The organism is Streptomyces sp. NPDC000410, from assembly GCF_040300305.1.
Classification (GTDB): domain Bacteria; phylum Actinomycetota; class Actinomycetes; order Streptomycetales; family Streptomycetaceae; genus Streptomyces.
In genome coordinates this window covers 666109-723363 of sequence record NZ_JBEPDM010000001.1, presented here as the reverse complement: position 1 = coordinate 723363, position 57255 = coordinate 666109, and the positions used below count along the sequence as shown (strand labels likewise).

The window sequence follows — 57255 nt, the reverse complement described above, 5'->3', positions numbered from 1 at the left end:
CGCCCGCCGAGTACATCCCGGCGCTCGCCGCCGTCGAGCCGAATCGTTTCGGCATGGCCATCGCCGACCTCGACGGCACGGTGTACGGGGTCGGCGACTGGGAGCGTCCCTTCTCCACCCAGTCCGTCACCAAGGTCTTCGCACTGGCGCTCGCCCTCTCGCTGGACGGCGGCGAACTGTGGACGCACGTGGGCCGCGAGCCGTCCGGCAACCCGTTCAACTCGCTCGTGCAGCTGGAGTACGAGAACGGCATCCCGCGCAATCCGTTCATCAACGCCGGCGCGCTCGTCGTCACCGACCGGCTGCAGACCCTGACCGGGGACGCGAGCAGCGAACTCCTGGAGTTCCTGCGCGCCGAGAGCGGCAACGCGGAGATCGCCTTCGACGCGGAGGTCGCCGCGTCGGAGTCCGCGCACGGGGACCGCAACGCCGCCCTGGCCCACTTCATGGCGTCGTACGGAAACATCGCCAACCCCGTCCCCACCCTCCTCGACCACTACTTCTGGCAGTGCTCGATCGAGATGAACTGCGCCGATCTGGCCCTGGCGGCACGGTTCCTCGCCCGGCACGGGCTGCGCGCCGACGGGAGCCGGCTGCTGACCCGCAGCGAGGCCAAGCAGATCAACGCGGTGATGCTCACCTGCGGGACGTACGACGCGGCGGGCGAGTTCGCCTACCGGGTGGGGCTGCCCGGCAAGAGCGGCGTGGGCGGCGGGATCGTCGCCGTCGTCCCGGGCCGCTGCACGCTGTGCGTGTGGAGCCCGGGGCTGGACACGCACGGCAACTCGGTGGCGGGCGTGGCGGCGTTGGACCGTTTCACCACGCTCACCGGGCTGTCCGTCTTCTGACCGCCGTCCCCCGTCCGATCGGGATCAGGGCCTCACAGCGTCAGCCGGAAGCAGTGGCCGGTACGGCCCGTCGGCGTCGTGAACGTCTCCGCCCGCTCCATCCCCAGCCGCCGGGTCACCGCGATCGACCGCTCGTTGCGCGCGTCCACCATCGCGACGACGCTCGGTACGCCCAGCGCGCGCAGGCGATCCAGCGTCGTACGGGCCGCGGCGGTGGCGTAACCCCGCCCCCACGCCCGGCGCGCCAGCCGCCAGCCGATCTCGATCTCGCCGGACGGGCCCCACGCGTACGGCCACGGCTGGGCGCCGGTGAAGCCTATGGGCGCGCCCTCCCCGTTCAGCATCGTCCAGAGACAGAAGCCGCGTTCGGCGTCGTGCCGGCGCTGCCGGGCGGTCAGCTCCTCGTACACGGACAGCTCCGCCGCCGCGCCGCCGTGGAACTCCATGACCTCCGGGTCCGCGAAGATCCGGTGCCAGGCAAGGGCGTCCTCGTCGGTGGGCACACGCAACTGCACGACCGGCGCGGCGGGAAGCGTTTCGCTCATGGGGCAGCCCTTCGGTTTGTGGATCAGTACGCACCCATAGACTGCACAGGTCCAGTGCTTTTAAGCACGCGAAATCGAGTCTTCGGGAGACCCCGCCGTGACCGAGACCCTGTCCGAGCACACCGCGGATGTGATCGTCGTCGGCGCGGGCCCGGCCGGTTCCACGACCGCGTACTACCTGGCCAAGGCCGGGCTCGACGTCCTCCTCCTGGAGAAGACCGCGTTCCCGCGCGAGAAGGTCTGCGGCGACGGTCTCACCCCGCGCGCCACCAAGCAGCTCGTCTCGATGGGGATCGACATCTCCGAAGAGGCCGGCTGGCTGCGCAACAAGGGCCTGCGGATCATCGGCGGCGGCGTCCGGCTCCAGCTGGACTGGCCGGAGCTGGCCTCGTACCCGGACTACGGACTCGTACGCAAGCGTGACGACTTCGACGAGCAGCTGGCCCGCCAGGCCCAGAAGGCGGGCGCGCGGCTGTACGAGCGCTGCAACGTCCAGGGGCCCGTCATCGACGACCGCACCGGCCGGATCACCGGCGTCACCGCCAAGCTCGGCGAGGAGAAGACCCCGGTCACCTTCCACGCCCCGCTCGTCGTCGCCGCCGACGGCAACTCCACCCGGCTGTCCCTCGCCATGGGGCTGCACCGCCGCGAGGACCGGCCGATGGGCGTCGCGGTGCGGACGTACTTCACCAGCCCCCGGCACGACGACGACTACCTGGAGTCCTGGCTGGAGCTGTGGGACCGGCGCGGCCCGCAGGACCGGCTGCTGCCCGGCTACGGCTGGATCTTCGGCATGGGCGACGGCACGTCCAACGTCGGGCTCGGCATCCTCAACTCCTCATCCGCCTTCCGCGAGCTGGACTGGCGCGAGGTCCTCAAGGCCTGGTGCGCCTCGATGCCGGAGGACTGGGGCTACACCCCGGAGAACATGACGACGCCGATCCGCGGCGCCGCCCTGCCGATGGCCTTCAACCGGCAGCCGCACTACACCAAGGGCCTGCTGCTCGTCGGTGACGCGGGCGGCCTGGTCAACCCGTTCAACGGCGAGGGCATCGCGTACGCCATGGAATCGGGCCAGCTCGCCGCCGACGTCATCGTCCAGGCCCACGCCCGCGCCACCCCGGCGCAGCGCGAGCTCGCCCTGCGCAACTACCCGCGCGTGCTGAAGGACACCTACGGCGGCTACTACACGCTGGGCCGCGCCTTCGTGAAGCTCATCGGCAACCCGAAGGTCATGAAGATCGCGACGCAGCGCGGTCTGACCCACCCGGTGCTGATGAAGTTCACGCTGAAGATGCTCGCGAACCTGACGGACCCGACCGGCGGCGACGCGATGGACCGCATCATCAACGGCCTCTCGAAGGTGGCCCCGAAGGCCTGAACGACCGCCGGTAGTCGGTGGGCGACACGCCCACCGTCCTGGTGAAGTGGCGGCGCAGATTGGCCGCCGTACCGAGGCCGCTGCGCTCACCGATCTGCTCGACGGGCAGATCGGTGGACTCCAGCAGCGCCTGGGCCCGCGCCACGCGCTGTTGCAGCAGCCATTGCAGCGGGGTGGTGCCGGTGGCCTCCTGGAGCCGCCGGTGGAACGTGCGCGGGCTCATCCGCGCCCGGCGCGCGAGCACGTCCACGGTGAGCGGGTCCGCGAGGTGCTCGACCGCCCACTGGAGCACGGGGGAGAGGCTGTCGTCGTCGCTGGGCGGCACCGGTGCCTCGATGAACTGGGCCTGACCGCCCGCGCGATGGGCCTGCACCACCAGCCGGCGGGCGAGGCGCCCCGCGACGTCCGCGCCCAGATCGCGGCGGACCAGATGGAGACAGAGATCCAGGGCGGCGGTCGCGCCCGCGCTGGTCAGCACGTCGCCCTCGTCGGTGTAGAGCACCGAGTCGTCGACGATCACCTCCGGATGGCGGGCGGCGAGCTGGGCGGTGTGCTGCCAGTGCGCGGTGGCCCGGCGGCCGTCGAGCAGCCCGGCGGCGGCGAGCGCGAACGCACCGGTGCACAGGGAGACCATACGGGCGCCGGATCCGGCCGCCTCCCGCAAGGCCTCGACGAGCTCGGAGGGGACGTCCTCGCCCTCCTCGACCACGGCGTCGGGGACGGACGGCACGATGACGGTGTCCGCGCCGACGAGGGCGTCGAGTCCGTACTCCGTACGCAAGGAGAAGGGCGATCCCGGGCTCGGGCCCGCCGAGGGGCTCCCGCACAGGCGCAGTTCGTACCAGGGGTCCACGAGATCCGGCTGGGGCACCCCGAACACGGTGCAGGCGATGGACAGTTCGTGCAGCTCCCACATCGTGAGCCCGGCCCGCTGATCCGGTACGACGGCGATGGCGACGACTCCCGCACTCATGCCGCCGAGCCTACGGCAGGAATTTTGCGCCCGCCGTCACTTCTGCCGCTGTCGGCGGACCCGCTCCCCTGCGAGTGTGGATCTTGCGCAAGGAACCACAGGAAAACGGGAGTTACCGTCATGAGTACTCAGAATGTCACTGTTATCGGTCTCGGGCAGATGGGTGCCGCGCTCGCCGGGGCCTTCCTCGACGCCGGTCACCCCACCACCGTCTGGAACCGCACCCCCGGGAAGGCCGCGCCCCTGGTCGCCCGTGGCGCGGTCCGCGCGGACTCGGTCGCCGAGGCGGTCGCGGCGAGCGACCTCGTCGTGATCTGCGTCCTCGACTACACCGCCGTACGCGCACTCCTCGCCCCCGTCGCCGAGACGCTGCGCGGACGGGCCCTGGTCAACTTCACCAGCGGCTCGCCCGAGCAGGCCCGCGAGGAGGCGAAGTGGGCGGCGGGGCACGGGATCACGTACCTGGACGGAGCCGTCATGACGACCCCGCCGGGTGTCGGCGACAGCGCGAGCATGTTCCTCTACAGCGGTGCGCCCGAGGTCCTCGCCGCGCACCGGGAGACCCTCGCCGTGCTCGGCGATCCGGTCGACCTGGGCAGCGACGCCGGGCTCGCCTCGCTCTACGACACCGGCCTGCTCGGCCTCATGTGGTCCGTCTTCGGCGGCTGGCTGCACGCCACCGCCCTCGTCGGCGCGGACGGCGTCGCCGCCAAGGACTTCACGGCGGTCGTCGACCGCTGGCTGCGGACCGTCTCCTGGTTCATGACGGGGTACGCGGACCAGATCGACGCGGGCGAGTACCCGGGCGACGACGCCACGATCGACGTACAGGTGGTGGCCATCGGCCATCTGCTGCACGCGGGCGCGGACCGGGGCATCGACGCACGACTGCCCGAACTCCACCTGGACCTGATGCGCTCGGCGGTCGCGGCAGGCCACGGCCAGGACAGCTACGCCCGCCTGATCGAGGCCTTCCGCAAGGCCTAGGGCCTGTCTTTCGGATCTTGCCGGGCTCGCGTGCCCTGGCACGCACTCCCCCAGAGCTGCGCCTGGGGGTGCCCCCAGCTGCGTTGTCGTCGGTCACCGACGCTCCGCGTCGATTTCCTCCTCCGCCTTGCGATCGCACGCACCAGACCCCGCTCGCTGATCCGGCCTGATCCAAAAGACAGGCCCTAGGCGCACGCACCGGACAGCGCGCCGGGGTGGCCGGTGGTGACGCGTCCGGAACCGGCCTCGCCCCGGCGTCCCGCCGCCGGTGGCGGTGCGGCAGCATGAGGGGCGGCGCGACCGCATCACAGGGGAGGCGTTCGCGGTGTCTCTGTTCTCCTGCATCTGGGGCTGACAATCTGTGAGATCGGTGTCTTTGACCGCGGTCACCGCCGGGACCGTGGCGATGGTGGTCTCCTACGCGGGGCCGCTCGCCCTCGTCCTGGCCGCGGCCGACGCCGCCGGACTCACCGCGGCGCAGAGCTCGTCCTGGGTGTGGGCCATCTCCATGGGGGCGGGCCTGACCTGCATCGGGCTGAGCTGGTGGAGCCGCGCGCCGGTGATCACCGCGTTCTCGACACCGGGAGCGGCCATCCTGGTCACGGCCCTGGCGCAGCACGGCTACGCCGAAGCCGTCGGCGCGTTCCTCGCGGCGGGTGTCGCGGCCACGGCGCTGACCGCGACGGGGCTCTTCGCACGGGTGCTGGCCCGGATTCCCGAGGGCGTGGTCTCGGCGATGCTCGCCGGGACGCTCTTCTCGTTCGGCACCGCGATCTTCACGTCCCTGCCCTCGGCGCCGCTGCTCGCGGGCGCGATGCTGGTCGGCTATCTGCTCGCGCGGCGCTTCGTGCCGACGTACGCGGTGGTCTGCGCGCTCGTCGTCGGGCTGGCCGTCGCCGGGGCCCAGGGCGGGCTGGACGTGCGCGTATCGGGCCCGGGGCTCGCCGTACCGCACTTCACGGCACCGCAGTTCTCGGTGGGCGCGCTCGTCGGGATCGGCGTACCGCTGCTGGTGGCCACGCTGGCCGGGCAGTACGCACCGGGCATGGCGGTGCTGCGCGCGGACGGGTACCGGCCGGACGAGCGCGTGGTGTGCGGGGCGACGGGCGCGATGTCGGTGCTGCTCGCGCCGTTCGGCTCGCACGCGATCAACCCGGCGGCCATCACCGCGGCGATCTGCACCGGCCCGGACGCGCACCGCGACCCGGCCAGGCGCTGGATCGCCGGGGTCACCTGCGGCATCGGCTATCTGGTGGTCGGCTGCTTCGGATCGACGCTGGTGGCCCTGTTCACCGGGCTGCCGAAGGCGCTGGTCGCCACCCTCGCCGGGGTGGCGCTGCTCGGGGCGCTGTCGGGCAGTCTGACCCGTACGGTCGCGGAGGAGCGCGACCGGGAGGCCGCGGTGATCACCTTCCTGGCGACGGCGTCCGGGGTGACCATCGCCGGAATCGGCTCACCGTTCTGGGGACTGCTCGCCGGAGTCGTGGCCCATGTGCTCCTCGGGGCCGGGGCCCGCAAGGGTTTCCGGGGCCTCCGGGGCCTTCGGCGCGAGTCGGCCGGCGCGCTCCGCGAGGACCGCGACCTGGAACCGGCTGGTGGCGCCGAGCGCGGCTAGTCAGATCGCCGACCATGCGGCGCCGTGCGGGCGGAGACGCCGGGCCGGCGCCCGACGGCCTCGTCGGTCAGCCCCTCCGCGAGTAGCCGCGGCACCGCGCTGCCGCCTGTCCGGCAGCCCTTCCCCGCCGTCGTGCTGCGGCGCGCCCGCCCCCAAGCCGATCACGTAGAGATCCTGAGCGAGCCTGTGCTCATGGTCGATGGCGGCGGCGCTGCCCAAATCTCCCCCCTCACCCCGGCGTTGGAGTATATGCCGAAGGGCCGTCGCCCCCGGTCGGGGAGCGACGGCCCTTCGGCATGCCCTGCTTTGTGCCGGTGTCAGAGGACGCGGACGGCGCCGCTGGCCGGGTAGCCCGACAGGTCCTGGATGACGACGCCCTTGCTGGGGTTGGCGGCGTCGAGGTACTGGCCGTCGCCGATGTAGACGCCGGTGTGGTACGCCGAGCCGGCGCCGCCCCAGTAGAGGATGTCGCCGACCTGGAGGTTGTCCAGGGAGACCGGGGTGCCGGCGAGCGACTGGTCCTGCGAGACGCGCGGGAGGTCCACGCCGACCTGGCGGTAGGCGGCCTGGACGAGGCTGGAGCAGTCCCAGGCGTTCGGGCCGGTGGCGCCCATGACGTAGGCGTCGCCGAGCTGCGCCTTGAGGAAGGCGATGACGGTCCCGACGGAGCCGGACGCGTTGGAGGAGCTGCTCTGGCCGGAGCCGGAGGCGGAGAGCGTGGTGCGCTCGTCGGAGCGGGAGGCGCGGTCCTGCGCGGCGGCGTCGGCGCGGGCGGCCGCCTCGGCCTTCTCCTTGGCCTCGGCCTTGCGCTCGGCCTCCTGCTGGGCCTTCTTCGCGTCCTTGGCGGCCTTCTGGGCGGCGACGTTCTCCTGGACCCGCAGGTCGAGGTCCAGGGCTGCCTGCTGGTTGGTCTCGGCGGAGAGGGCGACCGCGCTGGCGAGGTCGGTGGTCCCGAGCGAAAGCGCGGGCATCTCGATGGTCTCCGTCACCGGCTCGGCATTCGCCGGCCCGGCACTGGCGGCCACCGCGATGGTGCTGAGAACGCCACCGGCAACTCCGGCCCGGAGCGCGAGCTTCGAGGCGCTCTGGCGGGGCTTCCGGTGGCTTCGTATGTGAGCGGTGTGGGACATGAGTACAACCGCTATCAGTCGCTCACGGTTCCCTTCAAGAAACGTGTGTTGCGCCACAGTTATGGCCGGAATCCCCTAATCCGCTTCTCCGGGCCCTTTATTGACGCCGTAACGGGCAAAACGGGCAGGGGGTATTGGGGCTGTGATCACTGCCTTTCGCTGAAAGGTCCGGATTGCCCGCCACTTACCACCCCTTCACACCGATGGCCAAGCCCGCTTTTGTTGAAGCGGAGACCGAGTGGCACAGGTCACAGAAAGGTCACTGCCGGGGGCCGGGTGCGGGGAGGGGTGCTCGTGAACGGGTGCACGCGTCCGCCGCGGTCCCGGCACACGCGTCCGCCGCGGTCCGGGTGCGCGGTCCCGGAGCGGTTCCGGCGGGCGGGCCCGCGACTCCCGGCGGGCGGGTCCGTGGTTCCCGGTGTGCGCGTCCGTCACGGTCCGGGCGCCGTGTCCACTTCGGTCCCGCCGGCCCCTCGGCCGGGTGACGGTCTCCTTTATCACCCCGCCCGGTCCATCACGAATTTGCTCGTACCTGCCATCGCTTGATATGTGCGCGCCGCCTTGACCAGCGGTAACGGGGAAGAGCGTCGCTGCTTGTAATCGCTCGTGCGCTTCGCGTATGAAGATCACCGCTCATCCGACTTCATGATCCTTCGCCTGGTGGTGGAGATCACAAAGTCGGTCCCGCACCCCGTGTCGCAGATCACAGACCGGCAGGCATAGGATGCACGGCAGTCGGGCTTGTGAACTGCCTCACATGTACGTGATCTTCGCGAGGCGGCGAGACGGTTGCCCGGTGCGGTCCAACGGTCAAGGACGACTGGAAGGAGCGAGGAGCGTGAATGCGTACGCGCCCGTCCTCGTGCTCGGCGCCCTAGCGGCAGCTTTTGCGATCTTCTCCGTGGTCATGGCCACGCTTATCGGCCCAAAGCGCTACAACCGGGCAAAGCTTGAGGCGTACGAGTGCGGAATCGAGCCCACGCCGACGCCTGCCGGTGGCGGCCGCTTCCCCATCAAGTACTACCTGACGGCGATGCTCTTCATCATTTTCGATATCGAGATCGTCTTCCTCTACCCCTGGGCCGTCACCTTCGACGCCCTGGGGATTTTCGGGCTCGTGGAGATGCTGCTCTTCGTGCTCACCGTGTTCGTGGCCTACGCGTATGTATGGCGGCGCGGCGGCCTGGAATGGGACTGAGGGGCTGAGGAGCACCCAATGGGACTCGAAGAGAAACTGCCGAGCGGTTTTCTGCTGACCACCGTCGAACAGGCCGCGGGCTGGGTGCGCAAGGCGTCCGTGTTCCCCGCCACCTTCGGCCTCGCCTGCTGTGCCATCGAAATGATGACGACGGGCGCCGGCCGGTACGACCTGGCCCGCTTCGGTATGGAGGTCTTCCGCGGTTCGCCGCGGCAGGCCGATCTGATGATCGTGGCCGGGCGGGTGAGCCAGAAGATGGCGCCCGTCCTGCGCCAGGTCTACGACCAGATGCCCAACCCCAAGTGGGTGATTTCCATGGGGGTTTGCGCATCCTCGGGCGGAATGTTCAACAATTACGCGATTGTGCAGGGCGTTGATCATATTGTCCCCGTTGACATCTATTTGCCGGGTTGCCCCCCGCGTCCGGAGATGCTGATGGACGCGATCCTCAAGCTCCACCAGAAGATCCAGACCTCGAAGCTCGGCGTGAACGCGGAGGAAGCGGCCCGCGAGGCGGAGGAAGCGGCCCTGAAGGCGCTGCCGACGATCGAGATGAAGGGGCTGCTCCGGTGACCGACGCACGCGACGACCAGCCGAACCCCGAGAAGGACCTCAGCGCGCAGAACCTGCCGGGGCAGCGCGGTGAGCACGGCGAGGAGATCCGCGTCCAGCGCGGCATGTTCGGCGCCAGGAACGGCGGCGACACCTCCGGCTACGGCGGACTCGTCCGCTCCGTACGCCTGCCGGGCCCGGCCACCCGCCCCTACGGCCCCGCCGGCGAAGACGGCTCAGGCTATGGAGTCTTCGACGAGGTCGCAGACGAGCTCGAAGGCGCCCTGGAGGAACAGGGCCTCGTCCCCGGGAACGCCATCGAGAAGACCGTCGTCGACCGCGGCGAGGTCACCTTCCACATCGCCCGCGAGCACCTCGTCCGGGTCGCCAGGACCCTGCGCGACGACCCCGCGCTCCGCTTCGAACTCTGCACCGGCGTGAGCGGCGTCCACTATCCCGAGGACAAGGGCCGCGAGCTGCACGCCGTCTACCACCTGCGCTCGCTCACCCACGGCCGGCTGATCCGGCTGGAGGTCAGCGCCCCGGACGCCGACCCGCACGTCCCGTCCCTCGTCGAGGTCTACCCGACCAACGACTGGCACGAGCGTGAGGCCTACGACTTCTTCGGCCTGGTCTTCGACGGCCACCCGGCCCTCACCCGGATCATGATGCCGGACGACTGGCAGGGCTTCCCGCAGCGCAAGGACTACCCCCTCGGCGGCATCGCCGTCGAGTACAAGGGCGCCCAGATCCCGGCTCCGGACCAGCGGAGGTCGTACTCATGAGCACATCAGAGGCATCGGCACGCGAGACCACCGAGGGCCCCGTCTACACGGTCACCGGAGGCGACTGGGACGAGGTCGTCCAGTCCGCGGCCAAGGCCGACGACGAGCGCATCGTCGTCAACATGGGTCCGCAGCACCCGTCCACCCACGGAGTGCTCCGGCTGATCCTGGAGATCGACGGCGAGACCGTGACCGAGGCCCGCTGCGGCATCGGCTATCTGCACACCGGTATCGAGAAGAACCTCGAATACCGGACCTGGACGCAGGGCACCACGTTCGTCACGCGCATGGATTATCTGACGCCGTTCTTCAACGAGACGGCGTACTGCCTCGCGGTCGAGAAGCTGCTCGGCATCGAGGACCAGATCCCGGACCGGGCGACGATCATCCGCGTCCTGCTGATGGAACTCAACCGGCTCTCCTCCCATCTGGTGTGCATCGCCACCGGAGGAATGGAACTCGGCGCCACCACGATCATGATTTACGGATTCCGTGATCGTGAACTCATTCTCGATATCTACGAACTCATCACCGGCCTGCGGATGAACCACGCGTACATCCGTCCCGGCGGCCTCGCCCAGGACCTGCCCCCGGGCGCCGTGGACCAGATCCGCGAGTTCGTGAAGACGATGACGAAGAACCTTCCCGAGTACGACAAGCTCGCCACCGGGAACCCGATCTTCAAGGCCCGGATGCAGGACATCGGCTATCTGGACCTGGCGGGCTGCATGGCGCTCGGCGCGACCGGCCCGATCCTGCGCTCCACCGGGCTGCCGCACGACCTGCGCAAGACCGACCCGTACTGCGGCTACGAGACGTACGACTTCGAGGTCCCCACCACGGACACCTGCGACGCCTACGGCCGCTTCCTCATCCGCCTCGACGAGATGCGCCAGTCGCTGCGGATCGTGGAGCAGTGCCTGGACCGGCTGGAGCCCGGCCCGGTCATGGTCGCGGACAAGAAGATCGCCTGGCCCGCGCAGCTCGCGCTCGGCCCGGACGGCCTCGGCAACTCCCTCGACCACATCAAGAAGATCATGGGCACCTCCATGGAGGCCCTGATCCACCACTTCAAGCTGGTGACGGAGGGCTTCCGGGTCCCGGCCGGACAGGCGTACGTGGCCGTCGAGTCGCCCAAGGGCGAGCTCGGTGTCCATGTCGTCTCCGACGGCGGCACCCGCCCCTACCGGGTCCACTTCCGCGACCCGTCGTTCACCAATCTGCAGGCCATGGCGGCGATGTGCGAGGGCGGCCAGGTCGCCGACGTCATCGTCGCCGTCGCGTCCATCGACCCTGTGATGGGAGGCGTCGACCGGTGACAGACGTCAGCTTGGGGATGCCCCAGCTCCCCGCCCCCGACTTTCCGGCCGATGTACGCGCCCGGCTCGAAGCCGACGCCAAGGAGGTCATCGGCCGCTACCCGGACAGCCGGTCCGCGCTGCTGCCGCTGCTCCACCTCGTGCAGTCGGAGGAGGGCTTCGTCTCCCGGACCGGCATGCGGTTCTGCGCGGAGACGCTGGACCTGACGACGGCCGAGGTCACGGCCGTCGCCACCTTCTACTCCATGTACCGGCGCAGGCCGTCCGGCGACTACCAGGTCGGCGTGTGCACCAACACGCTGTGCGCCGTGATGGGCGGCGACGCGATCTTCGAGGAGCTCAAGGAGCACCTCGGCGTCGGCAACAACGAGACGACCGACGACGGCAAGGTCACCCTCGAGCACATCGAGTGCAACGCGGCCTGCGACTTCGCGCCCGTCGTGATGGTCAACTGGGAGTTCTTCGACAACCAGACCCCCGAGTCCGCCCGGCGGCTCGTCGACGACCTGCGGGCCGGCCGGACCGTCGAACCCACCCGCGGCGCCCCGCTGTGCACGTTCAAGGAAACCGCCCGCATCCTGGCCGGCTTCCCCGACGAGCGCCCCGGCGCCGTAGAGGCGACCGGCGGCGCGGGACCGGCCTCCCTCATCGGCCTGCGGCTGGCCAAGGGCGAGGCACCCCACGCGCGCGTGGTCCACCCGCGCGGCGCGGCCAAGAAGGACGAGCCCCCGAAGGACGAACCCCCCGCCGAGCACCTCAGCTCGCACGACGCCCCGCAGGACACGTCCGCGTCCGATCCCGCCCACCCCGCGGGCCCGGTCGCCGAGGAGGGGGAGTGATGACCGTGTCGACCCAGTACGGGCCCGAGGCCGGCGGCGAGACCAGCCCCGAGAAGCTGCTCGCGCCCGTCCTGTCCGCCTTCTGGGACCAGGCCGAGTCATGGACCCTGGCCACCTACCGGCGCCACGAGGGCTACGAGGGCCTGCGCAAGGCCCTCGCCATGGCCCCCGACGACCTCATCGCGTACGTCAAGGACTCCGGTCTGCGCGGACGCGGCGGTGCGGGCTTCCCCACCGGGATGAAGTGGCAGTTCATTCCGCAGGGCGACGGCAAGCCGCACTATCTTGTTGTCAACGCCGACGAGTCCGAGCCCGGGACCTGCAAGGACATCCCGCTCCTCTTCGCCAACCCGCATTCCCTCATCGAGGGGATCGTGATCGCCTGCTACGCGATCCGTTCGTCGCATGCCTTCATCTATCTGCGCGGCGAGGTCGTCCCCGTACTGCGCAGGCTGCACGAGGCCGTGCGCGAGGCCTACGACGCCGGCTACCTCGGCCAGAACATCCTGGGCAGCGGACTCGACCTCGAACTCACCGTGCACGCGGGCGCGGGCGCGTACATCTGTGGTGAGGAGACCGCGCTGCTGGACTCCCTCGAAGGCAGGCGCGGCCAGCCCCGGCTGCGTCCCCCCTTCCCCGCGGTCGCCGGTCTGTACGCGTGCCCCACTGTGGTGAACAACGTCGAGTCCATCGCGTCCGTTCCCGCGATCCTCAACAAGGGCAAGGACTGGTTCAGGTCGATGGGCAGCGAGAAGTCCCCGGGCTTCACGCTCTACTCGCTCAGCGGCCATGTCGCGGGCCCCGGCCAGTACGAGGCCCCGCTCGGCATCACCCTGCGCCAACTGCTCGACATGAGCGGCGGTATGCGCCCCGGCCACCGGCTGAAGTTCTGGACCCCGGGCGGCTCCTCCACCCCGATGTTCACCGACGAGCACCTCGACGTCCCGCTGGACTACGAGGGCGTCGGCGCCGCCGGGTCGATGCTCGGCACCAAGGCGCTCCAGTGCTTCGACGAGACGACCTGCGTCGTACGGGCCGTCACCCGCTGGACCGAGTTCTACGCCCACGAGTCCTGCGGCAAGTGCACCCCCTGCCGCGAAGGGACCTACTGGCTCGTCCAGTTGCTGCGCGACATCGAGGCCGGCAAGGGCTCCATGGAGGACCTCGACAAGCTGAACGACATCGCCGACAACATCAACGGCAAGTCCTTCTGCGCGCTCGGCGACGGCGCCGCCTCACCGATCTTCTCCTCGCTGAAGTACTTCCGCGACGAGTACGAGCAGCACATCCGGGGCCGGGGCTGCCCCTTCGACCCCGCCGCGTCCACCGCGTGGGCGGACCGGCACGCCGAGAACACGGAGGTGTCGGCATGACTCCGGTGCACGCACCCGCGGGTGCAGCGCTGCGATCCGACGAGTCCCACCCGGAGGTGGACGCATGACCGTCACCACGTCGAGCTCCGCCGCAGGCGGTGGCTCCGCCGTGCCGCCCGAGGATCTCGTCACGCTGACCATCGACGGGATCGAGACCAGCGTGCCCAAGGGCACCCTCGTCATCCGGGCCGCCGAGCAGCTCGGGATCGAGATCCCGCGGTTCTGCGACCACCCGCTCCTCGACCCGGCCGGTGCCTGTCGGCAGTGCATCGTGGAGGTCGAGGGACAGCGCAAGCCGATGGCGTCCTGCACGATCACCTGCACCGACGGCATGGTCGTCAAGTCGCAGCTCACCTCGCCCGTCGCCGAGAAGGCGCAGCAGGGCGTGATGGAGCTGCTGCTCATCAACCATCCGCTGGACTGCCCGGTGTGCGACAAGGGCGGCGAGTGCCCCCTGCAGAACCAGGCCCTCTCGCACGGCCAGGCCGACTCCCGCTTCGAGGGCCACAAGCGGACCTACGAGAAGCCGGTCAACATCTCCACCCAGGTGCTGCTCGACCGCGAGCGGTGCGTCCTGTGCGCGCGCTGCACCCGCTTCTCGAACCAGATCGCGGGCGACCCGATGATCGAGCTGATCGAGCGTGGCGCGCTCCAGCAGGTCGGCACCGGTGAGGGCGACCCGTTCGAGTCGTACTTCTCCGGCAACACCATCCAGATCTGCCCGGTGGGCGCGCTGACCTCGGCGGCGTACCGGTTCCGCGCCCGCCCCTTCGACCTCGTGTCGTCGCCCTCGGTGTGCGAGCACTGCGCGGGTGGCTGTGCCACCCGCACCGACCACCGGCGCGGCAAGGTCATGCGGCGGCTCGCCTCCGACGACCCCGAGGTCAACGAGGAGTGGCTGTGCGACAAGGGGCGGTTCGCGTTCCGCTACGCCCAGCAGCGAGACCGGCTCACCACCCCGCTCGTACGCGACCGGGAGACCGGTGAGCTGGAGCCGGCGAGCTGGCCGGAGGCCCTGGAGGCGGCCGCCACCGGGCTCGCGGCGGCGCGCGGCCGGGCGGCCGTGCTGACCGGCGGACGGCTCACGGTCGAGGACGCGTACGCGTACGCCAAGTTCGCGCGGGTCGCCCTCGACACGAACGACATCGACTTCCGGGCGCGGGTGCACTCCTCCGAGGAGGCCGACTTCCTGGCCTCGTCGGTCGCCGGGCGCGGACGGGACCTCGACCGTACGGGTGTCACGTACACCTCGCTGGAGAAGGCCCCGGTGGTCCTGCTCGCCGGGATCGAGTCAGAGGAGGAGGCCCCCGGCGTCTTCCTGCGGCTGCGCAAGGCCTGGCGGGGCCACGGCCAGCGGACGTACGCGCTGGCGACGCACGCCACCCGGGGCCTGACCAAGGCGGGCGGCACGCTGCTGCCCGCCGCGCCCGGCACCGAGACCGAATGGCTCGACGCCCTCGCGTCCGGCAGCGGACTCGACGGCGACGGCGCCGCGGCCGCCGAGGCGCTGCGCACCGAAGGCGCCGTGATCGTCGTCGGTGAGCGGCTGGCCGCGGTGCCGGGCGCGCTGACGGCGGCGGCCTCGGCCGCCACCGCGACCGGCGCGGCGCTGGTGTGGATCCCGCGCAGGGCGGGCGAGCGGGGAGCGGTGGAGGCGGGCGCGCTCCCGTCGCTGCTGCCCGGCGGCCGCCCGGCCACCGACCCGCGGGCCCGAGAGGAGACCGCGGCGGCCTGGGGCGTACGCGAGCTCCCGCACCGCTACGGCCGCGACACCGGCCAGATCGTCGAGGCCGCGGCCACCGGCGAACTGGGCGCCCTGCTCGTCGCGGGCGTCGAGGTCGCCGATCTGCCCGACCCCGCGCGTGCCCGTGAGGCGCTCGACGCGGTCGGCTTCCTCGTCTCGCTGGAGCTGCGGCCGACCGAGATCACCTCCCGCGCGGACGTGGTCTTCCCGGTCGCGGCGGTCGCCGAGAAGCCGGGCGCCTTCCTCAACTGGGAGGGCAGGGTCCGGCCGTTCGAGGCCGCGCTGAAGCCGGAGCAGATGACCCGGACGCCGGCGCCCACCGACGCACGGGTGCTGCATATGCTCGCCGACGCCCTCGCCCGCGCCGCAGGCGCTGATAAGCACATTCACCTCGGGCTGCCGGACCTGCGGTCCGTGCGCGGCGAGATGGACCGGCTCGGGGCCTGGGACGGCCCCCGGGCGTCCGCGCCCGTCGAGACCGGGCGACCGCTGCCCCGCCCGGGTGAGGGCGAGGCGGTCCTCGCGGGCCACCGGCTCCTGCTCGACCAGGGGCTGCTCCAGGAAGGCGACGAGGCGCTGGCCGGCACGCGGCACGCCGCGGTGGCCCGGCTGTCCGCCACCACCGCGGCCGAGACCGGGGTCAAGGACGGCGACGTCCTCGCCGTCACCGGACCGGCCGGATCCGTCCGGCTCCCGCTCCAGGTGACGGAGATGCCCGACCGGGTGGTCTGGCTGCCGCTCAACTCGACCGGCGGCGGCGTGCCGAGCGACACGGGCGCCGTGCCGGGCGGTCTCGTCCGCATCGGTCCCGCTTCCGCGGCCGACGACGTACCGGAGGTGCAGGCGTGAACACGGCACTCCTCGCAGCGGAGGACCTCTCGATGTTCGGGCGGGACCCCTGGTGGCTCGTCCTCGTCAAGGCGGTCTTCTGCTTCGCCTTCCTGATGGTGACCGTGCTGTTCTCCATCGTGTGGGAGCGCAAGGTCGTCGCCTGGATGCAGCTGCGCATCGGACCCAACCGGCACGGCCCCTGGGGCCTCCTGCAGTCCCTCGCGGACGGCGTCAAGCTGATGCTCAAGGAGGATGTGATCGTCAAGCGCGCGGACAAGGTCGTCTACGTCCTCGCGCCGATCGTCGCCGCGATCCCCGCCTTCATGGCGATCGCCGTGATCCCCTTCGGCCCGGCCGACAACCAGGTCTCGATCTTCGGCCAGCCGACGACGATGCAGCTGACCGACATGCCGATCGCGATGCTCTACATCCTCGCGGTCGCCTCGGTCGGCATCTACGGCATCGTGCTCGCGGGCTGGTCGTCCGGCTCGACGTATCCGCTGCTCGGCGGGCTGCGCTCGTGCGCGCAGATGATCTCGTACGAGATCGCCATGGGCGCCGCGTTCGCCTCGGTCTTCCTCTACTCCGGGTCGATGTCGACCTCGGCGATCGTGGAGGCGCAGGAGGACCGCTGGTTCATCATGCTGCTGCCGGTGTCGTTCCTCATCTACGTCGTGACGATGGTCGGCGAGACCAACCGTGCGCCGTTCGACATGCCGGAGTCCGAGGGCGACCTGGTCGGCGGCTTCAACACCGAGTACTCGTCCATCAAGTTCGCGCTGTTCATGCTGGCCGAGTACGTCAACATGGTCACCGTCTCGGCGGTCTCGGTCACCCTCTTCCTTGGCGGCTGGCGGGCTCCGTACCCGATCAGCACCCTGTGGGAGGGCGCGAACCACGGCTGGTGGCCGATGCTCTGGTTCGTCATCAAGGTGCAGCTGCTGCTGTTCTTCTTCATCTGGCTGCGCGGCACGCTCCCGCGCGTGCGCTACGACCAGCTGATGAAGCTCGGCTGGAAGGTCCTGATCCCGGTCTCGGTGGTCTGGCTGATGCTCGTCGCCACCGTCCGGGCCCTGCGCAACGACGGCCAGGACTTCTCCGAGGTCGTGCTGTACGTCGCCGGGGCCGTCCTCGCCGTACTGCTGCTCTCGTTCGTCGTGGACCTCTTCCGCGGCGGCAAGGGAGAGGCCGAAGGGGCCGCGAAGGCGGCCGGGCCCGTCCCGTTCGACCCGATGGCGGGCGGATTCCCGGTGCCGCCGCTGCCCGGACAGGAGCTCCCGGCCGTGCCGCGCAGGCGGCCACGCCGTGACGGAGAGCTGATTGTCAGTGGCGGACCCAATACTGACAGTGACGGTCCTCGTGACGGAAAGGAGGCTGACGGTGTCTGAGCGACCCAAGGAATCCGAGAGCGCGAAGAGCTCGGAGAGCTCGTTCCAGAACCCGGTCGCCGGCTTCGGCGTGACCTTCAAGGCCATGTTCAAGAAGCGGCTGACCGAGCAGTACCCGGAGCAGCAGAAGACGACGGCGCCGCGCTTCCACGGCCGGCATCAGCTCAACCGGCATCCGGACGGGCTGGAGAAGTGCGTCGGCTGCGAGCTGTGCGCCTGGGCCTGTCCGGCCGACGCGATCTACGTCGAGGGCGCGGACAACACGGACGAGGAGCGCTACTCGCCGGGCGAGCGGTACGGCCGCGTCTACCAGATCAACTACGCCCGCTGCATCCTGTGCGGGCTGTGCATCGAGGCGTGCCCGACCCGGGCGCTGACGATGACGAACGAGTTCGAGCTCGCCGACAGCTCCCGCGAGAACCTGATCTACACGAAGGAGCAGCTCCTCGCGGGCCTCGACGAGACCATGGTCGACACCCCGCACGCGATCTACCCCGGGATGACCGAGCAGGACTACTACCGGGGGCTGGTCACCGAGGCCGCGCCCGGGACGCAGCGCCAGGTCGCGGTCTCCAAGGGCGAGAAGGCGGCAGATCGGGAGGTCGACGCATGAGCGCGCTGGCCGCCGCCGCCTCCACGGGAGAAGCCGTCCAGTTCTGGGTGCTGGGCACCGTCGCCGTGATCGGCGCGCTGTGCACCATCCTCATGAAGAAGGCCGTGCACAGCGCGCTGTGCCTGGCCGGGACCATGATCATCCTGGCGGTCTTCTACCTCGCCAACGGGGCGTACTTCCTGGGCGTCGTGCAGATCATCGTCTACACCGGCGCGATCATGATGCTGTTCCTCTTCGTCGTCATGCTCGTCGGTGTCACGGCGGCGGATTCGCTCAAGGAGACGATCAAGGGGCAGCGCTGGTGGGCCGCCCTGTGCGGCCTGGGCTTCGGTGTCCTGCTCATCGCCGGCATCGGCAACGCCTCGCTGAGCTCCGGCTCCTTCATCGGCCTCGCCGAGGCCAACGCCCAGGGCAACGTCGAAGGGCTCGCCGCCCTCATCTTCACCAAGTACGTCTTCGCCTTCGAGATCACCGGCGCGCTGCTGATCTCGGCGGCCGTCGGCGCGATGGTGCTCACCCACCGGGAGCGCACCGAGCGGGCCAGGACCCAGCGCGAGCTGGCCGAGCAGCGCGTACGCGAGGGCAAGCACCTCCCGCCGCTGCCCGCCCCCGGTGTGTACGCCCGGCACAACGCGGTGGACATCCCCGGTCTCCTCCCGGACGGCACCGCCTCCGAGCTCAGCGTCAGCAAGACGCTGCGCGCCCGCGGTCAGGTCCGCGACGTGTCCGGCGAGGCGCTCAACGACCTCAAGGCGCTGGAGCGGCGTTCGCGGGAGCGCCTCGGACGGGACCGTGACGAGCAAGACCGGGACGGACAGCGCGACGGACAGGAGGCCAAGCGGTGAATCCGGTCAACTACCTCTATCTCGCCGCCCTGTTGTTCACCATCGGCGCGGCGGGCGTGCTGATCAGGCGGAACGCGATCGTGGTCTTCATGTGCGTCGAGCTGATGCTCAACGCCTGCAACCTCGCGTTCGTCGCCTTCTCCCGGATGCACGGCAATCTCGACGGCCAGATCATCGCCTTCTTCACGATGGTCGTCGCCGCCGCGGAGGTCGTGGTCGGGCTCGCGATCATCGTGTCGCTGTTCCGTTCACGCCACTCGGCCTCGGTCGACGACGCCAGCCTGATGAAGCTGTGAGGGGCTGAAACGTGGAGAACCTGATTGCGCTGCTGGTCGCGGCGCCCCTGCTCGGAGCGGCCCTGCTGCTGTGCGGCGGACACCGGCTCGACCGCGTCGGTCACTGGATCGGCACGGTCCTCGCCGCCGCCTCCTTCGGCGTCGGCGTCGTGCTCTTCGCCGACATGCTCGGCAGGCCCGGCGACGACCGGACCCTGACCCAGCATCTGTACAGCTGGATCCCGGTCGAGGGCTTCCAGGCGGACGTCGCCTTCCAGCTCGACCAGCTGTCGATGACCTTCGTCCTGCTGATCACCGGCGTCGGCTCGCTCATCCATCTGTACTCGGTCGGGTACATGGCGCACGACGAGCGCCGCCGCCGCTTCTTCGGATATCTGAACCTGTTCCTCGCGGCGATGCTCCTGCTGGTCATCGCCGACAACTACCTGCTGCTGTACGTCGGGTGGGAGGGCGTCGGTCTCGCCTCGTACCTGCTCATCGGCTTCTGGCAGCACAAGCCCAGCGCGGCGACCGCCGCGAAGAAGGCCTTCCTGGTCAACCGGGTCGGCGACATGGGCCTGTCGATCGCGATCATGCTGATGTTCACCACCTTCGGGACCTTCACCTTCGGGCCGGTGCTCCAGTCCACGGGCGCTGTGACATCAGGCGCTGCCGCGCCGGTGTCCGAGGGCATGCTGACGGCCATCGGGCTGATGCTGCTGCTCGCGGCGTGCGGCAAGTCCGCACAGGTGCCGCTGCAGTCCTGGCTCGGGGACGCCATGGAGGGCCCGACCCCGGTCTCGGCCCTGATCCACGCGGCCACGATGGTGACCGCGGGCGTCTACCTCATCACCCGCTCCGGAGCGATCTTCAACGGGGCGCCCGACGCGCAGCTCGTGGTCGTGGTGGTCGGTGCGGTGACGCTCCTCTTCGGTGCGATCGTCGGTTGCGCGAAGGACGACATCAAGAAGGCCCTGGCCGGTTCGACGATGTCGCAGATCGGCTACATGATCCTGGCGGCGGGCCTCGGCCCCATCGGCTACGCCTTCGCGATCATGCACCTGGTGACGCACGGCTTCTTCAAGGCCGGGCTCTTCCTCGGCGCCGGTTCGGTCATGCACGGCATGAACGACGAGGTGGACATGAGGAAGTACGGGGGCCTGCGGAAGTACATGCCGGTCACCTTCGTCACGTTCGGCCTCGGCTATCTCGCGATCATCGGCTTCCCCGGCCTGTCCGGCTTCTTCTCCAAGGACAAGATCATCGAGGCGGCCTTCGCCAAGGGCGGCACCGAGGGCTGGATCCTCGGCGGCGTCACGCTGCTGGGCGCCGCCATCACCGCGTACTACATGACCCGCGTGATGATCATGACCTTCTTCGGTGAGAAGCGCTGGCAGCCCGCGCCCGACCCGGCCACGACGGCGGGCATCGAGCCCGGTGTCGAGGCGAAGCCCGGTGACATGCCGCATCCGCACGAGTCGCCGAAGTCCATGACCATCCCGATGATCGTGCTGGCGTTCGGCTCGGTCTTCGCCGGCGGGCTGTTCTCGATCGGCGACGCGTTCGTGAACTGGCTGAAGCCGGTCACGCAGTTCGAGCACGGACACCCGCCACTCAGCGCCGGGGCGATCACCTCGGCGACCGTCGCCGTGATGGTCATCGGCGTCGGGCTCGCCTACCTCCAGTACGGTCGCCGCCCGGTCCCGGTCGTCGCCCCGCGCGGTTCGCTGCTCACCCGGGCCGCCCGCCGCGATCTCCTCCAGGACGACTTCAACCACGTCGTCCTGGTCCGCGGCGGCGAGCACCTCACCCGCTCCCTGGTCTACATGGACCACACGCTGGTCGACGGTGTCGTCAACGGCACGGCGGCGTCGTTCGGCGGACTCTCCGGCCGGCTGCGCAAGCTGCAGAACGGCTACGCCCGCTCGTACGCGGTCTCGATGTTCGGAGGTACGGCAGTGCTGATCGCCGCGACCCTGCTGATGAGGGCGGTGTAACCACGATGTCCTTCCCGCTCCTTACCGCGACGGCGGCGCTCCCGGCGATCGGCGCGATCGCCACGGCGGCCATGCCGGCAGGCAGGCGAGCCGCCGCGAAATGGCTGGCGCTGCTGGTCTCGCTCGGCACGCTCGCGCTGGCCGCGATCGTCGCCGTACGCTTCGAGCCCGGCGGCGACCGCTACCAGCTCACCGAATCCCACGCCTGGATCAAGGACTTCGGGGTGCGGTACGAGCTGGGTGTGGACGGGATCGGGGTGGCGCTGATCGCGCTCACCGCCGTACTGATCCCGTTCGTCATCCTGGCCGGCTGGCACGACGCCGACCCGTTCGAAGTGTCCGACAGCGACTCCGTCGCGGGGCAGTCGAAGCGCTGGCGGCCGACACAGGGCTTCTTCGCCCTGATCCTGTCCGTCGAGGCGATGGTCATCCTCTCCTTCGAGGCCACCGACGTCTTCCTCTTCTACATCCTCTTCGAAGCCATGCTCATCCCGATGTACTTCCTCATCGGCGGCTTCGGGGACCGCGCCCACACGGGCACCGAGGAGAACGCGGCGGCCCAGCGTTCGTACGCCGCCGTGAAGTTCCTGCTCTACAACCTGGTCGGCGGACTGATCATGCTGGCCGCGGTCATCGGCCTGTACGTGGTCGCGGGGAACTTCTCCCTCACCGAGATCGCCGAGGCACGCGCGGCCGGCACGCTCGACATGGCGACGAACACCGAGCGGCTGCTCTTCCTCGGCTTCTTCTTCGCCTTCGCCGTCAAGGCGCCGCTGTGGCCCCTGCACACCTGGCTGCCCAACGCGATGGGCGAGGCGACCGCCCCGGTCGCTGTGCTCATCACCGCGGTGGTCGACAAGGTCGGCACGTTCGCGATGCTCCGCTTCTGCCTCGGGCTGTTCCCGGAGGCGTCGAAGTGGGCGACCCCGGCGATCCTGGTGCTGGCGCTGATCAGCATCGTCTACGGGGCACTGCTCGCGGTCGGCCAGCGGGACATCAAGCGCCTGGTGGCGTACGCGTCGATCTCGCACTTCGGCTTCATCATCATGGGCATCTTCGCGATGACGAGCCAGGGCCAGTCCGGCGCGACGCTCTACATGGTCAACCACGGGATTTCGACGGCCGCGCTGATGCTGGTGGCCGGGTTCCTGATCTCGCGGCGCGGCTCGCGGCTCATCGCGGACTACGGCGGTGTGCAGAAGGTCGCCCCGGTCCTCGCCGGCACGTTCCTGATCGGCGCGCTGGCGACGCTCTCGCTGCCTGGCCTGGCGCCGTTCGTCAGTGAGTTCCTGGTCCTGGTCGGCACGTTCGCGCGCTATCCGGTGATCGGGATCATCGCGACCTTCGGCATCGTGCTCGCCGCGCTCTACACCCTCGTCCTCTACCAGCGCACCATGACCGGCCCGGTGAAGGAGGAGGTTCGGACCCTTCCGGATCTGCGCCTGCGCGAGCTGGTCGTGGTCACCCCGCTCATCGCCCTGCTGATCTTCCTCGGCGTCTATCCGAAGCCGCTGACGGAGATCGTCAACCCGGCCGTGGAGCACACCATGTCCGACGTCCAGCAGACGGACCCCAAGCCTGAGGTGGAGGCGGCCAAGTGAGCACGTCAGCTGTCCACAGCCTGTGGACAACGGCGGCGGTTGAGCCGTTGGCCAAGATCCCGGCCCCGCAGATCGAGTACGCCCAGCTCGCCCCCACGCTCATCGTGGTCGGCGCGGCGGTCCTCGGAGTGCTGGTCGAGGCATTCGTCCCGCGCAAGGGCCGCTACTACACCCAGGTGTTCCTGACGGTCACCGCACTGGCCTGCGCGTTCGCCGCGGTGGTCGGTCTCGCCGCCGGCGGGTACGGCACCACCAAGGCCCAGATCGCGGCCATGGGCGCGATCGCGGTCGACGGGCCCGCGCTGTTCCTGCAGGGCACCATCCTGCTGGCCTCGGTGGTCGCGGTCTTCACCTTCGCCGAGCGCCGCCTCGACCCGGAGGCGCACGGCAAGCGCGTCGACTCGTTCGCCGCGCAGGCCGCGTCCGTTCCGGGCAGCGACAGCGAAAAGGCCGCCGTCAAGGCAGGGTTCACCACCACCGAGGTGTTCCCGCTGGCCCTCTTCGCCATCTCCGGCATGCTGGTCTTCCCCGCGGCCAACGATCTGCTGACACTGTTCATCGCGCTCGAAGTCTTCTCGCTGCCGCTGTACCTCCTGTGCGCCCTGGCCCGCCGCAAGCGGCTCATGTCGCAGGAGGCCGCAGTGAAGTACTTCCTGCTCGGCGCGTTCTCGTCGGCGTTCCTGCTCTTCGGCATCGCCCTGCTCTACGGGTACGCGGGCTCGGTCTCGTACGCGAAGATCGCCGAGGTCGTGGACGGCAGCATCCAGACCATCGACCCGGCGCTCGCCGCGACGATGGGCAACGACGCGCTGCTGCTCATCGGCGGCGCGATGATCCTGATGGGGCTGCTGTTCAAGGTCGGCGCCGTGCCGTTCCACATGTGGACGCCCGACGTCTACCAGGGTGCGCCGACCCCGGTCACCGGCTTCATGGCGGCCGCCACGAAGGTCGCGGCGTTCGGCGCGCTGCTGCGGCTGCTGTACGTGGTGCTGCCGGGGCTGCGCTGGGACTGGCGGCCGGTCATGTGGGCCGTCGCGATCGTCACCATGCTGGGCGGCGCGATCATCGCGATCACCCAGACCGACATCAAGCGGCTCCTCGCCTACTCGTCGATCGCGCACGCCGGGTTCATCCTCGCCGGTGTCATCGCGACCACGCCGGACGGTGTCTCGTCCGTGCTCTTCTACCTGGTCGCGTACTCCTTCGTCACGATCGGCGCGTTCGCCGTCGTCACGCTGGTGCGGGACGCGGGCGGCGAGGCCACGCACCTGTCCAAGTGGGCGGGGCTCGGGCGGCGTTCGCCGCTCGTGGCCGCGGTGTTCGCCGTGTTCCTGCTGGCCTTCGCCGGTATCCCGCTGACCTCGGGCTTCTCCGGCAAGTTCGCCGTGTTCAAGGCGGCGGCCGAGGGCGGCGCGGGGGTCCTGGTCGTGGTGGGTGTCATCTCGTCCGCGATCGCCGCGTTCTTCTACATCCGGGTCATCGTGCTGATGTTCTTCAGTGAGCCCAAGCCGGAGGGGCCGACGGTCGCCGTGCCGTCGCCGCTCACGGTGACGGCGATCGCGGTGGGTGTCGCGGTCACGCTGGTGCTGGGCGTCGCGCCGCAGTACTTCCTGGATCTGGCGGGGCAGGCGAGCGTGTTCGTGCGCTGAGCCGGTCCGGTACGGCAGAAGGGCCCGGCACCCCGTCCCACGGGGTGCCGGGCCCTTCGGCTTCGCCCCGTGAGCGTGGGCCGGTCCGCGGGAGAAGGACTACGCTCGATCACGGGAGGGCTGGAGGGTCAAGGGAGAAGCGTCATGATCGACCAGTACCAGAACCACTATCAGTACCCCGAGTACACCACTCCGTCGCAGGCCGAGGGCGAGGACCCCGAGCCGACGGAGGAGCGGCATCCCGACACTCTCAGGACGACTCCGTCCCAGGCGGAGGGCGAGCGTACGACGGACGACGAGGCTTGAGGCAGGGGCCGGGGGCCGCAGGCCCCTGGCCCCCGGGGCCTGCGGCCTGGCCTCGGAACACCAGGCCCGGACCGAGGCCGGGCCCCGGGGCCTGCGGCAGAGACCGGGGCCGAGGTCGGCGCCTCCGGCCTGGGGCCGGTGCCCGGATCGAGGCCTGAGGCCTGAGGCCTGAGGCCTGAGGCCTGAGGCAGAGACCGGGACCGAGGCCAGGGCTTGAGGCCCCCTGAGGCCGAGCCCTGAGGCCGGGTCCCGAGGCCCGGGGCTGTGGCATGGGATCGGGGCCCTGCGAACCCCCTGTCAGGCGGGCTGGGCGGCCCGGGACGCGTATGCGCGGACGTCGGCGTCCGGGTCGTTCGTGGCTGTCGCGCGGGCGGCGCGGGCGGCGCGGGCGGCGCGGGCGTCGGGGTGGTCGTGGTGGAGCAGGGCGAGGACGGCGGCCTTGCGGACGTCGGCGTTGGGGTCGCCGAGTGCCTTGGTGAGAGCGGGTACGGCGATATCGGGCGAGGCGCCCCGCAGGGCGGTGGCCGCGCCCGCCCGGACCTGCCAGGCCGTCTCGCCCAGCGCCTCCACGGCCGCTGTCACCAGGCCGGGTGGGCGGCCCGTGGTGCCCAGCGCGGTGAAGGCGGCGGCGCGGACGAGCGCGTCGTCGTCGCCGACGAGGCGGGCGAGGGTGTCCGTCACGGCGGCCGGGGGCGCCGACACCGCCGCGAGTCCCTTGGCCGTCGCGGCGCGGACCTCCCGGGCCGGGTCGGCGGCCGCGGTGGCCAGGGCGTCGACCGAGAGAGGTAGAGGAGGGGGGCGAGGGGGCATGGCTGTCTCCATTGAATCCTCCCCTCCCTGAAGGTAGGGGATTCCTGGCTCAGGCCGCCTCCTGGAGCAGCGCTCCAGGAGGTCTTCCGCCATCAGCACCAGCCGGGGTGAGACCAGCCCGGACGAGCATCACGCGTGCGGAGTTCTTGTCCCGTGGGCTCACGGTTCCGCACGCGGTGCAGGTGTAGGTGCGCTCACCCAGCGGCAGTGCGTGCTTGGCTCTCGCATCGCAGTGCGCGCAGTCCATCGTGGTGTGCGCGGGGTGTACGAGGCGGACGTCCCGCCCGTGCTTGCGACCCATCTCGATCAGAGCGGCCTTGGTGGCACCGATGGCGGCGTCAGCGGCCTTGCGGGCCATCGTGGTCCCGGCGAGGAACTTCGGACGAAAGTCCTCCACCGCGATGACGTCGTAGTCGCGGACAACCGTCTTGGCCCACTTGCGACCGGTGTCCTCACGCTGCCTCGCGACCTTCTTGTACGCCTTCGCCCGCAGTCTCTTCGCCTCGCGGTAGCCCTTCGATCCGGGCCGTCCCTTCTTCGGCTTGCGGCGGGCCATCATCCGGTCGTACCGGGTCAGCTTCTCCTTCGCCTTCTTGCCGTGCTCGGCGTGCGGCAGGTCGTGCGCGTCGGCGTTGACCGCTTCGAGGGTGATCTCGGCGGTGCCGAGCGGCTGCCCGGTGAGGGACTCCAGGAGCCGGAGGACATCGGTGTGTTCGAGGTCGCAGCCGATGAGGCCGGCGCCGATGCTCATGGGGATGGAGGTGAGATCGAGGGAGAGCGGCAGGCCGCCCAGGTGGCGCAGCCGCTCGATGTAGAGCACGTCGCTGCGCTCGGGTACGCCGAGCCGTGCGGCGACGGGGGCCGGCGCGGGGACCGGGCCGACGGCGCGTACGTCGTTGCTGATGGTGCCGTGTTCGTGCAGGGTCTCGACGAGGCCCTGGGGCGGTCGAGGCCGTGCCGGTACTTGCCGGCGACGACGACGGTGCCGACGCCGGGGACCCGGTCGATGAGGTGTTCCGCCCGCAGCAGGTCGAGGGCCTGGCGGACGGTGTTGCGGGTGGCGCCGAAGTCCGCGGCGATGGCGTCCTCGTGCGGGAGGGTCCCGTCGGGGAAGGCCTGGCCGAGGATCTGGTGGCGCAGGAGATCGGCGAGCTGCCGCGCCCGGTCGGCGCGCGGTCTGCGGCGGGGGATGGCGGGGATGCCTGCGGCGCGCGCGGCGTGTTCGCGTGTGCGTTCGGCGGGCATCGGGGGGCTCCGTGGGTGGCGGGGGTCTTCGGTGGGTCGACCATAGCCACGCCTCGGACGGATTGGTGTTTCAGCGGTATTGCGCCACCGACAAACCGCAGGACACGGCTGTGACCTGCGGTTTTCGGGGGCGTACGGCAAGATCTGCCACCCGGGCCCGACGCCCGGGTCAGACGCCCTGGGCAGAGCTCGGGGCGACCCTTCCGGTGACCTCGCCGAGGCCGACGCGCACGCCGTCCGGGCCCGGGGCCCAGGCCGTGATGGTGACCTCGTCGCCGTCCTCCAGGAAGGTCCGCTTGCCGTCCGGGAGCTCCAGCGGGTCACGGCCGTTCCAGGTGAGCTCCAGGAGGCAGCCGCGCTGGTGGACCTCGGGGCCGCTGACCGTGCCGGAGCCGTACAGGTCGCCGGTGCGCAGGGAGGCGCCGTTGACGGTCATGTGCGCGAGCTGCTGCGCGGCCGTCCAGTACATCGTGGCGAACGGCGGCTCGGACACGATCTGGCCGTTGATCGATACGGAGATGCGCAGGTCGAGGCCGCCGGGCTCCTCCTCGCCGGAGTCGTCCAGATAGGGGAGTACGGGAACGTCACGTGCGGGCGCGGCGACGCGGGCGGCGTCCAGGGCCTCCAGCGGGGTCACCCAGGCGGCGACCGAGGTGGCGAAGGACTTGCCGAGGAACGGGCCGAGCGGGACGTACTCCCAGGCCTGGAGGTCGCGCGCCGACCAGTCGTTGAGGAGCTGGAGCCCGAAGACGTGGTCGCGGAAGCCGGCCAGCGGCACGGGGGTCCCCTGCGGGGAGGGCGTACCGACGACGAAGGCGACCTCGGCCTCGATGTCGAGCTTGGTGCTGGGACCGAACACGGGCGCCGGGTCGGTGGGTGCCTTGCGCTGCCCCAGGGGGCGGACCACGTCGGTGCCGGAGACGACGACCGTGCCGGAGCGGCCGTGGTAACCGATCGGCAGGTGCTTCCAGTTGGGGGTGAGCGCGTCGCCGTCCGGGCGGAAGATGTGGCCGACGTTGGTGGCGTGGTGCTCGCTGGCGTAGAAGTCGACGTAGTCGGCGACCTCGTACGGCAGGTGCAGGGTGACCGCGTCGAGCGGGTACAGCAGCGGCTCGATGTCCTGACGGTGCGCCGGCACCGTGACCCACGCGGTGAGCGCCCGCCGGACGTCCCGCCAGGCGGTGCGTCCCGCGGCGAGCAGCGGGGTGAGGCTCGGCTGCGCGAGCAGTGCGGCGTAGGGGGAGCCGAGGGTGTGGGCCGCCGCTCCGGCATCGAGCACATGACCGCCGATGCGAACGCCGAGCCGCCGTCGGCCGGGCTCGTCCGCGGTGGTGAAGACGCCGTACGGGAGGTTGTGCGGGCCGAAGGGATCGCCTTCGGCCAGATCGAGCGGGCTGTGCTCGGGCATCTCTGCTTGCCTCGCTTTCCACGGTGTGTGGTGCACACGTTACGTGGACGGCGCGCGGGGGTGGCGGGGGCGCCTGGGTGAGGGCGGGGACTCCGCCCCCGGAGCCCCGGTGTCGGGAAGGGGCGAGTAGGGGAGAAGCCCCGCGCAGCGGCACACCCGCCCGCACCCCCTCACCCCGCCGCGCGCCGGATCCGGTGTTCCCACGTGCGGTGGAAGACGACCTCCGCCCCGTGCCGGCACACCAGCTCGTCCGACGTCACGAACCCCGCCTCGTCGCAGGTGATTTCGGAGCGCGTCTCGATCCGTACGTCCCACGCCTGATCGGGCCGGTGGAGCCGGATCGTCCAGTCCGAGCGGGTGCGCGCGGACAGCGGATCGCGTTCCTGGATCGTGTACGTCTCCGTGGCGTCCTCGGTGCGTTCGAGACCGTCGGGGTGCACGCGCGTCCCGCCGGCCCCGGGGCCGGTCTCCAGGCGCCATTCGCCGCGGGCGACGTCGCGGACGACGAGGCGCGCGGGGCGGGGCGGGTCGAGGGTGGTGGGAATGACGACGCCGAGGGGTGTGGACTGCTCCGGTGGGGGGAAGGCGAGCGCGTCGGCCGTCGGGGTGCGGACGGGGAGTTCGAGGGAGGAGCCCGCCGGGTCCAGGGTGAAGCCCGCCGCGTCGGCCCGCGGCCAGATCCAGGGCCAGTACGCGGAGGAGACGGAGAGCCGGATGCGGTGACCGGGCGGGAAGGCGTGGCCGATGGCGCTCAGTTCGAACGTGACGTCCTCGGTCGCACCGAGCGGCCACGGGTCGGCCCGGTGGGGGCCGTGCCGGGCAGCGAGGCTCAGGGCGCCGCGGGTGACGAGCGTCGAGGAGCCGTCCGGGGCGATGTCGCAGAGGCGGGCGACGGCCTGTCCGAAGGGGGCGTCCACGCGCAGCCTGAGCGTCACTCGGGGGCGGCCCAGGATCTCCACCCGGTCGGGGACCGCGAATTCGAAGCTCGCCGAGCGGGCGTCCTCGTCGCGCTGGTCGGGCGGCAGATCGGCGTCGTCGCCGACGGGCACGAAGCGGCCGGCGTCGATTCCGGTGTGCTGGGGTGAGTCGACGATCAGCGGTGCGCCGCGAAGGGCGTACTCCGCTGGGGTGACATGTGGTGACGGCCAGGCCGGGTCGCCGACCCACCGGCCGGGCAGCTCGTCGTACGTCGTCGCCGGCGGATGCGACTCGCTGATCCAGGAGCGGAGCAGCGGCTCGGACATCACTCCTGCGGGGCCCGCACCGGAGGCGCTGTCGGAATCGGTCTTCAGCCAGTGGTCCCACCACCGAAGCGTCTCCTGGAGAAACCCGATCGCCGGTCCCGGCGGCAGCCCCCGGTCCGGGTACTGGTGCGACCACGGCCCGATGATCCCCCGTACCCGATGGGGTGGCAGGTGCTCGACGAGGCGCAGCACGGTGTCGCGGTACGGGTCGTGCCACCCCCCGACGGCCAGGACGGCGGCGCGGATCGCCGCGTAGTCCTCGCGGACGCCGGCGCGCTTCCAGTAGTCGTCGCGCGTCCGGTGGGCCAGCCAGGTGTGGATGGGCGGTTCGACGGCCTCCAGTCGGCGCAGCCACAGCGCGTGCCAGTCGTCACCGGCGTAGAGCGGGTCGGGGGGCCTCGCGACGTGGGCGAGCACGGCCGCCGCGCGCGCGTGCGTGCGGTAGGGGCGTCGTTGTCGTAGAGGTCGTCGGTGGAGCAGACCGTGACGACCGCCTTCAGGGGCTCCGGCGCGAGGGCGGCGACCCGGAGCGCGCTGCTGCCGCCCCGGCCGACGCCGAACATGCCGACGCGCCCGTCGCACCAGGGCTGCTCCGCCAGCCATGCGACCACCGCGGCGCCGTCCGCCGGCTCGGTGTCGGCGCACTCGTCGCCCGGCAGCCCCTCGCTGTTTCCGTGGCCGCGTACGTCGACCCGTACGGAGGCGTAGCCGTGGCCCGCGTACCAGGGATGACGCTGCCAGTCGCGCGGTGCGGTCCAGTCGGTGAGCCCATGGGGGAGGTATTCGAGGAGGGCGGGTACGGGCTCGCCGGTGACCGGGCGCCAGACACGTGCGTACAAACGGGTGCCGTCCGGCAGCGGGATACGGATGTCCTCGTGGCGGGTTTCGCAGGGGAAGGAGGTGCGGATGCGCATGAGGTCACCTCCATGGCGACGAGCGTTGCGCGTCGTTCGTGTCGCGCCCGGCCGGGGTTCGGGACAAAAGTCCTCATCGCAGTCGTATGAGCTGATCACGAACATACCGGGGGTGGCGGGAAGGCGCCGCCGGTGATCGAAAGGCGACCGGATACGCTGACTTGAGTGAAGACAGCGACACATCGACAATCCGTGTGATCGTCAGCAGACAGGAGTACCCCTCGTGACCGTCGTCGGGCCTTTCGGGCTGAGCGTGCGGGACCAGGCTCTTGAGGCCGATGTCCAGACCGGATTGGCGGCTGTCGAGGCGGGACTGCTCGATGCCACCAAAAGTGATGTCCCCTTCATCACGGAGGCCGCCCAGCACCTCGTACGCGCGGGCGGAAAGCGCTTCCGGCCGCTGCTGGTGATGCTGGCCGCACAGTTCGGCGACCCCTACGCCCCGGGCATCGTGCCCTCGGCCGTCGTCGTCGAGCTCACGCACCTCGCGACGCTGTACCACGACGACGTGATGGACGAGGCGGACGTACGGCGCGGGGTGCCCAGCGCCAATGCCCGCTGGGGCAACTCGGTCGCCGTCCTGACCGGTGATTTCCTGTTCGCGCGCGCCTCGCACACGCTGGCGGATCTGGGTCCTGAGGCCGTACGGATCCAGGCCGAGGCGTTCGAGCGGCTGGTCACGGGACAGATCCTGGAGACCGCGGGGCCGAGCGACGGCCGCGACCCGGTCGAGCACTACCTCGACGTCCTGGCGGGCAAGACCGGCTCGCTGGTCGCCGTCTCCTGCCGCTTCGGCGCGATGATGTCCGGCGCGGACGAGGGCGTCACCGACATCCTCACCCAGTACGGTGAGCGGCTCGGCGTCGCCTTCCAGCTCGCTGACGACGTACTCGACATCGCCTCCGACTCGCACGAGTCCGGCAAGACCCCGGGCACCGACCTGCGCGAGGGCATCGCCACGCTGCCGGTGCTCCGGCTGCGGGAGCAGGCGGCCGCGCACGGCCGGCCGGAGGACCTGGAGCTGGTCGAGCTGCTCGACGGCGACCTGACGGACGACGCCCGGCACGCCGAGGTGCTGACCCGGCTGCGCGCCCACCCCGCCCTGGAGCGGGCCCGGCGCGACACCGTGCGGTACGCGGAGGAGGCGCGGGCGATGCTGGCGCCGCTGCCCGAGGGCTTCGCGAAGGCCGCGCTGGAGGAGCTGTGCGACGCGGTGGTCCACCGCGCCGGCTGACGGCCCGGAGCTGCTGACCCGGCCCCGAGGGCCTGTCCGGTGGCTCAGGCTGGGCTCCAGCCCGAGCCACCGCACAGGCCCTCGGGATCAGGGGACCCCTACTGGTCGGGGGAGCATTCCGGCTCCCCGGGTCATACCGGAGGGGTACCTGGAGTTGCTCCCGGGGGCTGACGCTTCCGGCGGCCGGATTTGGTCAGATGGTGTGGACGGAGGACGCCCCGATGACGGAGGTAGGGCACACCATGGCACCGAACGAGAACGCACCGATCACCGAAGAGCCCCGGGAGGCCTCCCCGGCCCGCCGCAAGGCGTCGCGGTACGTCGTCCCGGTCGCGGTGGCGGGTGTTGCCGCGGCCACCATCGGTCTGGTTCCGGCGCTCGCCGCTTCCGGCGACCCCGATCTGCCGAAGATCACGGCGCAGGAGCTCATCGAGAAGATCGCCGCGTCGGACGCGGAGCAGCTCGACGGCACGGTGAAGATCACCACGGACCTGGGGATCCCGGACCTGGGCGGCCTGGCCGACAGCCTCGTCCCGAAGGACGACAAGTCCGGCGCCTCCGCGTCGCCCGAGGCCAAGCTGATGGAGCTGGCGTCCGGTACGCACACGGTGCGCGTCGCGGCCGACGGTCCGGACAAGCAGAAGCTGTCGTTCGAGTCCGGCGGCGACGAGTACAGCGTTGTCCACAACGGGAACGACGTCTGGATGTACGACAGTGCCTCGAACGAGGTCGTGCACAGCAAGGAGGCGGGCGCGGGAGAGAAGGCCCCTCAGGAGGAGCTGCCCACCACGCCCAAGCAGCTTGCCGACGAGGCGCTGAAAGCCGTGGACGACACGACCTCGGTGACCGTCGACGGCACGGCCCGTATCGCCGGGCGGGACGCGTACCAGCTGCTCATCAAGCCCAAGCAGAGCGGCTCGACGATCGGCTCCATCAAGGTGGCGGTCGACGCGGAGAACGGCGTACCGCTGAAGTTCACGCTGCTGCCGAGCGACGGCGGCAAGGCGGCGATCGACGCGGGCTTCACCAAGGTGGACTTCGCGAAGCCGGCCGCGTCGACCTTCGACTTCAAGGTGCCGAAGGGCGCGAAGGTCACCGAGGCGGACGAGCTGAACAGCCACGAGAAGGGCGCACCGAAGGCTCCGAAGTCCCCCGAGGAGCTGGAGGGCCTGGAGGGCATGGAGGACTTCAACGGGCTGAACGTCATCGGTGAGGGCTGGACCGCCATCGCCGAGCTCAAGGGCCCGGAGGGGGAGGGCGCCACCGCCCCCGAGCCCGGCGAGGGTGACGTGCCGCCGGAGGCCCAGAAGTTCCTGGACTCCCTCGGCGATCAGGTGAAGGGCGACTTCGGCACCGGCACGGTCTTCAAGACGCGCCTGGTCAACGCCCTGATGACGGACGACGGCAAGGTCTACGTCGGCGCGGTCACCCAGGACGCGCTGGTCAAGGCGGCGAACGCGGCGAACTGAGCCACCACGCGACTGCATGCGTGTGCAGGAGATGCACACGCATGCAGTCTGTGGGGGGTGGGGCAGCGGGCCGGAACCCTGGGGACGGTGCTCTGAAAGCTCTCAGACCAGCTTTCAGAGTCCTCAGAGTCCTCAGAAGGTGAGCTTCCAGCTGTCGATGTAGCCCGTGTCCTGGGCGGCCACGTCCTGGACCCGGAGCTTCCAGTCGCCGTTCGCGGCCTCGGCCGACGCGTTCACGGTGTACGTCGCGATGACGTTGTCCGCCGAGTCGCTCCCGCTGGAGTTCTTCAGGCGGTACGCCGTGCCGTCCGGGGCCACCAGGTCGACGACCAGGTCGCCGCGCCAGGTGTGCTTGATGTCCACACCGGCCTTGAGGGTGGCCGGGGCGTTGCCCGTACGGCCGGAGACGGTGACCGTGGAGGTGACGGCGGCGCCGTTGTCCGGGATCGCGACGTCGGCGGTGCTCTCGTAGACATCACCCGGCGGGACGGTCGTCCCGGTCGAGAGCGTCCAGATCGCGTGGGCGATCGCGTCGCTGTTCCGGTCGAGGGCCGTGTCGTTGATGTTCGAGGTGGTGTCGCAGGAGGAGTGGTAGCAGCGGTCGAAGGCCTGCCCGGCCGTGCCGCCCCACTTCTGGGCCTGCGCGGACGACTTCGTACGGCTGGCTCCGGTGAACAGACCACCCACCGGGATCCCGACGTTCTTGAAGGAGGCGTGGTCGGAGCGGCCGTCCCCCTCGGTCTCGATCTCGGTCTGGACGCCCAGGCCGGCGAAGTAGTTCTTGAACGTCTGCTCGATCGCCGGGTCGTCGTCGTAGACGAAGTAGCCGGGGTTCGGCGACCCGATCATGTCGAAGTTGAGATAGCCGGAAATCTTCGAACGGTCGGCGGCCGGAAGGTTGTTGACGTAGTACTTCGAGCCGACGAGGCCCAGTTCCTCCGCGCCCCACCAGCCGAAGCGCAGGTGCTTGTCCGGCTTCAGCTGGGCGCGGGAGACGGCGAGCGCGGCCTCCAGGACCGCCGCCGAGCCCGAGCCGTTGTCGTTGATGCCGGGTCCGGAGCTGACCGAGTCGAGGTGGGCTCCGGCCATCAGCACCTGGTTGGCGTCGCCGCCCGGCCAGTCGGCTATCAGGTTGTAGCCGGTGGCACCGGCGGAGGTGAACTGCTGGACGGTGGTGGTGAATCCGGCCGCGTCCAGCTTGGCCTTCACATGGTCGATCGACGCCTTGTAGCCGGCCCGGCCGTGGGCGCGGTTGCCGCCGTTGGCCGTCGCGATCGACTGCAGGTCGGCGAGGTGCGCCTTGACGTTGGCCAGCGGGATGTCGGGCGGCGCGGCGGCGAGCGCGGCCGGGGAAGTGGCCGCGCTCGGTGCGGCGGTGGCGAGCAGTCCGGCGCATATCAGCGCGGTGACCGCGGCGGTGCGTCTGCGTATCGCGGAGGTGCGTGTCGCGGAGTGAAGCATGTGGGGGCTCCGGATTCCGTTTGGGGACAGGACGGAACGTGCGGGACACCCCGCGGCGGCGGTGACGCGGGGTGCTGGAGCTGTACGCGGTGAATGTTCAGCGAGATGTTGACTGACCGTCAAGGGCGGAAACCGGTCAGTCAAGTTCGCTCATCGGACACCTAGGGGTGTCGACGGGTGGTCAGGGGCTGCCGGACCGCTACTGGACGCAGAATTCGTTGCCCTCCGGGTCCTGCATGAGGACCCAGTCCCCGGACGGGTGCGTCACCCGTCGCAGCACCGTCGCGCCCAGCCCTTCCAGTCGGACGACCTCTTCGTCCCGCCGCCCCGGGCCCGGGTGCAGGTCGAGATGGAGCCGGTTCTTGACGGTCTTGGGCTCCGGGACCCGCTGGAACAGCAGCCGCCTGCCCAGGCCAATGCCGGTCTCCTCCTCGTAGGGGTCGTCCGGATGCCGGATAGCGGCCAGATCTCGCCATGCGCGGCGGCCGTGCCGTTCGACGGTCGCCTCGGGCGGTGTGGCCCCGACGGCGAGCAGCCGCTCGATCAGCGCGGTGTTGTCCTCGGGGAGGTAGCCGAGGGCTTCGGCCCAGAAGTCGACCTGGGCGAGCGGATCGGCCGCGTCGATCACGAGCTTCCAGTGCAGGGGCATGTCCGGTGTCGTGTCAGGTGCCATGGAACCCGGTCATAGCGGTTGTGCGCGCGGCGCGGCAACGGGCTCGCCGAACGCGACGAGCCCGCAAACGGTCAGCGCCGGCCCGCCCGGTCGGCCGGCGCCGGTCAGTGCCGGTCGGTGCCCGCCCGGTCAGCCCGCCGCCGGCTCGCGGGCCGGGGTGGCAGGGGTCGCCGGGGTGGCAGGGGCGGCCGGGCTCGCCGGGTTCGCCGGGCTCGTGGGGAGGGACCCCGCGGCGGCTGCGGACTCGGCCGCGGCGGCCGCCAGCCGCGCCGCCTTCATCCGCGTACGCCGCGCATTGCGCAGCGCGTCCCACGTGAGCACCGTCAGCGCCAGCCACACGAGCGAGAAGCCCGCCCACCGCTCCGCCGGCATCGCCTCGTGGAAGTAGACGACGCCCAGCGTGAACTGGAACATCGGCGCCAGGTACTGCAGCAGCCCCAGCGTCGACAGCGGCACCCGGATCGCCGCCGCGCCGAAGCAGATCAGCGGCGCCGCGGTGACCACACCCGTGGCCGCGAGCAGGGCCGCGTGGCCCACCCCCTCCGTGCCGAAGGTGGCCGAGCCCTGGGATCCGAGCCACAGCAGATAGGCGAGCGCGGGCAGGAACTGCACCGCCGTCTCGGCCGCCAGCGACTCCAGTCCGCCGATGTTGATCTTCTTCTTGATCAGTCCGTAGACCGCGAACGAGAACGCCAGGACCAGCGAGATCCATGGTGGCTGCCCGTACCCGACGGTGAGGACGACCACGGCCGCGAAGCCGATGCCGACCGCCGCCCACTGCGCGGGCCGCAGCCGCTCCTTGAGCAGCAGCACGCCCATCGCGATGGTGACCAGCGGATTGATGAAGTAGCCGAGCGACGCCTCCACCACCTGGCCGGCGTTGACGGCCCAGATGTAGACGCCCCAGTTGACGGTGATCACCGTCGCCGCGACGGTGATCAGGCCGAGCTTGCGCGGCTGCCGCAGCAGCTCGCGTATCCAGCCCCAGCGGCGCAGCGCCAGCAGGGCGATGGCGACGACGGCCAGCGACCAGACCATGCGGTGGGCGAGGATCTCGACCGCCCCGGCCGGCTTCATCAGCGGCCAGAAGAGCGGGACCAGGCCCCACATCCCGTAGGCACCGAACCCGTACAGCAGTCCCGCTCGCTGCTCGCTGTCCTTCACTGACCCTCCTGCCGCCCTGTACCGCGCTGTCCTCGTCGAAGTCGAAGGTAGCGCCGCACAGGGCCTGCTGTCATGTCCGTATCTGGAATACGGTCATGACACCGGCGTCAGTGCCTCCAGCGCCTCGGCCACCGTCCGTGCGAGCGGTGTCGTCGGCCGGCCGGTCAGCCGCGCCAGGTCGCCGCTCGTACCGGCCAGCAGCCCGCGCTCGATGGCCTGGTCCACGTCGACGAGGATCGCGGCGAACTCCTGCGGGACGCCCGCGCCCGTGAGGATCTCCAGGTGCGCCTCGGCGGGCACGTCCCTGTGCACGATGTCCTTGCCGGACTGCCGCGCGACCTCGGCGGCGTACTCGGCGAACGACCAGGCGGTGTCCCCGCTGAGCTCGTACGCCCTGCCGAGGTGGCCCTCGCCGGTCAGCACGGCCACCGCCGCGGCGGCGTAGTCGGCGCGGGCTGCGGAGGCGACCCGGCCCGCGCCGGCGCTCGCGACGACGGCGCCGTGCTCCAGCACCGGGGTGAGGTGCTCGGTGTAGTTCTCGGAGTACCAGCCGTTGCGCAGGAAGGTGTACGGCAGCCCGGAGTCGAGGATCGCCTGCTCGGTGGCCTTGTGCTCGGCGGCCAGCCGGAAGTCGGCCTCCGGGCCGCCCAGGACGCCGGTGTACGCGAGCTGCGCCACGCCCGCCGCCTTCGCCGCCGCGACGACCGCCGTGTGCTGCGGCACCCGCCGCCCGACCTCGCTGCCGGAGATCAGCAGCACCCGGTCCCCGGCCGCGAACGCCCCGGCGAGCGACTCGGGTGCGCTGTAGTCGGCGATGCGCAGCTCGACGCCGCGCTCCGCGAGGCCGGCGGCCTTCTCCTTGTTCCGTACGACCGCGGCGATGTCCCGGGCCGGGGTTCCGCCGGCGAGCAGCTGCTCGATGACGAGGCGGCCGAGGTGTCCGGTGGCTCCGGTGACGACGATGCCCATGGGTGATTTCTCCGTTTCGTGGCGGTGCGACTGCTCAGCCACTCACCCTAGGGCATGTACTAACTCTGAGAAAGTACCCACTTTGAAGTAAGCTACTGGCATGGGCGTAATGAGGAATCCCGATGTCAACGACGCGATGTGTCCCTCCCGGCTGGTTCTGGAGCACGTCACCAGCCGGTGGGGCGTCCTCGTCCTCGCCGCGCTGCTCGAACGCTCGTACCGCTTCAGCGAGCTGCGCCGCGCCATCGGCGGCGTCAGCGAGAAGATGCTCGCCCAGACCCTGCAGACCCTGGAGCGCGACGGCTTCGTCCACCGCGACGCCAAGCCCGTCATCCCGCCGCGCGTCGACTACTCGCTCACCGCGCTCGGCAGGGAGGCGGGCGAGCAGGTGTGGGCGCTGGCCCGCTGGACCGAGGCGCGGATGACGGACGTGCTGACGGCGCGCGAGCGGTACGACGAGGTGCGTGCGTCGGGCTGAGCCGCCCGGGAAGGCGGCAACCGGTCCTCGACCGAGCCCGCTTGAGCGGCCGTACGCCGCCCTGCACGCGTGAAGGGCGCCTTCCCCGGCTTGCGGGAAGGCGCCCTTCTTGCGCTTCTTGTGTTTCTACGCTGCTTCTGCGGCTCCTACGCCGAGGCCTCAGAGCCTCAGCCGACGACGGTCCACGTGTCGTTGCCGGCCAGCAGCGCGGCGAGGTCGCCCTTGCCGTTCTGCTCGATCGCGGCGTCCAGCTGCTCGGACATCTGCGTGTCGTACACCGGGCGGTCGACGCTGCGGAACACACCGATGGGGGTGTTGTGCAGCGTGTCCGGGTCCGCCAGGCGGGACAGCGCGAAGGCCGTGGTCGGGCTGGCGCTGTGCGCGTCGTGGACCAGGATCTCCGACTCGTTGTCCGGCGTGACCGTGACGACCTTCAGATCGCCGGTGGCCCGGTCGCGTACGACACCCTTCGCGCGGTCCGCACCGAAGCGGATCGGCTGCCCGTGCTCCAGCCGGATCACGGCCTCCTCGGCCTGCTCCTTGTCCTTGAGGGCGTCGAAGGCACCGTCGTTGAAGATGTTGCAGTTCTGGTAGATCTCCACCAGTGCCGTGCCCGGGTGGTCGGCGGCGGCGCGCAGCACCTCGGTGAGGTGCTTGCGGTCGGAGTCGACCGTACGGGCGACGAAGGAGGCCTCGGCCCCGATCGCCAGCGACACCGGGTTGAAGGGCGCGTCGAGCGAGCCCATCGGCGTCGACTTCGTGATCTTGCCGACCTCGGAGGTCGGGCTGTACTGGCCCTTGGTCAGACCGTAGATCCGGTTGTTGAACAGCAGGATCTTGAGGTTGACGTTGCGGCGCAGCGCGTGGATCAGGTGGTTGCCGCCGATGGAGAGCGCGTCACCGTCACCGGTCACGACCCAGACGGACAGATCGCGGCGGGAGGAGGCGAGCCCGGTCGCGATCGCGGGGGCGCGGCCGTGGATGGAGTGCATCCCGTACGTGTTCATGTAGTACGGGAAACGGGACGAGCAGCCAATACCGGAGACGAAGACGATGTTCTCCTTCGCCAGACCGAGCTCGGGCATGAAGCCCTGCACGGCGGCGAGGATCGCGTAGTCACCGCAACCGGGGCACCATCGGACCTCCTGGTCCGACTTGAAGTCCTTCATGGACTGCTTGGCCTCGGCCTTGGGCACCAGCGAGAGCATCTCAGTCATTGATGGCCTCCTTGAGAGCCGTGGCGAGCTGCTCGGCCTTGAACGGCATGCCGTTGACCTGGTTGTACGAGTGAGCGTCGACCAGGAATCTCGCCCGGATCAGGGTGGCGAGCTGGCCGAGGTTCATCTCGGGCACCACTACCTTGTCGTAACGCTTCAGGACCTCTTCGAGATTCCCGGGGAAGGGGTTGAGGTGGCGCAGATGGGCCTGCGCGATGGGCTCTCCGGCGATCCGCAGTCGGCGCACGGCGGCGGTGATCGGGCCGTACGTCGACCCCCAGCCCAGGACCAGGGTGCGGGCGCCGTCCGGGTCGTCGACCTCCAGGTCCGGGACCTCGATGCCGTCGATCTTCGCCTGGCGGACGCGGACCATGAAGTCGTGGTTGGCCGGGTCGTAGGAGATGTTGCCCGTGCCGTCCTGCTTCTCGATGCCGCCGATCCGGTGCTCCAGGCCGGGCGTGCCGGGCACGGCCCAGGGGCGGGCCAGTGTCTGCGGGTCGCGCTTGTACGGCCAGAAGACCTCGGTGCCGTCCTCGGTCGTGTGGTTGGGCCCGGTGGCGAACTGCACCCGCAGGTCGGGGAGTTCGTCGATGTCCGGGATCCGCCACGGCTCGCTTCCGTTGGCCAGGTAGCCGTCGGAGAGCAGGAAGACGGGCGTGCGGTAGGTCAGCGCGATCCGGGCCGCCTCGATCGCCGCGTCGAAGCAGTCCGCGGGCGTCTTCGGGGCGACGACCGGCACCGGGGCCTCGCCGTTGCGCCCGTACATCGCCTGGAGCAGGTCGGCCTGCTCGGTCTTGGTGGGCAGACCGGTCGAGGGGCCGCCGCGCTGGATGTCCACGATGAGCAGCGGCAGCTCCAGCGAGACGGCGAGCCCGATCGTCTCGGACTTCAGCGCCACACCGGGGCCGGAGGTCGTGGTCACGGCGAGCGAGCCGCCGAAGGCCGCGCCGAGCGCCGCGCCGATGCCCGCGATCTCGTCCTCGGCCTGGAAGGTCCGTACACCGAAATTCTTGTGCTTGGACAGCTCGTGCAGGATGTCCGAGGCCGGGGTGATGGGGTAGGAGCCCAGGTAGAGCGGCAGATCGGCCTGCCGGCTCGCGGCGACGAGGCCGTAGGAGAGGGCCAGGTTCCCGGAGATGTTGCGGTAGGTGCCGGTCGGGAAGGCCTTGACCGCCGGGGCGACCTCGTAGGAGACGGCGAAGTCCTCGGTGGTCTCGCCGAAGTTCCAGCCGGCCCGGAAGGCGGCCACGTTCGCCTCGGCGATCTGCGGCTTCTTGGCGAACTTCGTGCGCAGGAACTTCTCGGTTCCCTCGGTCGGCCGGTGGTACATCCAGCTCAGCAGGCCCAGCGCGAACATGTTCTTGCTGCGCTCGGCCTCCTTGCGGGAGAGGCCGAACTCCTTGAGCGCCTCGATGGTCAGCGTGGTGAGCGGCACGGGATGGACGTTGTACGCGTCCAGCGAGCCGTCCTCGAGCGGGCTGGTGTCGTAGCCGACCTTGGCCATGGCCCGCTTGGCGAACTCGTCGGTGTTGACGATGATTTCGCCGCCGCGCGGTACGTCGCCGATGTTCGCCTTGAGCGCGGCGGGGTTCATCGCCACCAGGACGTTCGGCTCGTCACCGGGGGTGAGGATGTCGTGGTCGGCGAAGTGCAGCTGGAAGCTGGACACGCCGGGGAGGGTGCCGGCGGGCGCGCGGATCTCGGCGGGGAAGTTCGGCAGGGTCGACAGGTCGTTGCCGAACGACGCCGTCTCCGACGTGAAACGGTCACCTGTCAGCTGCATACCGTCACCGGAGTCACCGGCGAAGCGAATGATCACCCGGTCCAGGTGGCGGACTTCCTTCGCACCGGGCGGCCTGCGCTGTTCCCCGACGAGTGCCTCGTTGGCCTCGTCTGCCTCATCTGCGTGCTCGGCTGGGCTACTGACCTGGCTGGTCACTGAACTGGACCTCCTTCGAGGCGGCTCGGGTACGACCGGCCCACCGGTCGCTCCAAGGTCAACCCTACGTCGGTAAGGGTCACCTTCCCGAGGCCGCTCAGATACTGGACGTCCTTTTGAGACGCCGTGGTGCCCTGGTTTGCCATGTTCCGTTCGCCCCCGGGTCCTTTCTGGAAGACACTCCAGGCTTCCCCTTCGGTTCTACACCCCGCGCGCGCGGAACGCCGTGGATGCATCTGACAGGGTGTCAGGTTTCTAGGAGTTGAGATACGTCAGAACGGCCAGAACACGCCGGTGATCGCCGTCGCTGGGGGACAGACCCAGCTTCTGGAAAATATTGCTGACGTGCTTCTCCACCGCGCCGTCGCTCACCACCAGCTGCCGGGCGATCGCCGAGTTCGTCCGGCCCTCGGCCATCAGGACGAGCACCTCCCGCTCGCGCGGCGTCAGCCCCGCCAGCACGTCCTGCTTACGGCTCCGGCCCAGCAGCTGCGCCACGACCTCCGGGTCCAGCGCCGTGCCGCCCCGGGCCACCCGGACGACCGCGTCCACGAACTCCCGGACCTCGGCGACCCGGTCCTTCAGCAGGTACCCCACACCCCGGCTGCTCCCGGCGATCAGCTCGGTCGCGTACTGCTCCTCGACGTACTGCGACAGGACCAGCACACCGATCTCCGGGTGGTCGCGGCGCAGCCGCACGGCCGCCCGGATGCCCTCGTCGGTGTGCGTCGGCGGCATCCGTACGTCGGCGACGACGACATCCGGCAGTGCGTGCTCCGCCGCCAGCTCCCCGATCGTCTTGATCAGCGCATCGGCGTCCCCCACGCCCGCGACCACGTCGTGCCCGCGGTCGGTCAGCAGCCGGGTCAGGCCCTCCCGAAGCAGAACGGAATCCTCGGCGATGACCACCCGCACCCTGTCCTCCACGACCTGCAGCCCCCGTTTTTCGCTCTCTGTCCAGCCCTGGTACGTCTCACCTCACAGCATCGCAGGATCACCGGTGGTTTGTGGGCGGTCGTTCCTCCTGGGGCCGAGGAGGTGCTCGGTGTCACGCCTGCTCGGGGGGGCCGGGCGGCTCGCTCGGACCTCCGGGCGGGCGCGCTCGGTGCCGCGCCCGCCCGGGGCCAGGGCGTCAGGACACGTCGGGTGTCACGCCCGCCAGGGCAGCTCGGCCGTGACCATCGTCGGTCCCCCCATGGGGGAGTCCACCACCAGGATCCCGTCCACCGCGTCCAGCCGCTCGGTCAGACCGGCCAGCCCGCTGCCCCCCGAGACCGTCGCCCCGCCCCGCCCGTCATCCGTGACCTGCAGCATCAGGCGGTTGTCACGCCGCCACACGTCCACCGACGCCCGGCTCGCCCGTGCGTGCTTGCTGATGTTCTGCAGCAGCTCGGAGACGGTGAAGTACGCGATGCCCTCGATCGCCGCGGCAGGCCGCACCGGCAGGTCCACCTCCACCCGGACGGGCACGGTGCAGCGGGAGGCGACGGCCGAGAGGGCGGCGTCCAGGCCGCGGTCGGTCAGGACGGCCGGGTGGATGCCACGGGCCAGGTCCCGCAGCTCCTGCAGCGCCGTCTTCACCTCGCCGTGAGCCTCGTCCACCATCCGCGCCGCCGCCTGCGGGTCCTCGCGCAGCTTCTCCTTGGCCAGGCCGAGGTCCATGGCGAGGGCGACGAGCCTGGCCTGGGCGCCGTCGTGCAGATCGCGCTCTATCCGCCGCAGGTCGGCCGCCGCCGTGTCCACCACCACACCGCGGTCCGACTCCAGCTCCACGACGCGGCCCTCCAGCCGGGACGGACCGAGCAGCCCCGAGACGAGCAGCCGGTCCACGCCGGTCAGGCCCCGCACTATCCACGGCGTGACCAGCATCAGCAGCAGGCCGGCCAGGCTGGTCATGGCCAGCTCGAAGGGCGAGTCGAGGTAGACGTTGTGCGTGCCGTCGCCGTACAGCTGGATGCCGCCCGTCCCGCCGTACAAGGGAAACACCCAGAACCAGAGCGGATACGTGGCGAAGAACCAGCCGAACGACCAGAACACCAGCGAGACGCAGAACGCGAACACCGCCCAGGGCATGTGCAGGACCGCGTAGAGCAGGTGCCGCCAGGACGTCCCGCTCTTCAGCACCGCGCCCATCCAGGCCATCAGCCCGCTCTGCTTGGGCCGTATCCGCGCGGGGGTGGCGATGTCCAGGTGCAGCAGGGCACGCGCTCGCGTGCGCTCCAGCGCCCCGAAGCCGCGGCACATGGCCAGCGCCCCGGCCAGGATCGGGATGCCGAGGAAGGTGACCGCCAGCCCCACGCCGGCGGCCGTGAACGATATGGCCAGGCTGAAGAACACCACCGCGAGGGGCAGACTCAGCAGGAGGTAGCCGAACTCGCGCCAGATGCGGGCTTCGAACGGCGCACGCAGCGCCGCCGGAAGGCGGTGGTGGCGGGTACTCGATTCCCGTCCGTATGCCGTGGCCATCGTCGTGTCCGTCCGTTCTGCTCGGGGGCTGGGCCTTCGTTTCCTGCTGCCTCAAGACTGCTGGTCGCGGCGGGCGCGGACCATGGGGCCGGTATCCCTCTTGCCCCGGGGGTTTTCCCTACCTGGTACGGGGCCTGGCACCCGTCCTGGGGGGCCTGGCACCCGTACGCAGTCCCGCGGGCACCCGGTCGCGCCACGGCAGTTCCGCCGTCACGACCGTGGGGCCGCCCGGCGGGGAGTCCACGACGAACAGCCCGTCGACCGCGCCGAGCCGCTCCGCGAGCCCGGCCATGCCGGTGCCGCCGGACGGCGACGCACCGCCGCGGCCGTTGTCCGAGACCCGGATCAGCAGCCGGTCGTCGCGCCGCCACACCTCGACGGACGCCTCACTGGCCCGTGCGTGCTTGCTGATGTTCTGCAGCAGCTCGGAGACGGTGAAGTACGCGATGCCCTCGATCGCCTCGGCCGGGCGCGCCGGCAGATCGACGACGACCCGCACGGGCGCGGTGCAGCGGGAGGCGACGGCCGAGAGGGCGGCGTCCAGGCCGCGGTCGGTCAGAACGGCCGGGTGGATGCCGCGCGCGAGGTCCCGCAGCTCCTGAAGGGCCAGTTTCACCTCGCCGTGCGCCTCGTCGACCATGGCGGCGGCGGCGTCCGGATCCTCCAGCAGCTTCTCCTTGGCCAGACCGAGGCCCATGGCGAGGGCGACGAGCCTGGCCTGGGCGCCGTCGTGCAGATCGCGCTCGATCCGCCGCAGGTCCGCGGCCGCCGTGTCCACGACCACGCCCCGGTCCGACTCCAGCTCGGCGATCCGCCGCTCCAGCTCGTCGGAGGGTGAGAGCAGGCCGCGCACCATGGCCCGGTCGACGTTGGCCATGCCCCGTATCAGGAAGGGCAGCACCGGCCAGAGCACGAAGAGCCCCACCAGCGTCACCACGAACGACAGCACGCCCCACGGCAGCCGGAGGAACGCGTACAACACCGCCCGCCAGGCCACCGGGTCCTTCACCGCGGTCCACAGCCAGGGGATGAAGCCGCCGTCGCCGGGGCCCGGGAGGCGACTCGATTCGTCCACCCGCACGCCCAGCAGCTTGCGCGCCCGCACCCGCTCCCACCTGCCGAGCAGCCGGGACCCGGCCAGCCCGGTGGCGAGCAGGGGCAGGCCGACGACCGTGACGGACAGCGCCACGCCGACCGCGACCATGAAAACCGTGTAAACAAATCCGAGAAGCGCGAACGGCAGACCGGACAGGAGATAAGCGATCTCCCTCCACGTGTGCCGGTCGTACGCGAATCGGGCGGGCGGCGGCCCGGCGCCGTCCATGGCGCCGTCCCCGGCATCGGTATGGGCATAGGGATCGGCGTCGGCGATGGTGCTGCTGGTCGTGGTCATGCGCTCAGCCTGCCGGGCGGGCGCGGGCAGCCGCCATGGGGTAGGTGGGTGAGGTGGGGTGGGGATATCCCCACCAGAAGCGTCCGATGCGTGACACGGCTGCTTACCGTGTCTTTAGCAGGGCCTAGACTCCCGTGCGTACAGATCGTCGAACGGGCAGGGAGCGAGGGGCGGACGTGCAGAGAACGACCGTACCGACCGTACTCGCGGCCGACTACTTCCAGAGCTATTCGGTCGTCGGACTGCTCGCCGTGATCGGCGTGCTCTTCGTCGCGGTGGCTTTCGGCGCGGGCCGGCTGCTCCGACCGGTCGTACCGACCCCGGAGAAGATGCTCACGTACGAGTGCGGAGTCGACCCGGTGGGGGAGGGCTGGGCGCACACCCAGGTCCGCTACTACGTCTACTCGTTCCTCTACGTGATCTTCGCCGTCGACTCGATCTTCCTGTTCCCCTGGGCGACGGTCTTCGCCGCGGCCGGATACGGCGCGACGACGCTCGTGGAGATGTTCATCTTCCTCGGCTTCCTGGCCGTGGGACTGCTCTACGCATATAAGAAGGGCGTCCTGGCATGGACGTGACCCCGCAGAACCCTGAGCCCGTGCTGCTTCCGGAACCGAAGCGGCTGGGCGCCCTCGCCCGGCTCGCCCCCGAGCCCATGAAGGTGGTCCTGAACTGGGGCCGCCGCTACAGCCTCTGGGTCTTCAACTTCGGCCTCGCCTGCTGCGCGATCGAGTTCATCGCCGCGTCGATGGCCCGGCACGACTTCATCCGGCTCGGCGTGATCCCCTTCGCGCCCGGCCCGCGCCAGGCCGACCTCATGATCGTCTCGGGCACGGTGACGGACAAGATGGCGCCCGCGGTGAAGCGTCTGTACGAGCAGATGCCCGAGCCCAAGTACGTCATCTCCTTCGGCGCCTGCTCCAACTGCGGCGGCCCCTACTGGGACTCGTACTCGGTGACCAAGGGCGTCGACCAGATCATCCCCGTGGACGTCTACGTCCCGGGCTGCCCGCCGCGCCCCGAGGCGCTGCTCCAGGGCATCCTCAAGCTCCAGGAGAAGATCGCCCGCGAGTCGCTGGCGGAGCGGTACGGCTCCTCGGCCTCCGACGCGTCCGTGAGCCAGCTGCGCAGCGGCCTCGCCACGCCGCCGCCCGCCCCCGGAGCAACCTCATGAGTACGTTCGACCCGGACATCGCCGAACGCTTCGGCCCGGACGCCACCGCCGAGCAGGCGTACGACCTGCTGACGGTGGACGTCCCCGCCGCCCTGTGGACCGACGCGCTGCGCACCGCCCGCGACGAGCTCGGCTGCAGCTACTTCGACTGGCTCAGCGCCGTCGACGAGCCGGGCACGGGCTTCCGTGTCTGCGCCCATGTCGTCGCGCTGGAGGCCGCGGGGCCCGAGAGGCACACGGTCCGCCGCCTCCTCCTGCGCACCACCGTCCCGCACGACGCGCCGGTGCTCCCCTCCGCGGTGGAGATCTACGCGGGCGCGGGCTGGCACGAGCGCGAGACGTACGAGATGTTCGGCGTCTCCTTCACCGACCACCCCCACCTGGTGCCGCTGCTGCTCCCGGAGGGCTTCGAGGGACACCCGCTGCGCAAGGACTTCGTCCTGGCGGCGCGGGTCGCCAAGGCGTGGCCGGGGGCCAAGGAGCCGGGGGAGTCCGATCACGGCGGCCCCAAGCGCCGCCAGATGCTCCCGCCCGGCGTCCCGGACCCGAACGAGTGGGGCCCCCTGAAGGGCCAGCTCCCCCCGGCCCCCGCCCGCCCGGCCCGTACCCCCCGCGCCGCGGGGGACCGCCCGCCGCGGCGCGCCCGCAGCGTCTCCGAGGGCTCCGCCAGCCAGGCCGCGGAGACCCCGACGGCTCCGACGACGGAGAGCCCGGCGGCTCCGGCGACCCCGCCGCGCCGCTCGCGCACGGTGACGGAGGGCTCGGCCGGCCAGCGCCGCCCGGCCGCCCCCGCGCAGCCGGAGGCCGAAGCCGCGGTCACGGAGAGCCCGGCGGCGGCTCCGGCAACCCCGCGCGAGACCCCGGCGGAGCGCCCGCGCCCCCGCAGCGCCGACGCCCCCTGGCACCACGCGCGCCCGGCCTTCGACGAGGCCGAGGCCAAGCCCGAGGCGAAGCCCGAGGCCGAGCCTGCCGTGGAGGCCAAGCCTGCGGCCGAGCCCGCGCCCGAGGGGAAGCCTGAGGCCGCGCCCGAGCCTGCGGCCGAGCCCGCACCCGCGCCGAAGCCCGAGGCCACGTCCGACGCCGGCACCGATACCGATACCGACACCGGCACCGATACCGACGCCGACGCCGACGCCGACGCCGACACCGGCACCGATACCGACACCGGCACCACCGACCGCTCAGGAGGCGACCCCGCGTGAACGACGCACTTGATGTCGCCCTCCGGCTGGTCGTCGTCTTCGCCGTGTTCCTCGTCCTGCCCCTTGTCGTCGGGCAGACCGAGCACAAGGTGATGGCCCACATGCAGGGCCGCCTCGGCCCGATGTACGCGGGCGGTTTCCACGGCTGGGCCCAGCTCGTCGCCGACGGCGTGAAGTTCGCGCAGAAGGAGGACGTGGTGCCGGCCAACGCCGACCGCCGCATCTTCCAGCTCGCCCCCGCCGTCGCGCTGCTCCCCTACCTCCTCGTCCTGGTCGCCATCCCGATCGGCCCGAGCGAGGGCGCGGTCGGCGTGCTCCTCGACGCGGGCATCTTCTTCGTCCTCGCCGTCATGGGCGTCGGCGTACTCGGCTCCCTCATGGCGGGCTGGGCTTCGGCCAACAAGTTCTCCCTCCTCGGTGGCCTGCGCACCGCCGCGCAGTTGCTCGCGTACGAGCTGCCGATGCTGCTCGCGGCGGCGTCCGTCGCCATGGCGGCCGGCACCGTCTCGCTCCCCGGCATCCTCAACGCCTTCGAGTGGTGGTGGCTGCCCTGGCAGATCGTCGGTGCCCTGGTCTTCTTCGTGGCCGGCCTCGCCGAACTGCAGCGCCCGCCGTTCGACATGCCGGTTGCCGACTCCGAGATCATCTTCGGTGCGTACACCGAGTACACCGGCCTTCGTTTCGCGCTCTTCCTGCTCGCCGAGTACGCGGGCATCGTCGTCCTCTGCGGTCTGACCACCGTCCTCTTCCTGGGCGGCTGGCACGGCCCGTTCGGCGCCGACGGCCTGGGCTGGGTGTGGACCCTGCTCAAGACGGCCGTGCTCGCCTTCATCGTGATCTGGCTGCGAGTGACCTATCCGCGGTTGCGCGAGGACCAGCTTCAGAAGCTCGCCTGGACGACGCTCGTCCCGCTCGCCCTCGCCCAGATCGCCCTCACCGGCGTCGTGAAGGTGGTGATCCAGTAATGCCGATCCCCGGATCCGGCCTGGCCAAGGGCCTCGCCGTCACGCTTCGCACGATGACGCGCAAGTCCCACACCGCGCAGTACCCGGACGCCCAGCCCGCACTTCCGCCCCGTACGCGCGGAGTGATCGGCCTGTTCGAGGAGAACTGCACGGTCTGCATGCTCTGCGCCCGTGAGTGCCCCGACTGGTGCATCTACATCGACTCCCACAAGGAGACGGTCCCCGCGGCCACCCCCGGTGGCCGTGAGCGCAGCCGCAATGTGCTCGACCGGTTCGCGATCGACTTCTCGCTCTGCATGTACTGCGGTATCTGCATCGAGGTGTGTCCTTTCGACGCGCTGTTCTGGTCCCCGGAGTTCGAGTACGCGGAGACGGACATCCACGAGCTGACCCATGAGCGGGACAAGCTCCGCGAATGGATGTGGACGGTCCCGGAGCCGCCCGCGCTCGACCCGGCCGCGGAGGAGCCCAAGGAGATCGCTGCTGCCCGCAAGGCCGCCGAAAAGCTCGCCGCGGAGAAGCTCGCCGCCGAGCAGGCTGCCGTCGAGCAGGCCGCTGCCCCGACCGAGCCCGCCGCCACCGAGGAGGGCGAGTCGTGAGCCTCGCAGCCGAAGCGCACGGCTTCCTGTCCCCGACCGGTGTCGAGATCGCGTTCGTCCTCGTCGGCATCGCCACCCTCGGCGCGGCCGCGGTGACGGTCACGACCAAGCAGCTGGTGCACGCCGCCCTCTGGCTGGTCGTGACGCTCGGTGGCCTCGCCGTCGAGTACCTCCTCCTCACGGCCGAGTTCATCGCCTGGGTCCAGGTGCTGATCTATGTCGGATCCGTCGTGGTCCTCCTCCTCTTCGGGCTGATGCTGACCAGGGCACCCATCGGCCGTTCGCCCGACGCCGACTCCGGCAACCGCCCGGCCGCCCTCGCCGTGGCGCTCGCCGCCGCTGCCGCCCTGGTCTGGGTGGTCGTCGACGCGTTCCGCGCCACCTGGATCGACCTGGACGGCCCGGCCCAGGGCTCCACCCGGGTCTCGGGAGAGATCCTCTTCCGGCACTGGGTGCTTCCCTTCGAGGCGCTCTCGGTGCTCCTGCTCGCCGCACTGGTCGGCGCGATCGTCCTGTCCCGCAAGGACCCGAAGGACCTGAAGGACCCGAAGGACGCGACGGCCAAGGACGCGAAGGCCCCGGAGGGATCCGGTACGGACCGACAGGAGACGAGCTGATGCATCTCGCCTATCCCGCGGTGCTCTCCGTACTGCTCTTCTGCACCGGGCTGTACGGAGTGCTCGCGCGCCGCAACGCGATCCTGGTGCTGATGTCCGTCGAGCTGATGCTCAACGCGGTCAACCTCAACCTGGTCGCCTTCGATGTCTGGCTCGGTGACTCCCTTCACGCCGGCCAGGCGCTGACCCTGTTCACCATCGCCATCGCCGCCGCGGAGATCGGCATCGGCCTGGCGATCGTCCTGATGGTCTACCGCAACCGCGGAACCTCGGACATCGACAAGCTCCGCGACACCGCCGAGCGCGCCGACGAGTCGGCGGAGCCCGCCCCGGCAGAGAAGGCTGAGGCCACCGCGTGACCACGACGACCCTCGCCGTTCTCGTCCCCCTTCTCCCGTTCCTCGGCGCCGTGGCCGGCCTGCTCCTGGGCCGCACCGCGCCCGGCTTCGTACGCCCCCTGGCGGTACTGCCGACCCTGGCCGCGGCCGTGCTCGCGGTCCTGGTCGCCGTACGCCAGGGCGGTGGCAAGCCGATCACCGCCGCCACCCTGCTCACCCCCACCGGCTCGGTCCCCATCGACCTCGCCCTGTACCTCGACGGCTTCGCGGTCCTGGTCGCGGTCCTGGTCGGCATCGTCGCGTCCTGCGTGCAGATCTACTCCACGGGCTATCTGCGCGACGACCCGCGTTACCCCTCGTACGCGGCACTCGTCTCCCTGTTCACCTCCGCGATGCTGCTCGTGGTCTACTCCGGCGACCTCATGGTGCTGCTGGTCGGCTGGGAGATCATGGGCATCTGCTCGTACTTCCTGGTCGGCCACTACTGGGAGACGCCCGAGGCGCGTGCGGCCTCCCTCAAGGCCTTCCTGGTCACCAAGCTCGGCGACGTCCCCTTCCTGTTCGGTCTGTTCGCGCTCGCGGTGGATGCCAAAACGTTCAGCATCACCGGGATCCTCAGGGCCGTCGACAACGGCCTCATCGACCACCCCACGCTCGTCGCGCTGCTGCTGCTCGCGGGCGTCGCGGGCAAGTCCGCGCAGTTCCCGCTGCACACCTGGCTCCCCGACGCCATGGCGGGCCCCACCCCGGTCTCCGCGCTGATCCACGCCGCGACGATGGTCGCCGCCGGCATCTACTTCATCGCCCGGCTCCTCCCGGTCTTCACCGCCTCCGCGGCCGCCCTCGTGGTGCTCGCCGTGATGGCCGCCGTCACCATGGTCGGCTCGGCACTCGCCGCCCTCGCCCAGGACGACATCAAACGGGTCCTCGCCTACTCGACCATCGGCCAGCTCGGCTATATGTCGGGCGCCCTGGCCGTGGGCAACAGCGGTGCCGCCGTCTTCCACCTCATCGCGCACGGTGCGTTCAAGGCGCTGCTCTTCCTCGGCGCCGGCGTGATCATCCACGCGGCCGGCACCAACTCGCTCACCGCCATGTCCCGGATGAGCGGACTGGCCAAGCGCATCCCCGACGCGTACTGGACGATGACCGTCGCCCTGCTCGCGCTCGCCGCCATTCCTCCTTTCGCCGGCTTCTTCTCCAAGGAAGCCGTCCTCGTGGCGGCCGAGCACACCGCTCTCGGTGAGTCCGACGTCGCCCCCGGCGCGGCGGGCTGGACCGTCCTGATCGCCGGTCTGCTGACGGCCCTGCTCACCGCGGCCTACGCCACCCGCCTGTGGCTGCTCACATTCCGCGGCCGGGGCGCCGAGGCCCCCGACCATGGCAAGCAGCCGCTCGCCATGAACACCGTGCTGTGGGTGCTCGCCATCCCGTCGATCGGTCTCGGGCTCACCGCCGGCTACCTCGACGACTGGTTCGGCGGGCAGCCCCTCAGCCCGACGGTCACCACGGCCGTGCTCGGCACCGGTGTCGCCCTCGTCGGCGGCCTGGTCACCTACGGCACCTGGCGGCACACGACGGCCCTCGCCGCTCGCGCCCGGGCCGCCGCGGCCGCCGTGGAACAGCCCCAGACCGTCCCCCACCCCGACGCCGAGCCCGGCCTCGTCGAGGCGGAGGCCCTGCACATGCCGCGCCCCGCGCACGCCGACCTCGCCGACCCCGGTCGACTGCTGCTCGGCCCGCTGCACCGCCCCGCGAGTGCCGGCTTCCACCTCGACGCCGTCTACCGCACCCTGTTCGTCCGCCCCGTCCAGGCCGGCGCCGAGCTGGTCCGCTTCCTCGACCGCGAGGTCGTCGACACGTACGTCAACGGCGCGGGCACCGGCACCAACTGGCTGGGACGGCTGGTGCGCCTGGCCCAGACCGGCAATGTGCAGACCTACCTCGGCGCCCTGCTCGCCGGCTCCGTCGTCCTGGCGATCGCCGCCGTACTCGTCGCCGCAGGAGCGTGAGCCGTGATCGATATCAGCGAATCCGTGATGCAGTTCCTTCTCGCGTTCCTCGTCGTCGGCCCGCTCATCGGCGCGGTGGCCGCCCTCCTGCCCGCCCCGCCCGGGCTGAAGGGGAAGTCACCCGACCAGGCCGTGCTCCGCCACGGTGTGACCGTCACCGGCGTCGTCCTCGCCGCCGCGATCGTCCTCACGCTCGGCTTCGACCACGACCAGCCGTCGAAGATGCAGGCCACGACCGACATCAGCTGGATCCCCGCACTGGACGTGCGGATCCACCTCGGTGTCGACGGCATTTCCCTCCCCCTTCTGGTCATGACAGCGCTGCTGACCTTCCTCTGCGCGCTGTACAGCTACTTCAAGATGCCCGCGGGCCCGTCCCCGAAGGCCTTCGTCGCCCTGCTGCTCGTCCTCGAATCCGGCACCCTCGCGACCTTCGCCGTACTCGACCTGCTGCTCTTCTTCCTGGCCTTCGAGATGGTCCTCATCCCGATGTACTTCCTCATCGCCCGCTGGGGCGGTGAGGGCCGCCGCCCAGCGGCCTGGAAGTTCATCCTCTACACCCTGCTCGGCTCGGTCGTCATGCTGCTCGGCCTGCTCCTCATCGGAGTCAAGGCCGGCACATTCGACATGGTGGCACTCGCCACTGACAACGGCCGGGGACTGAGCACATCCGTGCAGGTCATCGCCGTTCTCGCGATCGGGATCGGGCTCGCCGTGAAGACCCCGATGTGGCCGCTGCACAGCTGGCTCCCCGACGCCCACACCGCCGCCCCGACGGTCGGTTCGGTCATCCTCGCCGGCGTACTGCTCAAGATGGGTACGTACGGATTCGTCCGGATCGTCCTGCCGATCGCGCCCGACGGCATGCAGGTCTTCGCCCCCTACCTCGCGGCCTTCGCCGTCGCCGGAATCATCTACGGATCCCTGGCCTGCCTCGCCCTCGCCAGGCCCGGTTCGAAGGGCGACCTCAAGCGGCTGATCGCGTACTCCTCGGTCGGACACATGGGCTTCGTGCTCCTCGGCATCGCGACCATGACCCCCACCGGCGTCAACGGCGCGCTCTTCGCCAACATCGCCCACGGCCTCATCACCGGACTCCTCTTCTTCCTGGTCGGAGCGCTCAAGGACCGCTACGGCACCGCCGACCTCGACGCCCTCGCGGGTGCCACCGGCGCCGCGCTGTACGGCCGCGCGCCCCGCTTCGGCGGACTGCTCGCCTTCGCCGCCGTCGCCTCGCTCGGACTGCCCGGCCTGGCCGGATTCTGGGGCGAGATGCTCGCCCTGTTCGGCGCGTTCGACCCCGCCGACGGCCTCAGCCGCCCCGCCTTCCTCACCTTCATGGCGATCGGCGGTCTCGGCACCCTGCTCACCGCCGCGTACCTCCTCGTCGTCGTCCGCCGTGTCTGCATGGGCGGCGCCCGCCCCGCGGGCGAGGCGAAGATCGCCGACATCCAGGGGTACGAGTTCGCCGCCTGGTCGCCGCTCGTCGCCCTCACCGTCCTCGCCGGACTCTGGCCCGCGGTCCTCCTCGGCCTCACCGACCCGGCCGTGCAGAAGCTCCTCGCGGGAGGAAAGGCATGACCCTGGCCGCCGAAACCGCAGCCAACCTCGTCCAGACCGTCGACTGGCTCGCGATCGCCCCGCCCACCATCGCCGCGGTGGTCGCCCTGCTGATCCTGGTCGCCGACCTCTTCGTACCGGAGCGGAACAAGGCGTTCCTCGGTTACGCGGCCATCGCCGGTCTCGCCGCCGCGGTGCTCTCCCTCGCCCCGCTGCGCAAGGGCGACCGCTCCACCTTCTGCCTCACCACCGCCCCCGCCGACTGCAGCTACACCGCGGACCACTTCACGCTGGTCATCCAGCTCCTGGTGCTCGGCGGCGCGCTGCTCACCGCACTGCTCTCGGTCGCCGACACCAAGGACAAGCTCCCGGCGGGGGAGTACTGGTTCCTGCTGCTCTCCTCGGCCGCCGGAGCCGCCCTGCTGCCGGCCTCCCGGGACCTCGCCACCCTCGTCGTCGCCCTCGAAGTGGCCTCGCTGCCCGCGTTCGCCCTGGTCGGCCTGCGGCGCGGCGACCGGATGTCGAGCGAGTCGGCGCTGAAGTTCTTCCTCTCCTCGGTGACGGCCACGGCCGTGATGCTGCTCGGCGTCAGCTTCGTGTACGCGACGACCGGCAGCCTCCACCTCACCCGGATCGCCGCCCGCATGGACGACGTCCCGGGGCAGCTGGAGACCCTCGCCCAGGCGGGCGTCGCGCTCACCCTCGTGGGCTTCGCCTTCAAGACGGCCGCAGTGCCGTTCCACTTCTGGGTGCCCGACACCTACGTGGGCGCGCCGCTGCCCGTGGCCGCCTACCTCTCCGTCGTCGGCAAGGCCGTCGGCTTCACCGGGCTCATTCTCGTCACCGTCATCGCGTTCCCCGCGTACGCGGACGTATGGGGCCCGGCCATGGCCGTCCTCGCCGCGCTCACCATGACCGCGGGCAATGTCGCGGCCGTACGGCAATCGGCCACCCGAGCCTTCAGCGCCGTCCGGCTGCTCGCCTGGTCCTCGGTGGGCCAGGCCGGCTACATCCTGGTGCCGATCGCGGCCGCCGCGTACTCCAGCGACGACCAGATCGGCTCCACCGTCGCGTACGCCCTGATGTACGCCGTCGTGAACCTCGGTGCCTTCGCCGTCGTCGCCCTGGTCGCCCGTACGAAGCCGCTGAACCGGATCGCCGACTACCGCGGCCTCTACTCCACCCGTCCGGTCACCGCCCTCGCCATGGGCTTCTTCCTGCTCTGCCTCGCCGGACTGCCGCCCGGCATCATCGGGCTCTTCGCCAAGGTCACCGTCTTCTCGTCCGCCGTCGACGCGGGCCTCGGCTGGCTCGCCGTCGTCATGGGCGTCAATGTCGTGATCGCGTTGTACTACTACCTGCAGTGGACCGCCCTGCTCTTCCGCGCGCCCGAGGGCGCACCGGAAGGCGTGCCCTCCCGGCACCGGGCACCCGCCCTGGTCACGGCCACGATCGCCGTCACCGCCGTCGTGGGCGTCCTGCTGTCCGGCTATCCCCAGCTGGTGCTGCGCTTCGCCGCGGTCGGCCTCTTCTGATCACGGCCGGCCCCGGCCCGCGAACCGGCGGTTCGACAAGGGGCGCCGGGGCCGGGCACGGTGTTCCGCGTATCTGCACACCAGCCAGACCCTGAGGAGCGCCAGCAGTGCTGAGCGGGTTCAAGGACTTCATTCTCCGCGGAAACGTGATCTCGATGGCGATCGGTCTCGCCGTCGGAGCCGCCTTCACGGCGGTCGTCACGGGCTTCAGCAACGCCTTCATCACCCCGCTGATCGGCCTCGCCACCCGGGGCACCGGGGACTTCAGCAAGGCCGCCTTCACCGTCGAGGGGGTGACGTTCCCCTACGGCCTCTTCATCAGCGCCGCGATCGCCTTCGTGATCACGGCGGCGGTGCTCTACTTCTGCGTCGTCGTCCCGATGATGAAGGTGCAGAACCGCTTCGCCAAGGAGGAGCCGGCCGGCATCAAGGCCGCCGTACGCGACTGCCCCCGCTGCTACACCGAGATCCCCGCGATCGCGAGCCGCTGCGCCCACTGCACCAGCGAGGTCGAGCCCGTCCGCGAAGCACTGGAGAAGGCCGGGCTGCTCCCGGCACAGCGCTGAGGGCCCCGGCCCGTATCACCCGGACGGCCCAAGCCCCCGCCCGCGCGGTCAGGGGAACCCGCTGCTCCCGCCTGGCGTTGACCAGTACGGGAGGGTCCACTGGAAGTGGACCACGACCAGCAAAGGGTTCCCCTGCCGCACCATTTGGAGGGCGTACCGTGCACCGCCGGCACAACGGGCTGAGGACCGCTGTTCTCCTTGGAGGACTGTCCGCACTCATCATCGTCATCGGCAGTCTGTTCGGCCGTACGGGCCTGACCATCGCCGTCCTCGTGGCCCTCGGGACGAACGCGTATGCGTACTGGAACAGCGACAAGCTGGCACTGCGGGCCATGCGCGCCCGCCCCGTCAGTGAGTTCGAGGCGCCCGCGCTCTACCGGATGGTGCGGGAGCTCTCCACGCAGGCGCGCCAGCCGATGCCGCGGCTGTACATCTCGCCGACCCAGGCGCCCAACGCGTTCGCGACCGGGCGCAACCCGCGCAACGCGGCGGTCTGCTGCACGGAAGGGATCCTCCGGATCCTCGACGAGCGGGAGCTGCGCGGTGTCATCGGCCACGAGCTCAGCCATGTGTACAACCGCGACATCCTCATCTCGTCGGTCGCCGGCGCCCTCGCCTCGGTGATCATGTTTTTGGTCAACTTCGCCTGGCTGATCCCGATCGGCCGCTCGGACGACGACGAGGGCCCCGGCCTGTTCGGCATGCTCCTGATCATGATCCTCGGCCCGCTCGCGGCCGCCGTGATCCAGCTCGCCATCAGCCGCTCGCGCGAGTACGAGGCCGACGCCTCGGGCGCCCAGCTCACCGGCGACCCGCTCGCCCTCGCCAGTGCGCTGCGCAAGCTCGACGCGGGTACGAAGCAGCTGCCGCTGCCGCCCGAGCCGAAGATCGAGGCCGCCAGTCATATGATGATCGCGAATCCCTTCCGCCCTGGTCAGGGTCTCTCGAAGATGTTCTCCACGCACCCGCCGATGGCAGAACGTATCGCCCGGCTCGAGCAGATGGCAGGTCGCCGCTCATGAAGACAATCCTCAACGTCATCTGGCTTGTTCTCTGCGGCTTCTGGATGTTCCTCGGCTACCTGCTGGCGGGGGTGCTGCTCTGCATCACGATCATCGGGATTCCGTTCGGTCTGGCCGCGTTCCGAATCGGGATCTACGCCCTCTGGCCGTTCGGTTACACGGTGGTGGACCGCCGGGACGCGGGAGCGGCGTCCTGCATCGGCAACGTGCTGTGGCTGATCCTGGCCGGCTGGTGGCTCGTGCTCGGACACATCGTCACGGGGATCGCCCTGTGCATCACGATCATCGGCATCCCGCTCGGCATCGCCAACTTCAAGCTGATCCCCGTCTCGCTGCTGCCGCTGGGCAAGGAGATCGTCCCGTCGGACCAGCCCTTCGCGACCCGGTGACCCCGGGCCCCGTACGGCGGCTGCCATGAGCCACCGAGTCCGCTAGCTCCGCCGCCGCGTGCGTGTCCGCAGCCGCGGCCGTAGCCGCATCCGCACCGCGTACGCCACCGCACCCGCCGCCAGCACCGCCGCCCCCGACACCACCGAGGACAGCGGTAGCGCAAACGCAAGAGCCATGCACCCCGTGAGGCCGCACGTGGCAAGAACTCGCCAGCGGGAACTCAGTGTCCAGGCCGAGGCGTTGGCAAGGGCGTAGTACACAAGCACCCCGAACGACGAGAAGCCGATCGCGCCCCGCACGTCGGCCGTCCCCGCCGCGACGGCCACGACCGCGCCCACCGCCAGCTCCGCGTGGTGCGGGACCTGGAAACGGGGATGCACGGCCGCGAGCGTGCGCG

The 57255-nt window shown here is 70.7% G+C and carries 50 protein-coding genes and 3 pseudogenes (2 of these 53 cut by a window edge); 35 read left to right on the top strand and 18 right to left on the bottom strand.

All coding sequences use genetic code 11. The annotated features are described in order from the left end of the window. Positions 1-848: the 3' portion of a glutaminase gene (locus ABT342_RS03370; RefSeq protein ID WP_351566211.1), read on the top strand. 64 nt of this gene lie to the left of the window's left edge; 848 of the gene's 912 nt are visible here — the last part of the coding sequence; the start codon falls outside the window, past its left edge; the stop codon is at positions 846-848. Between the two features lie 32 nt (positions 849-880). On the opposite strand, the gene ABT342_RS03365 is transcribed toward ABT342_RS03370, so the two are convergent. Then, entirely contained in the window at positions 881-1393 is a 513-nt protein-coding gene (locus tag ABT342_RS03365) for a GNAT family N-acetyltransferase (protein WP_351566207.1), read from the bottom strand. Positions 1394-1490: 97 nt separating this feature from the next. On the opposite strand from ABT342_RS03365, the gene ABT342_RS03360 reads away from it, so the two are divergent. Continuing rightward, entirely contained in the window at positions 1491-2774 is a 1284-nt protein-coding gene (locus ABT342_RS03360; protein WP_351566204.1) for a geranylgeranyl reductase family protein, read from the top strand. Here the strand turns inward: ABT342_RS03360 and ABT342_RS03355 are convergent. Next, the gene (locus tag ABT342_RS03355; RefSeq protein WP_351566201.1) at positions 2740-3747 is read right to left on the bottom strand and encodes a helix-turn-helix domain-containing protein; all 1008 of its coding nucleotides are present in this window, start codon (positions 3745-3747) and stop codon (positions 2740-2742) included. The genes ABT342_RS03360 and ABT342_RS03355 overlap by 35 nt on opposite strands. Positions 3748-3867: 120 nt before the next feature. Between ABT342_RS03355 and ABT342_RS03350 the strand changes: the two genes are divergently transcribed. Beyond that, positions 3868-4734, top strand: coding sequence for an NAD(P)-dependent oxidoreductase (locus ABT342_RS03350; RefSeq protein ID WP_351566198.1), 867 nt, complete (start codon positions 3868-3870; stop codon positions 4732-4734). 370 nt (positions 4735-5104) lie between these two features. Next, positions 5105-6349: a benzoate/H(+) symporter BenE family transporter gene (locus ABT342_RS03345; RefSeq protein WP_351566195.1), complete on the top strand. Its 1245-nt coding sequence runs from the start codon at positions 5105-5107 to the stop codon at positions 6347-6349. Between the two features lie 317 nt (positions 6350-6666). Here the strand turns inward: ABT342_RS03345 and ABT342_RS03340 are convergent, their stop codons facing one another. Then, positions 6667-7479 (bottom strand): C40 family peptidase, encoded by an 813-nt coding sequence (locus tag ABT342_RS03340; protein WP_351566192.1) that lies wholly within the window; start codon positions 7477-7479, stop codon positions 6667-6669. 838 nt (positions 7480-8317) lie between these two features. On the opposite strand from ABT342_RS03340, the gene ABT342_RS03335 reads away from it, so the two are divergent. From ABT342_RS03335 to ABT342_RS03265, 15 genes are all read left to right on the top strand, one after another. Next, positions 8318-8677: an NADH-quinone oxidoreductase subunit A gene (locus tag ABT342_RS03335; protein ID WP_351566189.1), complete on the top strand. Its 360-nt coding sequence runs from the start codon at positions 8318-8320 to the stop codon at positions 8675-8677. 18 nt (positions 8678-8695) lie between these two features. Beyond that, positions 8696-9250, top strand: a complete 555-nt coding sequence (locus tag ABT342_RS03330) for a NuoB/complex I 20 kDa subunit family protein (protein ID WP_003998928.1) — start codon at positions 8696-8698, stop codon at positions 9248-9250. Then, positions 9247-10014 carry an NADH-quinone oxidoreductase subunit C gene (locus tag ABT342_RS03325; RefSeq protein WP_351566186.1) on the top strand — a complete coding sequence of 256 codons (768 nt, stop codon included), beginning with the start codon at positions 9247-9249 and terminating at the stop codon, positions 10012-10014. The genes ABT342_RS03330 and ABT342_RS03325 overlap by 4 nt, the downstream gene beginning before the upstream one ends. Continuing rightward, positions 10011-11333: an NADH-quinone oxidoreductase subunit D gene (locus ABT342_RS03320; RefSeq protein WP_351566183.1), complete on the top strand. Its 1323-nt coding sequence runs from the start codon at positions 10011-10013 to the stop codon at positions 11331-11333. Before ABT342_RS03325 ends, ABT342_RS03320 begins: the two co-directional genes overlap by 4 nt. 17 nt (positions 11334-11350) lie before the next feature. Continuing rightward, positions 11351-12172, top strand: a complete 822-nt coding sequence (gene nuoE / locus ABT342_RS03315; protein WP_351566338.1) for an NADH-quinone oxidoreductase subunit NuoE — start codon at positions 11351-11353, stop codon at positions 12170-12172. After that, on the top strand, positions 12172-13545 hold the full coding sequence (gene nuoF, locus ABT342_RS03310) for an NADH-quinone oxidoreductase subunit NuoF (RefSeq protein WP_351566180.1): 1374 nt from the start codon (positions 12172-12174) through the stop codon (positions 13543-13545). Before nuoE ends, nuoF begins: the two co-directional genes overlap by 1 nt. A gap of 64 nt (positions 13546-13609) precedes the next feature. Then, positions 13610-16138: an NADH-quinone oxidoreductase subunit G gene (locus ABT342_RS03305; RefSeq protein WP_351566177.1), complete on the top strand. Its 2529-nt coding sequence runs from the start codon at positions 13610-13612 to the stop codon at positions 16136-16138. A gap of 32 nt (positions 16139-16170) precedes the next feature. Further along, complete coding sequence (gene nuoH / locus ABT342_RS03300) at positions 16171-17508, top strand: NADH-quinone oxidoreductase subunit NuoH (RefSeq protein WP_351566336.1); 1338 nt, start codon at positions 16171-16173, stop codon at positions 17506-17508. Continuing rightward, positions 17501-18121: an NADH-quinone oxidoreductase subunit NuoI gene (gene nuoI / locus ABT342_RS03295; protein ID WP_351566175.1), complete on the top strand. Its 621-nt coding sequence runs from the start codon at positions 17501-17503 to the stop codon at positions 18119-18121. The genes nuoH and nuoI overlap by 8 nt, the downstream gene beginning before the upstream one ends. Further along, complete coding sequence (locus tag ABT342_RS03290) at positions 18118-18966, top strand: NADH-quinone oxidoreductase subunit J (protein ID WP_351566172.1); 849 nt, start codon at positions 18118-18120, stop codon at positions 18964-18966. The genes nuoI and ABT342_RS03290 overlap by 4 nt, the downstream gene beginning before the upstream one ends. Beyond that, positions 18963-19262 (top strand): NADH-quinone oxidoreductase subunit NuoK, encoded by a 300-nt coding sequence (nuoK, locus tag ABT342_RS03285; RefSeq protein WP_069927518.1) that lies wholly within the window; start codon positions 18963-18965, stop codon positions 19260-19262. The genes ABT342_RS03290 and nuoK (ABT342_RS03285) overlap by 4 nt, the downstream gene beginning before the upstream one ends. 11 nt (positions 19263-19273) lie before the next feature. Beyond that, on the top strand, positions 19274-21238 hold the full coding sequence (gene nuoL, locus ABT342_RS03280; RefSeq protein WP_351566168.1) for an NADH-quinone oxidoreductase subunit L: 1965 nt from the start codon (positions 19274-19276) through the stop codon (positions 21236-21238). A gap of 5 nt (positions 21239-21243) precedes the next feature. Beyond that, complete coding sequence (locus ABT342_RS03275) at positions 21244-22839, top strand: NADH-quinone oxidoreductase subunit M (protein ID WP_351566165.1); 1596 nt, start codon at positions 21244-21246, stop codon at positions 22837-22839. Next, positions 22836-24488: an NADH-quinone oxidoreductase subunit NuoN gene (nuoN, locus tag ABT342_RS03270; RefSeq protein WP_351566162.1), complete on the top strand. Its 1653-nt coding sequence runs from the start codon at positions 22836-22838 to the stop codon at positions 24486-24488. The genes ABT342_RS03275 and nuoN overlap by 4 nt, the downstream gene beginning before the upstream one ends. Before the next feature lie 144 nt (positions 24489-24632). Continuing rightward, positions 24633-24794: a hypothetical protein gene (locus ABT342_RS03265; protein ID WP_351566160.1), complete on the top strand. Its 162-nt coding sequence runs from the start codon at positions 24633-24635 to the stop codon at positions 24792-24794. Between the two features lie 297 nt (positions 24795-25091). Here ABT342_RS03265 and ABT342_RS03260 read toward each other — a convergent pair whose 3' ends face one another. The 5 genes and pseudogenes from ABT342_RS03260 to ABT342_RS03240 form a co-directional block, all read right to left on the bottom strand. Continuing rightward, positions 25092-25604 (bottom strand): HEAT repeat domain-containing protein, encoded by a 513-nt coding sequence (locus tag ABT342_RS03260; protein ID WP_351566158.1) that lies wholly within the window; start codon positions 25602-25604, stop codon positions 25092-25094. A gap of 49 nt (positions 25605-25653) precedes the next feature. Further along, a pseudogene (locus ABT342_RS03255) lies at positions 25654-26532 on the bottom strand (RNA-guided endonuclease InsQ/TnpB family protein); the annotation flags it as partial. Positions 26533-26639: 107 nt separating this feature from the next. Further along, positions 26640-26849, bottom strand: a pseudogene (locus ABT342_RS38180) (GntR family transcriptional regulator); the annotation flags it as partial. Positions 26850-27018: 169 nt separating this feature from the next. Continuing rightward, entirely contained in the window at positions 27019-28257 is a 1239-nt protein-coding gene (gene fahA, locus ABT342_RS03245) for a fumarylacetoacetase (protein ID WP_351566156.1), read from the bottom strand. 170 nt (positions 28258-28427) lie between these two features. After that, a pseudogene (locus ABT342_RS03240) lies at positions 28428-30415 on the bottom strand (CocE/NonD family hydrolase). 223 nt (positions 30416-30638) lie between these two features. Between ABT342_RS03240 and ABT342_RS03235 the strand changes: the two are divergent. Both ABT342_RS03235 and ABT342_RS03230 read left to right on the top strand, forming a co-directional pair. Further along, positions 30639-31649: a polyprenyl synthetase family protein gene (locus tag ABT342_RS03235; protein ID WP_351566153.1), complete on the top strand. Its 1011-nt coding sequence runs from the start codon at positions 30639-30641 to the stop codon at positions 31647-31649. A gap of 242 nt (positions 31650-31891) precedes the next feature. Continuing rightward, entirely contained in the window at positions 31892-33118 is a 1227-nt protein-coding gene (locus ABT342_RS03230; protein WP_351566333.1) for a LolA family protein, read from the top strand. 132 nt (positions 33119-33250) lie between these two features. Here the strand turns inward: ABT342_RS03230 and ABT342_RS03225 are convergent, their stop codons facing one another. From ABT342_RS03225 to ABT342_RS03210, 4 genes are all read right to left on the bottom strand, one after another. Beyond that, positions 33251-34579, bottom strand: coding sequence for a M28 family metallopeptidase (locus ABT342_RS03225; protein WP_351566150.1), 1329 nt, complete (start codon positions 34577-34579; stop codon positions 33251-33253). Between the two features lie 199 nt (positions 34580-34778). After that, entirely contained in the window at positions 34779-35252 is a 474-nt protein-coding gene (locus ABT342_RS03220; protein WP_351566148.1) for a VOC family protein, read from the bottom strand. Positions 35253-35381: 129 nt separating this feature from the next. Continuing rightward, on the bottom strand, positions 35382-36362 hold the full coding sequence (rarD, locus tag ABT342_RS03215; RefSeq protein WP_502965450.1) for an EamA family transporter RarD: 981 nt from the start codon (positions 36360-36362) through the stop codon (positions 35382-35384). 147 nt (positions 36363-36509) lie between these two features. Beyond that, positions 36510-37385 carry an NAD(P)H-binding protein gene (locus ABT342_RS03210; protein ID WP_351566331.1) on the bottom strand — a complete coding sequence of 292 codons (876 nt, stop codon included), beginning with the start codon at positions 37383-37385 and terminating at the stop codon, positions 36510-36512. A 100-nt stretch (positions 37386-37485) separates the two neighbouring features. On the opposite strand from ABT342_RS03210, the gene ABT342_RS03205 reads away from it, so the two are divergent. After that, positions 37486-37863: a winged helix-turn-helix transcriptional regulator gene (locus tag ABT342_RS03205; protein ID WP_351566142.1), complete on the top strand. Its 378-nt coding sequence runs from the start codon at positions 37486-37488 to the stop codon at positions 37861-37863. A 167-nt stretch (positions 37864-38030) separates the two neighbouring features. On the opposite strand, the gene ABT342_RS03200 is transcribed toward ABT342_RS03205, so the two are convergent. The 5 genes from ABT342_RS03200 to ABT342_RS03180 all read right to left on the bottom strand — a co-directional run bounded on the left by ABT342_RS03200 (position 38031) and on the right by ABT342_RS03180 (position 44809). Continuing rightward, positions 38031-39080 (bottom strand): 2-oxoacid:ferredoxin oxidoreductase subunit beta, encoded by a 1050-nt coding sequence (locus ABT342_RS03200; RefSeq protein ID WP_351566139.1) that lies wholly within the window; start codon positions 39078-39080, stop codon positions 38031-38033. Further along, positions 39073-41019, bottom strand: a complete 1947-nt coding sequence (locus ABT342_RS03195) for a 2-oxoacid:acceptor oxidoreductase subunit alpha (RefSeq protein WP_351566137.1) — start codon at positions 41017-41019, stop codon at positions 39073-39075. The genes ABT342_RS03200 and ABT342_RS03195 overlap by 8 nt, the downstream gene beginning before the upstream one ends. Before the next feature lie 255 nt (positions 41020-41274). After that, positions 41275-41934, bottom strand: a complete 660-nt coding sequence (locus ABT342_RS03190; protein WP_351566329.1) for a LuxR C-terminal-related transcriptional regulator — start codon at positions 41932-41934, stop codon at positions 41275-41277. Between the two features lie 234 nt (positions 41935-42168). Beyond that, the gene (locus ABT342_RS03185) at positions 42169-43485 is read right to left on the bottom strand and encodes a sensor histidine kinase (protein ID WP_351566136.1); all 1317 of its coding nucleotides are present in this window, start codon (positions 43483-43485) and stop codon (positions 42169-42171) included. A gap of 118 nt (positions 43486-43603) precedes the next feature. Then, positions 43604-44809: a sensor histidine kinase gene (locus ABT342_RS03180; protein WP_351566327.1), complete on the bottom strand. Its 1206-nt coding sequence runs from the start codon at positions 44807-44809 to the stop codon at positions 43604-43606. A 245-nt stretch (positions 44810-45054) separates the two neighbouring features. Between ABT342_RS03180 and ABT342_RS03175 the strand changes: the two genes are divergently transcribed. The 13 genes from ABT342_RS03175 (at position 45055) to ABT342_RS03115 (ending at position 56857) form a co-directional block, all read left to right on the top strand. Then, positions 45055-45456, top strand: a complete 402-nt coding sequence (locus ABT342_RS03175; protein ID WP_351566134.1) for an NADH-quinone oxidoreductase subunit A — start codon at positions 45055-45057, stop codon at positions 45454-45456. Next, on the top strand, positions 45447-46052 hold the full coding sequence (locus tag ABT342_RS03170; RefSeq protein WP_351566131.1) for an NADH-quinone oxidoreductase subunit B: 606 nt from the start codon (positions 45447-45449) through the stop codon (positions 46050-46052). The genes ABT342_RS03175 and ABT342_RS03170 overlap by 10 nt, the downstream gene beginning before the upstream one ends. Beyond that, positions 46049-47254 carry an NADH-quinone oxidoreductase subunit C gene (locus ABT342_RS03165; RefSeq protein WP_351566128.1) on the top strand — a complete coding sequence of 402 codons (1206 nt, stop codon included), beginning with the start codon at positions 46049-46051 and terminating at the stop codon, positions 47252-47254. The genes ABT342_RS03170 and ABT342_RS03165 overlap by 4 nt, the downstream gene beginning before the upstream one ends. Beyond that, positions 47251-48219 (top strand): complex I subunit 1/NuoH family protein, encoded by a 969-nt coding sequence (locus ABT342_RS03160; protein WP_351566125.1) that lies wholly within the window; start codon positions 47251-47253, stop codon positions 48217-48219. Before ABT342_RS03165 ends, ABT342_RS03160 begins: the two co-directional genes overlap by 4 nt. Next, positions 48219-48818 (top strand): NuoI/complex I 23 kDa subunit family protein, encoded by a 600-nt coding sequence (locus ABT342_RS03155; protein WP_351566122.1) that lies wholly within the window; start codon positions 48219-48221, stop codon positions 48816-48818. Before ABT342_RS03160 ends, ABT342_RS03155 begins: the two co-directional genes overlap by 1 nt. Then, complete coding sequence (locus ABT342_RS03150) at positions 48815-49435, top strand: NADH-quinone oxidoreductase subunit J family protein (protein WP_351566119.1); 621 nt, start codon at positions 48815-48817, stop codon at positions 49433-49435. Before ABT342_RS03155 ends, ABT342_RS03150 begins: the two co-directional genes overlap by 4 nt. Then, positions 49435-49794: an NADH-quinone oxidoreductase subunit NuoK gene (nuoK, locus tag ABT342_RS03145; protein ID WP_351566116.1), complete on the top strand. Its 360-nt coding sequence runs from the start codon at positions 49435-49437 to the stop codon at positions 49792-49794. Before ABT342_RS03150 ends, nuoK (ABT342_RS03145) begins: the two co-directional genes overlap by 1 nt. After that, positions 49791-51785 carry an NADH-quinone oxidoreductase subunit 5 family protein gene (locus tag ABT342_RS03140; protein ID WP_351566113.1) on the top strand — a complete coding sequence of 665 codons (1995 nt, stop codon included), beginning with the start codon at positions 49791-49793 and terminating at the stop codon, positions 51783-51785. Before nuoK (ABT342_RS03145) ends, ABT342_RS03140 begins: the two co-directional genes overlap by 4 nt. Positions 51786-51788: 3 nt before the next feature. Next, positions 51789-53366, top strand: a complete 1578-nt coding sequence (locus ABT342_RS03135) for a complex I subunit 4 family protein (protein WP_351566108.1) — start codon at positions 51789-51791, stop codon at positions 53364-53366. Beyond that, entirely contained in the window at positions 53363-54880 is a 1518-nt protein-coding gene (locus tag ABT342_RS03130) for an NADH-quinone oxidoreductase subunit N (RefSeq protein WP_351566104.1), read from the top strand. Before ABT342_RS03135 ends, ABT342_RS03130 begins: the two co-directional genes overlap by 4 nt. A 107-nt stretch (positions 54881-54987) precedes the next feature. Then, complete coding sequence (mscL, locus tag ABT342_RS03125; protein ID WP_351566101.1) at positions 54988-55446, top strand: large conductance mechanosensitive channel protein MscL; 459 nt, start codon at positions 54988-54990, stop codon at positions 55444-55446. 158 nt (positions 55447-55604) lie between these two features. Continuing rightward, positions 55605-56468, top strand: a complete 864-nt coding sequence (gene htpX / locus ABT342_RS03120; protein WP_351566098.1) for a zinc metalloprotease HtpX — start codon at positions 55605-55607, stop codon at positions 56466-56468. Then, positions 56465-56857: a YccF domain-containing protein gene (locus ABT342_RS03115; protein WP_351566095.1), complete on the top strand. Its 393-nt coding sequence runs from the start codon at positions 56465-56467 to the stop codon at positions 56855-56857. Before htpX ends, ABT342_RS03115 begins: the two co-directional genes overlap by 4 nt. A 42-nt stretch (positions 56858-56899) precedes the next feature. On the opposite strand, the gene ABT342_RS03110 is transcribed toward ABT342_RS03115, so the two are convergent. Further along, positions 56900-57255, bottom strand: the 3' portion of a protein-coding gene (locus ABT342_RS03110) for an APC family permease (RefSeq protein ID WP_351566092.1). The gene runs 922 nt beyond the window's last position; only the last 356 of its 1278 coding nucleotides appear in the window; its start codon lies off the right edge, out of view; it ends in the stop codon at positions 56900-56902.

Bases quoted from the DNA above. Each gene is read 5' to 3' on its own strand.
- rarD (WP_502965450.1), bottom strand. From the start codon at position 36,362: ATGTGGGGCCTGGTCCCGCTCTTCTGGCCGCTGATGAAGCCGGCCGGG.
- nuoF (WP_351566180.1), top strand. From the start codon at position 12,172: ATGACCGTGTCGACCCAGTACGGGCCCGAGGCCGGCGGCGAGACCAGC.
- ABT342_RS03170 (WP_351566131.1), top strand. From the start codon at position 45,447: ATGGACGTGACCCCGCAGAACCCTGAGCCCGTGCTGCTTCCGGAACCG.
- ABT342_RS03180 (WP_351566327.1), bottom strand. From the start codon at position 44,809: ATGGACGGCGCCGGGCCGCCGCCCGCCCGATTCGCGTACGACCGGCAC.
- ABT342_RS03305 (WP_351566177.1), top strand. From the start codon at position 13,610: ATGACCGTCACCACGTCGAGCTCCGCCGCAGGCGGTGGCTCCGCCGTG.
- ABT342_RS03320 (WP_351566183.1), top strand. From the start codon at position 10,011: ATGAGCACATCAGAGGCATCGGCACGCGAGACCACCGAGGGCCCCGTC.
- ABT342_RS03115 (WP_351566095.1), top strand. From the start codon at position 56,465: ATGAAGACAATCCTCAACGTCATCTGGCTTGTTCTCTGCGGCTTCTGG.
- ABT342_RS03230 (WP_351566333.1), top strand. From the start codon at position 31,892: ATGGCACCGAACGAGAACGCACCGATCACCGAAGAGCCCCGGGAGGCC.
- ABT342_RS03265 (WP_351566160.1), top strand. From the start codon at position 24,633: ATGATCGACCAGTACCAGAACCACTATCAGTACCCCGAGTACACCACT.
- ABT342_RS03155 (WP_351566122.1), top strand. From the start codon at position 48,219: ATGCCGATCCCCGGATCCGGCCTGGCCAAGGGCCTCGCCGTCACGCTT.
- ABT342_RS03185 (WP_351566136.1), bottom strand. From the start codon at position 43,485: ATGGCCACGGCATACGGACGGGAATCGAGTACCCGCCACCACCGCCTT.
- ABT342_RS03210 (WP_351566331.1), bottom strand. From the start codon at position 37,385: ATGGGCATCGTCGTCACCGGAGCCACCGGACACCTCGGCCGCCTCGTC.
- ABT342_RS03340 (WP_351566192.1), bottom strand. From the start codon at position 7,479: ATGTCCCACACCGCTCACATACGAAGCCACCGGAAGCCCCGCCAGAGC.
- fahA (WP_351566156.1), bottom strand. From the start codon at position 28,257: ATGCCCGAGCACAGCCCGCTCGATCTGGCCGAAGGCGATCCCTTCGGC.
- ABT342_RS03350 (WP_351566198.1), top strand. From the start codon at position 3,868: ATGAGTACTCAGAATGTCACTGTTATCGGTCTCGGGCAGATGGGTGCC.
- nuoH (WP_351566336.1), top strand. From the start codon at position 16,171: ATGTTCGGGCGGGACCCCTGGTGGCTCGTCCTCGTCAAGGCGGTCTTC.
- ABT342_RS03275 (WP_351566165.1), top strand. From the start codon at position 21,244: ATGTCCTTCCCGCTCCTTACCGCGACGGCGGCGCTCCCGGCGATCGGC.
- ABT342_RS03220 (WP_351566148.1), bottom strand. From the start codon at position 35,252: ATGGCACCTGACACGACACCGGACATGCCCCTGCACTGGAAGCTCGTG.
- nuoE (WP_351566338.1), top strand. From the start codon at position 11,351: ATGCCCCAGCTCCCCGCCCCCGACTTTCCGGCCGATGTACGCGCCCGG.
- nuoK (WP_351566116.1), top strand. From the start codon at position 49,435: ATGCATCTCGCCTATCCCGCGGTGCTCTCCGTACTGCTCTTCTGCACC.
- ABT342_RS03260 (WP_351566158.1), bottom strand. From the start codon at position 25,604: ATGCCCCCTCGCCCCCCTCCTCTACCTCTCTCGGTCGACGCCCTGGCC.
- ABT342_RS03165 (WP_351566128.1), top strand. From the start codon at position 46,049: ATGAGTACGTTCGACCCGGACATCGCCGAACGCTTCGGCCCGGACGCC.
- ABT342_RS03290 (WP_351566172.1), top strand. From the start codon at position 18,118: ATGAGCGCGCTGGCCGCCGCCGCCTCCACGGGAGAAGCCGTCCAGTTC.
- ABT342_RS03365 (WP_351566207.1), bottom strand. From the start codon at position 1,393: ATGAGCGAAACGCTTCCCGCCGCGCCGGTCGTGCAGTTGCGTGTGCCC.
- ABT342_RS03130 (WP_351566104.1), top strand. From the start codon at position 53,363: ATGACCCTGGCCGCCGAAACCGCAGCCAACCTCGTCCAGACCGTCGAC.
- ABT342_RS03225 (WP_351566150.1), bottom strand. From the start codon at position 34,579: ATGCTTCACTCCGCGACACGCACCTCCGCGATACGCAGACGCACCGCC.
- ABT342_RS03200 (WP_351566139.1), bottom strand. From the start codon at position 39,080: ATGACTGAGATGCTCTCGCTGGTGCCCAAGGCCGAGGCCAAGCAGTCC.
- ABT342_RS03330 (WP_003998928.1), top strand. From the start codon at position 8,696: ATGGGACTCGAAGAGAAACTGCCGAGCGGTTTTCTGCTGACCACCGTC.
- ABT342_RS03205 (WP_351566142.1), top strand. From the start codon at position 37,486: ATGGGCGTAATGAGGAATCCCGATGTCAACGACGCGATGTGTCCCTCC.
- ABT342_RS03355 (WP_351566201.1), bottom strand. From the start codon at position 3,747: ATGAGTGCGGGAGTCGTCGCCATCGCCGTCGTACCGGATCAGCGGGCC.